Annotated in this window: 40 protein-coding genes, 1 tRNA gene and 2 pseudogenes (2 of these 43 only partly in view); 15 read left to right on the forward strand and 28 right to left on the reverse strand. The window is 37.9% G+C overall.

Annotated elements, in window-relative coordinates; all coding sequences use genetic code 11:
• Together recB and recD are read left to right on the forward strand one after the other, a co-directional pair.
• Positions 1-2,281: the 3' portion of an exodeoxyribonuclease V subunit beta gene (gene recB, locus A8M50_RS04840; RefSeq protein ID WP_005637822.1), read on the forward strand. The gene continues 1,328 nt to the left of window position 1, outside the view; the window shows 2,281 of its 3,609 coding nt (coding positions 1,329-3,609); its start codon lies off the left edge, out of view; the stop codon is at positions 2,279-2,281.
• On the forward strand, positions 2,281-4,203 hold the full coding sequence (recD, locus tag A8M50_RS04845) for an exodeoxyribonuclease V subunit alpha (protein ID WP_005644876.1): 1,923 nt from the start codon (positions 2,281-2,283) through the stop codon (positions 4,201-4,203). The genes recB and recD overlap by 1 nt, the downstream gene beginning before the upstream one ends.
• A gap of 46 nt (positions 4,204-4,249) precedes the next feature.
• Here the strand turns inward: recD and ybaK are convergent, their stop codons facing one another.
• Positions 4,250-4,726, reverse strand: coding sequence for a Cys-tRNA(Pro) deacylase (gene ybaK, locus A8M50_RS04850; RefSeq protein WP_005631703.1), 477 nt, complete (start codon positions 4,724-4,726; stop codon positions 4,250-4,252).
• 58 nt (positions 4,727-4,784) lie between these two features.
• Between ybaK and A8M50_RS04855 the strand changes: the two genes are divergently transcribed.
• The gene (locus A8M50_RS04855) at positions 4,785-5,738 is read left to right on the forward strand and encodes an oxidoreductase (RefSeq protein WP_005644692.1); all 954 of its coding nucleotides are present in this window, start codon (positions 4,785-4,787) and stop codon (positions 5,736-5,738) included.
• Between the two features lie 24 nt (positions 5,739-5,762).
• Positions 5,763-6,119, forward strand: coding sequence for a DsrE/DsrF/TusD sulfur relay family protein (locus A8M50_RS04860; RefSeq protein ID WP_005644825.1), 357 nt, complete (start codon positions 5,763-5,765; stop codon positions 6,117-6,119).
• 50 nt (positions 6,120-6,169) lie between these two features.
• On the opposite strand, the gene trpA is transcribed toward A8M50_RS04860, so the two are convergent.
• From trpA to fnr, 6 genes are all read right to left on the reverse strand, one after another.
• Complete coding sequence (gene trpA / locus A8M50_RS04865) at positions 6,170-6,976, reverse strand: tryptophan synthase subunit alpha (protein ID WP_005644961.1); 807 nt, start codon at positions 6,974-6,976, stop codon at positions 6,170-6,172.
• The gene (trpB, locus tag A8M50_RS04870) at positions 6,976-8,172 is read right to left on the reverse strand and encodes a tryptophan synthase subunit beta (RefSeq protein WP_005645084.1); all 1,197 of its coding nucleotides are present in this window, start codon (positions 8,170-8,172) and stop codon (positions 6,976-6,978) included. Before trpB ends, trpA begins: the two co-directional genes overlap by 1 nt.
• Before the next feature lie 17 nt (positions 8,173-8,189).
• Positions 8,190-8,948 (reverse strand): SDR family oxidoreductase, encoded by a 759-nt coding sequence (locus A8M50_RS04875; RefSeq protein WP_005644655.1) that lies wholly within the window; start codon positions 8,946-8,948, stop codon positions 8,190-8,192.
• 138 nt (positions 8,949-9,086) lie between these two features.
• Complete coding sequence (locus tag A8M50_RS04880) at positions 9,087-9,923, reverse strand: DUF4198 domain-containing protein (protein WP_005644795.1); 837 nt, start codon at positions 9,921-9,923, stop codon at positions 9,087-9,089.
• 197 nt (positions 9,924-10,120) lie between these two features.
• Entirely contained in the window at positions 10,121-11,050 is a 930-nt protein-coding gene (gene uspE, locus A8M50_RS04885) for a universal stress protein UspE (RefSeq protein ID WP_005645061.1), read from the reverse strand.
• Between the two features lie 134 nt (positions 11,051-11,184).
• Complete coding sequence (fnr, locus tag A8M50_RS04890) at positions 11,185-11,958, reverse strand: fumarate/nitrate reduction transcriptional regulator Fnr (protein WP_005644732.1); 774 nt, start codon at positions 11,956-11,958, stop codon at positions 11,185-11,187.
• Positions 11,959-12,242: 284 nt separating this feature from the next.
• Here fnr and A8M50_RS04895 point away from each other — a divergent pair.
• A tRNA-Leu gene (locus A8M50_RS04895) sits at positions 12,243-12,328 on the forward strand.
• 189 nt (positions 12,329-12,517) lie between these two features.
• Here the strand turns inward: A8M50_RS04895 and ftnA (A8M50_RS04900) are convergent.
• The 7 genes from ftnA (A8M50_RS04900) to mukF all read right to left on the reverse strand — a co-directional run bounded on the left by ftnA (A8M50_RS04900) (position 12,518) and on the right by mukF (position 23,453).
• On the reverse strand, positions 12,518-13,015 hold the full coding sequence (ftnA, locus tag A8M50_RS04900) for a non-heme ferritin (RefSeq protein ID WP_005637808.1): 498 nt from the start codon (positions 13,013-13,015) through the stop codon (positions 12,518-12,520).
• 17 nt (positions 13,016-13,032) lie between these two features.
• Positions 13,033-13,518 (reverse strand): non-heme ferritin, encoded by a 486-nt coding sequence (gene ftnA, locus A8M50_RS04905; protein ID WP_005634630.1) that lies wholly within the window; start codon positions 13,516-13,518, stop codon positions 13,033-13,035.
• Positions 13,519-14,214: 696 nt separating this feature from the next.
• Positions 14,215-15,636, reverse strand: a complete 1,422-nt coding sequence (gene sbcB, locus A8M50_RS04910) for an exodeoxyribonuclease I (protein WP_005645075.1) — start codon at positions 15,634-15,636, stop codon at positions 14,215-14,217.
• 12 nt (positions 15,637-15,648) lie between these two features.
• Entirely contained in the window at positions 15,649-16,524 is an 876-nt protein-coding gene (locus tag A8M50_RS04915) for a DMT family transporter (RefSeq protein ID WP_005637806.1), read from the reverse strand.
• A 69-nt stretch (positions 16,525-16,593) separates the two neighbouring features.
• The gene (gene mukB / locus A8M50_RS04920) at positions 16,594-21,126 is read right to left on the reverse strand and encodes a chromosome partition protein MukB (RefSeq protein WP_005637805.1); all 4,533 of its coding nucleotides are present in this window, start codon (positions 21,124-21,126) and stop codon (positions 16,594-16,596) included.
• Complete coding sequence (gene mukE / locus A8M50_RS04925) at positions 21,126-21,860, reverse strand: chromosome partition protein MukE (RefSeq protein ID WP_005637804.1); 735 nt, start codon at positions 21,858-21,860, stop codon at positions 21,126-21,128. Before mukE ends, mukB begins: the two co-directional genes overlap by 1 nt.
• 258 nt (positions 21,861-22,118) lie before the next feature.
• A complete protein-coding gene (gene mukF / locus A8M50_RS04930) occupies positions 22,119-23,453 on the reverse strand; it encodes a chromosome partition protein MukF (protein ID WP_005644951.1) in 1,335 nt (444 codons plus the stop codon).
• Between the two features lie 149 nt (positions 23,454-23,602).
• On the opposite strand from mukF, the gene ttcA reads away from it, so the two are divergent.
• The 6 genes from ttcA (at position 23,603) to A8M50_RS04960 (ending at position 28,118) form a co-directional block, all read left to right on the forward strand.
• A complete protein-coding gene (gene ttcA, locus A8M50_RS04935) occupies positions 23,603-24,544 on the forward strand; it encodes a tRNA 2-thiocytidine(32) synthetase TtcA (RefSeq protein ID WP_005644983.1) in 942 nt (313 codons plus the stop codon).
• A gap of 1 nt (position 24,545) precedes the next feature.
• Positions 24,546-24,875 (forward strand): TusE/DsrC/DsvC family sulfur relay protein, encoded by a 330-nt coding sequence (locus tag A8M50_RS04940; RefSeq protein WP_005644682.1) that lies wholly within the window; start codon positions 24,546-24,548, stop codon positions 24,873-24,875.
• Between the two features lie 144 nt (positions 24,876-25,019).
• A complete protein-coding gene (locus tag A8M50_RS04945; protein WP_032826491.1) occupies positions 25,020-26,006 on the forward strand; it encodes a FecCD family ABC transporter permease in 987 nt (328 codons plus the stop codon).
• A complete protein-coding gene (locus A8M50_RS04950; RefSeq protein WP_005645026.1) occupies positions 26,006-26,794 on the forward strand; it encodes an ABC transporter ATP-binding protein in 789 nt (262 codons plus the stop codon). Before A8M50_RS04945 ends, A8M50_RS04950 begins: the two co-directional genes overlap by 1 nt.
• 10 nt (positions 26,795-26,804) lie before the next feature.
• A complete protein-coding gene (locus tag A8M50_RS04955) occupies positions 26,805-27,830 on the forward strand; it encodes an ABC transporter substrate-binding protein (RefSeq protein ID WP_005644679.1) in 1,026 nt (341 codons plus the stop codon).
• Positions 27,831-27,908: 78 nt separating this feature from the next.
• Positions 27,909-28,118, forward strand: a complete 210-nt coding sequence (locus tag A8M50_RS04960; protein ID WP_005631673.1) for a TOBE domain-containing protein — start codon at positions 27,909-27,911, stop codon at positions 28,116-28,118.
• Positions 28,119-28,296: 178 nt separating this feature from the next.
• On the opposite strand, the gene thrS is transcribed toward A8M50_RS04960, so the two are convergent.
• Positions 28,297-30,228 carry a threonine--tRNA ligase gene (gene thrS, locus A8M50_RS04965; RefSeq protein ID WP_005644716.1) on the reverse strand — a complete coding sequence of 644 codons (1,932 nt, stop codon included), beginning with the start codon at positions 30,226-30,228 and terminating at the stop codon, positions 28,297-28,299.
• A 285-nt stretch (positions 30,229-30,513) separates the two neighbouring features.
• On the opposite strand from thrS, the gene A8M50_RS04970 reads away from it, so the two are divergent.
• On the forward strand, positions 30,514-31,098 hold the full coding sequence (locus A8M50_RS04970; RefSeq protein ID WP_005644848.1) for an FMN-dependent NADH-azoreductase: 585 nt from the start codon (positions 30,514-30,516) through the stop codon (positions 31,096-31,098).
• Positions 31,099-31,173: 75 nt separating this feature from the next.
• Here the strand turns inward: A8M50_RS04970 and topA are convergent, their stop codons facing one another.
• Positions 31,174-33,780: a type I DNA topoisomerase gene (gene topA, locus A8M50_RS04975; protein WP_005644977.1), complete on the reverse strand. Its 2,607-nt coding sequence runs from the start codon at positions 33,778-33,780 to the stop codon at positions 31,174-31,176.
• Positions 33,781-33,875: 95 nt separating this feature from the next.
• Here topA and A8M50_RS04980 point away from each other — a divergent pair, with 95 nt between their 5' ends.
• A complete protein-coding gene (locus A8M50_RS04980; RefSeq protein WP_005645043.1) occupies positions 33,876-34,793 on the forward strand; it encodes a LysR family transcriptional regulator in 918 nt (305 codons plus the stop codon).
• A gap of 60 nt (positions 34,794-34,853) precedes the next feature.
• Here the strand turns inward: A8M50_RS04980 and pntB are convergent, their stop codons facing one another.
• Together pntB and pntA are read right to left on the reverse strand one after the other, a co-directional pair.
• Positions 34,854-36,278 carry a Re/Si-specific NAD(P)(+) transhydrogenase subunit beta gene (gene pntB / locus A8M50_RS04985; protein WP_005644689.1) on the reverse strand — a complete coding sequence of 475 codons (1,425 nt, stop codon included), beginning with the start codon at positions 36,276-36,278 and terminating at the stop codon, positions 34,854-34,856.
• Positions 36,279-36,288: 10 nt separating this feature from the next.
• Positions 36,289-37,827, reverse strand: a complete 1,539-nt coding sequence (gene pntA, locus A8M50_RS04990; protein ID WP_005631652.1) for a Re/Si-specific NAD(P)(+) transhydrogenase subunit alpha — start codon at positions 37,825-37,827, stop codon at positions 36,289-36,291.
• 381 nt (positions 37,828-38,208) lie between these two features.
• Between pntA and purT (A8M50_RS04995) the strand changes: the two are divergent.
• A pseudogene (purT, locus tag A8M50_RS04995) lies at positions 38,209-38,334 on the forward strand (phosphoribosylglycinamide formyltransferase 2); the annotation flags it as partial.
• Positions 38,335-38,734: 400 nt separating this feature from the next.
• On the opposite strand, the gene A8M50_RS05005 reads toward purT (A8M50_RS04995), so the two are convergent.
• From A8M50_RS05005 to A8M50_RS05015, 3 genes are all read right to left on the reverse strand, one after another.
• Complete coding sequence (locus A8M50_RS05005) at positions 38,735-39,091, reverse strand: hypothetical protein (RefSeq protein WP_032826490.1); 357 nt, start codon at positions 39,089-39,091, stop codon at positions 38,735-38,737.
• A gap of 74 nt (positions 39,092-39,165) precedes the next feature.
• A complete protein-coding gene (locus A8M50_RS05010) occupies positions 39,166-39,522 on the reverse strand; it encodes a hypothetical protein (protein WP_075564410.1) in 357 nt (118 codons plus the stop codon).
• A 12-nt stretch (positions 39,523-39,534) separates the two neighbouring features.
• A complete protein-coding gene (locus A8M50_RS05015; protein ID WP_005644260.1) occupies positions 39,535-39,756 on the reverse strand; it encodes a hypothetical protein in 222 nt (73 codons plus the stop codon).
• 141 nt (positions 39,757-39,897) lie between these two features.
• On the opposite strand from A8M50_RS05015, the pseudogene purT (A8M50_RS05020) reads away from it, so the two are divergent.
• Positions 39,898-40,038: pseudogene (gene purT / locus A8M50_RS05020) on the forward strand (phosphoribosylglycinamide formyltransferase 2); the annotation flags it as partial.
• Positions 40,039-40,169: 131 nt separating this feature from the next.
• Here purT (A8M50_RS05020) and A8M50_RS05025 read toward each other — a convergent pair.
• The 7 genes from A8M50_RS05025 to glgX form a co-directional block, all read right to left on the reverse strand.
• Positions 40,170-40,529, reverse strand: a complete 360-nt coding sequence (locus A8M50_RS05025) for a hypothetical protein (RefSeq protein WP_070775825.1) — start codon at positions 40,527-40,529, stop codon at positions 40,170-40,172.
• Position 40,530: 1 nt separating this feature from the next.
• Positions 40,531-48,804, reverse strand: a complete 8,274-nt coding sequence (locus A8M50_RS05030) for a two-partner secretion domain-containing protein (protein WP_005645515.1) — start codon at positions 48,802-48,804, stop codon at positions 40,531-40,533.
• Positions 48,805-48,873: 69 nt separating this feature from the next.
• Complete coding sequence (locus tag A8M50_RS05035; protein ID WP_005645433.1) at positions 48,874-50,649, reverse strand: ShlB/FhaC/HecB family hemolysin secretion/activation protein; 1,776 nt, start codon at positions 50,647-50,649, stop codon at positions 48,874-48,876.
• A 181-nt stretch (positions 50,650-50,830) separates the two neighbouring features.
• Positions 50,831-53,296 carry a glycogen/starch/alpha-glucan phosphorylase gene (locus A8M50_RS05040; protein ID WP_032826526.1) on the reverse strand — a complete coding sequence of 822 codons (2,466 nt, stop codon included), beginning with the start codon at positions 53,294-53,296 and terminating at the stop codon, positions 50,831-50,833.
• A 240-nt stretch (positions 53,297-53,536) separates the two neighbouring features.
• The gene (glgA, locus tag A8M50_RS05045; protein WP_005645404.1) at positions 53,537-54,967 is read right to left on the reverse strand and encodes a glycogen synthase GlgA; all 1,431 of its coding nucleotides are present in this window, start codon (positions 54,965-54,967) and stop codon (positions 53,537-53,539) included.
• Between the two features lie 106 nt (positions 54,968-55,073).
• Positions 55,074-56,375: a glucose-1-phosphate adenylyltransferase gene (gene glgC, locus A8M50_RS05050; protein WP_005645431.1), complete on the reverse strand. Its 1,302-nt coding sequence runs from the start codon at positions 56,373-56,375 to the stop codon at positions 55,074-55,076.
• A gap of 22 nt (positions 56,376-56,397) precedes the next feature.
• On the reverse strand, positions 56,398-57,671 hold the 3' portion of the coding sequence (gene glgX, locus A8M50_RS05055; protein ID WP_005645460.1) for a glycogen debranching protein GlgX. It continues 703 nt past the right edge of the window; the window shows 1,274 of its 1,977 coding nt (coding positions 704-1,977); its start codon lies off the right edge, out of view — the gene reads right to left on this strand; its stop codon occupies positions 56,398-56,400.

The raw sequence follows: 57,671 nt of genomic DNA on the forward strand, positions 1-57,671 counted from the left end.
GGCGATTTATCGTTTCCGTGGCGCAGATATTTTTACTTATCTAAAAGCCTCAGAGGAAGCCCAATCTCGCTTTGAACTCACTAAAAATTATCGTTCAGAGAAGCATTTGGTTGATGGCGTAAATGCTTTATTCGATTTTCCTCAATCGCCATTTATTTATCAAAATATTAAATTTACTGCTGTTGATTCTCGTGATGATCATCTTCGATTTTATTTAAATGGTAAAGTTGAACCAGCTTATCGTTTTTATCTAACTGAAAGTGACAAAGTGAATAAAACTGAAATGGCAAAAATATGTGCTATTTCTATTCAACATTGGCTAAAAAGTGCGGCTGAAAATCAGGCAGTTTTTCAAAATGAAGATACCTGTAAAACATTGCAACCGGCAAATATTGCTGTTCTTGTAAAAAATCGTTACGAAGCTGCTGATGTCATTCAAGAGCTACAAAAACTTGGTATTGCTTCGGTTTATCTTTCAGATCAAAGTAGTGTTTTTGATAGCCATGTAGCGGTGGAGTTACTCAGAATTTTAAAAGCTTGTTTAAATGTTGCTGAGCGTCCAATTTTGAATGCGATTGCGACCGCACTTTTTGGCTTAAATGCAGCGGATATTCATCAAATTCAGCAAAATGAGGCAGACTGGCAACGTTGGGCAGATAGCTTTGCTCAATACCAACAAACTTGGCAACGCCAAGGAATATTGGTCATGCTACACCAAATTTTATTGGAACAAGGCATTTCAGAACGCTTATTAAGCCAAGCAACGGGCGAGCGAGATTTAACTGATTTCCTACATTTAGCAGAAATTTTACAACAAGCTGCCACGCTACACGAAAGTGAAGCGGCATTGCTCAGTTGGTTTGAAAAACAAATTCAAGGTGAAGGTCGTCAAGAGGCTCAAATTCGTTTAGAAAGTGAACGCCAGTTGGTAAAAATCGTGAGTATCCATAAATCCAAAGGCTTAGAATACGATTTAGTTTGGCTACCATTTTTAGCTGTACCAAGCAAAATTCCAACGGCTGGTGACATGAATGTTTATTATTCTAAAGAACGAGATGAAACCGTATGGGATATAGAAAATCGCAATTTGAACGCACTTTATGAAGAAACTTTTGCTGAAGAGTTGCGTTTACTCTATGTGGCTTTAACGCGCGCCAAATATCAAATGGCATTCGCTTTGCCTGCGCAATTTGATAAAAAATGGAATGCCTTACATTATGTACTAAGCCAAGGTGAAATAGGCAAGGAAATAGCGTTATCAGCGCCTAAAGATACCGAAACATTGTTGCAAACCTTTAAAGAAAAAATGCAAGATAATGTGGAAATCTGCACTACGCAAAATCTAGAGACTTTGCCGACCTTATCAATTAATACAAAAAATGATGAGCTTAAAGCCGCAAAATTTACGGGCAATATTGAGCAAGATTGGCGAATAACCAGTTTTACTTCAATTGAACAAGATCATCGCCGACAAAATTATTTCACTGAAAGTGCGGGTAAAAAACACGCTGTTTTTGATGATGCAAAAGATTATGACAGCCAAAATTCGATTGAAATTTCGACCGCACTTTTAAGCGAAAATGAATCAAATATTTTAGATTTGCCACGAGGTAAACAAGTCGGGACTGCATTGCATCGCCATTTTGAAAATTGCTATTTTTCTGACTTGGCAAATACAGAAGAAATTGACAAATTAAGACAATCCTTACAGTTAGATGGAACTTTTACAGGGCCGCTACAAAATTGGCTACAACAGATTTCACATACGCCACTTTCTAATGAAATAGGAATAGCATTAGCTGATTTGGCAAATAAAGATTGCATTAAAGAAATGCCATTTTATCTGGCTATTCGGGAACATTTTGATGTTGAAGCGTTTAATCGCGCGTTGAAAGCCCATCATCATTTGCCAAGCGAGTCACTTCAATTTGAGCAAATTCAAGGCATGGTGAGAGGTTCAATTGACTTAGTTTTCCGCCATAATGGGAAATATTATCTTGTTGATTATAAATCTAATTTCTTAGGTTCAACCCTTACTGATTACAATCAAGAGGCATTGAAAAAAGAAATGTTACACAGTCACTATGATTGGCAATATTTAATTTATACGCTAGCATTACATCGTTATTTACAAAGCGTTGTGCCTCATTACGATTATGCGCGAAATTTCGGCGGGGTATTTTATCTTTTCTTACGTGGAATGAATGGTGAGCCACAATCAGGCGTATTTTATGATCTCCCAAGCGTTGAATTAATCACAGAATTAAATGGGGTGTTTTAATGTTATCCGTATTACAAAAACTTAAAGAGCAGGGCATTCTTTCTCAAGGTGATTATTATTTTGCTAAGTTGATAGCTGATAAACAATGTCATACGGATTATGCAGAACCAGTCAAAAATTTAGCCATATTATTAGCCGCACTTTGTAGTTGGCGTTATACGCAGGGAAATACTTGCAGCCAATTAGATCGCTATTTAGAACATAATTTATTTGGCTTGGCTTATCGTACAACGGAAGAAGATTACTTGGCTGAAATTCGTGAAAAGATAGGTTATTTAGCTGTGGAAGATTGGCAAAATGCGTTGCGCGGGCATATGGCATTTACGCAAGATCCCGTCAGTCAAATTGCACCAATGGCATTTCAATTTGGTGCGTTGTATTTCTATCGCGCTTGGCAAGATGAATACCGTATCGCACAATATATAAAAAACACTTTTAAAAAACACCGCACTTTAGCCTTTTCTTATGATGAAATTCGTCAAAAATTGGATAAATATTTCCCTGAAAAACAGAAAAAAACAGATTGGCAAAAAGTGGCAGTGGCAACAGCGATTAAAAGCCCATTTTCAATTATTACAGGCGGTCCAGGAACAGGAAAAACCACGACAGTTACGCGTTTATTGCTCGTTCTACAAGAATTATTTGATTGTAAATTACATATCAAATTAGTTGCGCCGACTGGCAAAGCCGCCTCTCGTTTGGAAGAGTCGATTAAAAATGCGTTAGGTTTTATGCAAGAAAAAATGAATTTATCCGATTCACTTTTCAATGCGATTCCACAAAAAGCCAGCACTTTGCATAGTTTACTGGGTGTGAATGCCTTTAATGATTATACACGATATAACAGCCATAACCCTTTGCAGCTAGATGTATTAGTTGTTGATGAAACATCAATGATTGATTTGCCGATGATGGCAAAACTTATCAATGCGTTAAAGCCCGAAACTCGATTAATTTTATTAGGCGATCAGGCTCAATTAGCCTCTGTTGAGGCGGGGGCTGTATTGGGGGAATTGGCTCAATTTGTTAATCAACCTTATAGTCATGAACAAGCCTCATATTTGCAAGCGACGACAGGATACAAAGTAAATGGTGCTGATTGTTCAAATCCAATACGTGATTGCTTATGCCATCTAACAGAAAGTCGCCGTTTTGATAAAGATTCAGGTATTGGCAAGTTGGCTGAATTCATTCAAAAAGGCAAAGCGGACGATGGCCTTGAGTTATTTGAACATTATCCGCAAGAATTGCACTTTAATGCCTTAAATAATGGAAGCGATGCGGTCAATCAAGTGGTAAAAAGTGCGGTGGAAAATTACCGCACTTTCTTAAAAATGTTGGACGATTTGCGTAAACAAAAAATTGATCCTAATGCTAAAAATGAACAAGGCATTTCCTATGCCGAGTCTATTCAAGCGCAGTTTAATTCTGTGAGATTTTTAACCGCACTTCGCAATAGCGATTTAGGTGTTGAAAATCTCAATAAAGAAATCGCGTTAGCATTGCGAGAGGAAAAATTGCTTTGGTTCCGTAATGAACAAGATTGGTATATCGGCAAGCCAATTATGATTACTGAAAACGATCATAATGTTCGCCTTTATAACGGTGATATTGGACTGTGCTTGGCAAATGGCAAAGTATGGTTTGGCAATCGAGAAGTGCTGACAAGCCGAATTCCAGCACATGAGCCCGCTTTTATGATGACGATTCATAAATCTCAAGGTTCTGAATTTGAACATACCGTCATGGTGCTTCCTACAGAAGTAAATCCAGTATTGTCGCGAGAATTGGTTTTCACGGGCGTGACTCGTGCGAAAAAAAAACTCACTGTATTTGCCGATGAAAAAATATGGAAAACAGCAATTCGCCAAACAGTGAGACGCCAGAGCGGATTGGGTAAATTATTGGAAGAGTTCAAGTAGTCAAAAAGGCGGAATGAATCCGCCTTTAAATTTATAAATCCATCACTTATTCATCAACAATATCGGTAAATTCTGCGCCTAATACTTTTGCTAAATCTTGTGGCGCAATTTCTACGCTTAGCCCACGTTTTCCGCCTGACACATAAATCGTTTCAAACTCAAGTGCGGTTGAATTTATCACGGTTTTCACGCGTTTCTTTTGACCGAGCGGGCTAATCCCTCCTACAAGATAGCCTGTACTTTTTTGCGCAGCATCTTTATCCGCCATTTCCACTTTTTTTACACCGATAGATTTTGCTGCTTTCTTTAAATTCAGCATATTGGCCGTTGCAAGCACAAAACAAGCGAGTTTTTTCTGATCGCCATTTTCCGCCACAAGTAAGGTTTTAAAAGAGCGGTTAGGATCAATGCCTAATTTTTCGGCCGCCTCATCACCAAAATGTTGATTGTTCGGATCATGATCATAAGTATGCAAGATAAAAGGAATTTTTTGTTTTTTAAGTAAATCAATTGCTGGTGTCATTATTTCGTTCCTGGTTTTGGTGTAAAATAATGCCGATTATTTTACAGCGGAGAGAAAAATGGACGCAACCTTAAATATTGCGATAGCAGCAGAATTTGAATTAAGTGAAAAAATTGTAGAGCGTTTAGAACAAAGTGCGCTTGAAATTAGCAGCATTTCTATTGTTGAAATAACACCTTTTGAAGAAGAACAAAATATTCGTTTTCGCAATAAAGGCGTTGAACAACTTTCGCCAAATGAAGTTGAATGGGCTGATTTTAATTATGTCTTTTTTGCAGGAAAACTTGAGCAAGTTTCCCATATTGCGCAAGCAGCGGAGCAGGGCTGTATTGTCATTGATATGTTAGGTGTTTGTAGTGCGCTTTCAGATGTGCCCGTTGTTGTCCCAACGGTAAATGAATCACAACTATTTGAACTGAGACAACGTAACATTATTAGCTTGCCTGATCCACAAGTAAGCCAACTTGCTTTAACCCTTGCCCCGATTTTACAAGAGACTAATCTCAATCAAGTGCTTGTCACCTCTTTATTGCCGGCTTCTTATACGGATGCAGAAACCGTGACGAAACTTGCGGGACAAACAGCCCGTTTATTAAATGGTATTCCATTGGATGAAGAAGAAACGCGCTTAGCGTTTGATGTTTATCCACATCAAACACCTAGTTTATCTAATCAATTACAACGAATTTTTCCGCAATTAGAGCGTGCCATATTCCATGCAATCCAAGTACCTGTATTTTATGGATTGGCACAAAAAGTTACCGCACTTTCAGACTATGATTTCGACTATCTGCCTCAAAATAGCGAGCTTATCGCTTTAGAAGAAACGCTAATTACACCTGTGCTTAATGGAGAACAAGAAAATGGCGAAGAATCAGTAAAACTTCATTTAAGTCAAATAAGTGCGGTAGAAAATGGCGTAGAATTTTGGTCTGTGGCAGATGAACAACGCTTTAATCTCGCCCTGCTTTCAGTGAAATTGTTGGAAGGAATTTATCAGCAAGGTTATTAATGCCAGAAAATTAAGGAGAATAGCATGCAAAATATTCTATTTATTATCCATTCATCCCCTTATGGTGACGAACATTTTTTTAGTGCATTGCGTTTGGCATTACAGTTGCAAGAGCAGCATAAAAGTGCGGTTAATTTAAAAATATTTTTAATGTCTGATGCGGTAACTGGCGGTTTAGCAAAACAAAATCCAGCAGAAGGGTATCATTTACAACAAATGTTGGAAATTTTAACGGCACAGGGGGCGACAATTAAACTTTGTAAAACCTGTACAAATGCTCGTGGTATCACTGAATTGCCGTTGGCGGAGGGCGTGGAAATCGGCACGTTAGCAGAGCTGGCTGACTGGACAATGGAATCCGATAAAGTATTAAATTTTTAATTTTCTTGATAGATAAAAGAAACCCGCCACAAGTGCGGGTTCTTTTTTGCTTATTTTGTTGCAACTTTCATTGCTTGAACAAATTCAGCTAATTCAGTTAAACATTGCTCGTGATTATCTAAATTTCGCTCAATGATTTTCACCGTTGCAGAACCTGAAATTGCACCCGCAGCGCCCAAAGACAACGCTTCTTTCACTTGCTCTGGTTGAGCAATGCCGAAGCCTTGTAAAATTGGTGGAGCATTGTGGGCTTTAAGTTGTTCTACAAGGGTGTCTAAATTTGCTGCGTGAGCTTGATTTTCAGCACTGGTTACGCCTGCACGTGAAACTAAATAAGTATAGCCCTCGCTATTTTGTGCTACGCCTTGAATAGTTTTCTTATTTGCATTAGGAGGGCAAATAAATACCGGTTGAATACCGTGTTTTTTAGCTGCTTGTACATAATCTTCTTTTGCGAGTAACGGAATATCTGCCACAAGCACAGCATCAACACCAACTTCTGCACAGCGTTGATAAAAAGCATCTAAACCTTTGGCAAAAATTAAATTGGCACAAAGTAATAAGCTAATCGGAATTTCTGGATATTTTGACCGCACTTTTTCTAATAACTTAAAGCTATCTTCAGTACTATGGCCAGCAGTTAAAGCACGATTATTCGCCGCTTGGATTACTGGGCCATCGAGTAGCGGATCGGAAAAAGGAAAACCAAGCTCTAAAGCATCTGCGCCGTTATCCACAAGCGTGCAAATAATCTCAAAAGAGCGGTCAAAAGTAGGGTCACATAAGGTGACGAAAGGAACAAATGCCCCTTCATTTTTTGCTTTAAGCGCAGCAAATTGAGTTTCAAAACGGCTCATTATTTCATTCCTTTTTCTGTCAAAATTTTATCTACGGTGAAAATATCTTTATCGCCACGGCCAGATAGATTCACGACTAAAATTTGTTCTTTGTTAGGTTCTTGATGAATCATTTTTAAGGCTTGAGCAAGGGCGTGTGAGCTTTCTAATGCAGGAATAATGCCTTCATGTTTAGCTAACTCTTGGAAAGCATTTAATGCTTCATCATCGGTAATACTTGGATATTCTGCGCGTCCAATACTTTGTAAATAAGCATGTTGAGGCCCAACAGAAGGGAAGTCTAACCCAGCTGAAACAGAGTAGGATTCCTCGACTTGACCATCTTCAGTTTGCATTAAAGGGGATTTCATCCCGAAATAAATGCCCACTTTTGCATGACCTAATGGTGCGCCATGTTCACCGCTTTCAATGCATTTCCCCGCTGGTTCAACACCAATCAAACGCACATTTGGTTCATCAATAAAATCAGTAAACATGCCAATTGCGTTAGAACCACCGCCAACAGCAGCAATCACAGCATCAGGTAAACGACCTTCTCGTTCGAGAATTTGACGTTTCGTCTCAATCCCAATCATTTTTTGAAATTCTCTCACAATTGTCGGGAAGGGGTGAGGGCCTGCAGCGGTTCCAAGTAAATAATGGGTGGTTTCATAGTTTGCTGACCAGTCACGCATAGCTTCACAACAAGCGTCTTTTAAAGAGCAAGAGCCTTTTTGTACAGGAATCACTTCCGCACCCATTAAACGCATACGAAATACATTCGGCGATTGACGCTCAACATCTTTTGCGCCCATATAAATACGGCATGGCATATCTAACATAGCACAAGCAAGGGCTGTCGCAACACCATGCTGACCCGCACCAGTCTCGGCAATAATACGTGTTTTGCCCATACGTTTAGCTAATAAAATTTGCCCTAATACTTGGTTAGTTTTATGGGCACCACCGTGTAATAAATCTTCACGTTTAAGATAGATTTTTGCTTTAGTACCTTTTGTTAAGTTGCGACAAAGGGTAAGTGCAGTCGGTCTTCCGGCATAATTTTTGAGTAAATCTTGAAATTCACGTTGGAATTCAGGATCGTCTTTCGCTTCGACAAATGCTTTTTCAAGCTGTTTAAGCACTGGAACGAGTATTTCTGGTACATACATACCACCAAACTCGCCAAAATAGGGATTTAAAAGAGTTTCTGACATTGTGTTTCCTTATTATTTTAATTTGAATTTCTTGACACATTCAGTGGTGCAAAAGTTTGTGCTGTTGGCATCACTTCAATGCGATTAATATTAACGTGTTCTGGTTGCTGATTGAGCCATAAAACCATATTCGCAATATCTTGTGGCGTAACGTATCGCACATTTTCATAGAGTTTTTCTGCTCGTGCATCATCACCTTTAAAACGCACATTAGAAAATTCTGTACCGCCACAAAGCCCTGGTTCTACACTGGTAACACGGATATTTTTACCCGCCAAATCTGCACGTAAATTTAAGCTGAACTGTGTCACAAAAGCCTTTGTACCACCATATACGTTACCACCTGGATAAGGATAGGTGCCTGCAATTGAACTTAAATTAATAATATGACCCGTATTTCTTTCTACCATTTGAGGCAAAACGAATCGAGTAATATTCACCAATCCTTTAATATTGGTATCAATCATTTGTTCCCAATCATCAAGATTCGCTTTATCAGCAGATTCTAAGCCAAGAGCCAATCCTGCGTTATTAACGAGTAAATCAATATTTTTCCATTGTGTAGGTAAAGATTTAATTGCTTCTTGAGTTGCTAGTCGATCAGATATATCGAAAGCAAGAGGTAGAAATTTTTCACCCAATTCAGCTTTTAGTGAAGTTAAACGTTCGGTACGACGGCCAGTACCAATTACAAAATATCCAGCTTGAATAAGCGTTCTACAGATTGCAGTACCAAATCCTGCAGTAGCACCAGTAATAAGGGCAATTTTAGACATCATTCTCTCCTTTTCATTTACGATATTTTTATACTACTACACTAGTACAAAAAAATATAGGAGTTTATGAAGAAATTTGAAGAAAAAGAAAGGAGAATAAAGCAAAAAGTGCGGTGAAATTCCACCGCACTTTCAAAATTAATGATGATGGTGTTCTGGTTTTGGCGGGAATTTAGCTAATCCTTTACCAACAGGTAAAATTAATGTGCTATAGCTTGCAGATTGCTGACAAATTTGTTGATCTGCAAATGGTGTTTTGTGAATGACTTTAATTTTCCAAATACCGTCAATTAATGGAATGATATTTACACGCCCTTGACTATCTGTTTTACCTGAAAAACCTTGTGGTTCACGATGGCTTGTGCTTGCCTCAAGATCTTTCACGACAATAGTATCAGCGGTTGCAATTACAGTCTCGCCTGCTAATGGCTGATCTTGGTAGAAAATTTGAACAGGGAACGGTTCGCCTGATTTCACTTTGCTTGGATCACGCAAAGGAACAATTTCAAGTGGTAAACCTACTCTTGTCATTGCCATTTCTGAATTTAATGGTTTTTTACCAACTGTAACAAGACTTTTACCAAACATTTGAGTTTGTTCGCAATAAGTTGGATTTTCTAATCCTTTCAAATTATCCATTTTCCAACCTTCAGCATTTTGTGACCAAAAGGTTGGTTTATAAGTCGCAGTCACCCAATAAGAGCCATCAGACAATGCTTTCTCTGATTGATATTGATAGTTTTCACCTTTTTGAACTAAGGTTTGTTTTTCACCATCTTGACGAATAATTTCCATTGGCTCAAAAATTTTTAAACGTGCTTCAGGAATTTTTTCTATGTAAGGGTAGTCCCCATAAGCTAATTCTGCTTTTAATACAGAACCGGATGCCAATTTTGCAGGCGCTTGAACCCAAACTTCATGAGCTTGCGCTGCACCAGCTAAAACCAATAAACTTGCAATTAATGTTTTTTTCATACCTTTCCTTAATAAAAAATAGAGGTGAGCATTTATAAAATGAACGCGAATATTAAATAAAAATAACTATCATTTAAATGGTGGTTTAGAGAAAATTTCAAATTTGTGATCAAGATCACAAAAAATCTATATAAGGCATATAAAAAATTCCCCAAATACTTAGTACTTAGGGAATGTCTAAATGTAGATAGCTGTTATTAATCGTCTTTTTTAGATGGCTTAATGCCTAATAAATTACAACTTAATTTACTAATCACATGCTCCGCAGTATTTCCCAATAATGCAGCAGACAAACCTGTACGACCAACTGTACCTAAAATTACTAACTCAGCTTCAATTTTTTTTGCGACTTCAGGAATCACTTCTTCTGGAAAACCTTCATGAACATGAGTATGGTCTTCACCAATACCAAATTTTTGACGCAATGCTTTCATATTAATGAGATGTTGGCCACGAATACCGTTTTCATAGCCTGAAGTATTAAATTCTGGTAAATCAATAGCCATATTGATTGGAGCAGAAGGGTAGGCTGCAACTAAGTGAACATTACCACGATTTAAATTTTCAGCGAGTGACATGCCTGTTTCCACTAATTCTTGATTAAATTCATCTTGATAGTCTTGCTCACCAGAAACATTTACTGCCACAAGAATACGGCGTTGATGTTTCCAATCGCCATCGCGAACCATCAAAACAGGAACAGGGCATTTACGAAGAAGCTGCCAATCCACTGGTGTGAAAATAAGTGAGGTAAAACTTTCCTCATCTTTAGTATATTTCACCACAAGATCATAATTGTTGCCTTCGACTTCTTCTTTAATCGCCTCAGCTTCATTACTATTCCAAACAATGTGAGATTGCAATTCAATTTCCGGATCTGCATATTTATCTAAGTAATATTGAACCGCATGGCGATGTTTTTCGATTACTTGTTGATGCATTTCTGAACGTTCTTCAGAAGAAAGTAAAGCCGACATTTCATAAGATAAGTCATATACAGATAAAAGTGCGGTGATTTTTACCTTAGTTTCATTTTTTTGTTCTTTCACCAAACGCACGGCACGCGCAAGAGCATATTGTTTTTCATTTTCAGGATTGAGAACAACCAGGATATTTTTAAATTTCATAACAACCTCCAAAATTCACCATAGAATAAGAAAGAATCTTTTGAATGGCAAGGTTCGATTTTCAAAAAGGTGATCTAGTGCAAAATTTATTTTTAATGAATACAAAAAAAGGCGTGAAATTCACGCCTTAAAAATTATTCAACTAATGTTATTTTGGTTTTATTCGTGCCAGTTAATTCAATTAAAGCATTGAGATCATTAATTGTAATATATTTTCCTTGCACTGTAAGAACGCCTAGTTTTTGAAAGCGTCCCAATAATCGACTGATAGTTTCAACTGTTAAACCTAGATAGTTACCGATATCACCACGCGTCATCGTTAAGCGGAATTCTTTAGCTGAAAAACCACGAGCAGAGTATCGTTTAGAAAGATTATGAATAAAAGCAGCCAAACGCTCTTCTGCATTCATTTTAGAGAGTAACAAAATCATTTCTTGATCACTTTTAATTTCATTACTCATTAAACGCAAAATTTGTTGGCGCAATTTTGGCATTTTACCTGCTAAATCATCCAAAATATCATAAGGAATTTCGCATACCATTGCGGTTTCTAAAGCTTGTGCAAAACTAGGGTGTTGCATTTGAGTAATTGCATCAAAGCCAACTAAATCACCAGGTAAATGGAATGAAGTGATTTGTTCTTCGCCAGATTCGCTAATGGTGTAGCTTTTGATCGTACCAGAGCGAATTGCATAAATTGAATTGAGGGAATCACCTGCTTTAAAAAGAACCTGTGATTTTTGGATAGGTTTCTTTCGTTCGATAATATTATCAAGCTGATCTAATTCATGTTCGTTCAGCGTAAAAGGAATACAAAGTTGACTAATACTGCAATCCTGGCAATGAATAGCACAACCTCCCGATTGAACCCGGCGTCCTGCCTTGGTTTCTGTAACGAAATTTTTCATGTAAGCCTCAAATATTTCGAAAAATTAGTGTAAAATTGATCTAACTCAATAATTATACCACTAAATAGTCATTTTAAGAAGAGTAAAGCATTATGGCAGCAGAAAAATTAACAAAAAAACGGCTGATTCAGATTTTAATCATGTTATGTATTTTAGTTATTGCATTTGTTTGGCGATATTTTTAGAAAACAGAAAATCCTTGCTCATTTTTAAAACAAATGGATTATTTCTAAAAAATTTTACTTGTCACACATTTATATATACGTATAATTCAACACCATTAAGCCTGGGTGGCGAAATTGGTAGACGCAGCGGATTCAAAATCCGCCGTTGAATAAACGTGTCGGTTCGAGTCCGACCCTAGGCACCAACTTAAGTAAAGTCGTAAATCACGAGTGGAATCAATGGTTTATGGCTTTTTTATTTGTGCTTTTTTCGCTAATTTCGTCATTTTCCGCAATAATATTTGCCGTGTCAAATGATTACTTTGACGTAAATTTGACATATAAAAAATAAGCCTAGTGTAATACTAGACTTATAAATACTTTATGCTCTTAGACTAAGCTTCGGTAGCAAGATTCCCTAAATCTTTATCAACTAAGAATAAACCTTTACCATCTTCACCAAGAAGATTCAATTTATCCAAGATACCACTGAATAATTTTTCTTCTTCATGTTGTTCTGCTACATACCATTGTAGGAAATTAAATGCAGAGTAGTCTTTTTCTTCAAAAGTTTTACCGACTAATTCATTGATTTTACTGGTAATCAATTTCTCATGTTCATAAGTAATTTCAATCACTTCTTTTAATGATTTATATTCGTGTGATGGTGCTTCAATTGCAGAAATCAGAGCAACAGAGCCTGTCTCATTTAAATAAGTGAATAATTTACGCATGTGTTGCATTTCTTCAGCTGCGTGAGCTGATAAAAATTTTGCAGCACCTTCAAACCCTTTTTGCTCGCACCAAGCACTCATTTGTAGATATAAATTAGAAGAATAAAATTCCAAGTTCATTTGGTCGTTTAATAGTTTTACTACATTTGCTGATAACATTTTATTTCTCCTATCTATTATAAAGTTGCTAACTCACGATCAATAAAGAACAAGGCTTTACCGTCTTCGCCAACAAGGTTAAATCTATCAATAATGCCACTAAATAATTTTTCTTCTTCGTGCTGTTCTGCTACGTACCATTGTAAGAAGTTAAAAGTAGAGTAGTCTTTATTTTCAAAAGTAACTTCAACTAATTCATTGATTTTGGAAGTTACTAATTTTTCATGTTCTAAAGTTGTTTCAAATACTTCTCTTAATGAAGAATAATCGTGTTTAGGTGCATCGATTTTTCCTAGAAGCGGCATACCGCTAGTTTCACTTACATAATTGAACAATTTTTGCATATGTTCTAATTCTTCATCTGCATGACGAAGTAAAAATGCCGCAGCACCTTCATAGCCGTGAATTGAGCACCACGCACTCATTTGTAAATATACATTAGAAGAGTAGAACTCTAAATTTATTTGGTCATTCAGCTTGTTTGTGATGATTTGATTAAGCATAACTAATTCCTTTCCATTTGATTGATAAAGTGCAATAAAACTTGACTTGCAATTCTCATTTTAAACTCACAAATGAGAATTGCAAGTTTTTTATTAAAATAAAATGCATATAACCAATTAATTTTAAAAAGAAAAATTAAAAACAATTATTCTCATTTGAGTAATCTAGGCGTATAAAATAATTACAATGTCACAATTAAAACTAAAGATGTTAAATCTACTAGCAAATCTTCTATCAATTTATTCAGATTTCACCTAGCGCAATCCAAACCCAAAATTAAATATTATTGCTTTAACTTTTTAATGGAGAAGAAGCAGAGTATCCCTTTTGGATCGCCTCACAAAAAGTTACTTTTGCACCGCATTTATTTAACATAATATACATTATGCGAAATTAGTTATCAGGTTAGCGAAAACTACGGGCTAAATAAATCACATGGTTATACACAAGTCACAAGCACTAGCAAAACAAGACAAAATAAGGCTAGATAACACGTTGTAACGCGTCATTTTATAGAGTTATTGAATGGATGAATTGAAATGTAAAGACAATGTAAAGGTGAAATAAGCTAAAGATGCTTGATTGCGCTACGTAAAATCTGGAGAATTTCTTGGATAATTCTTCCCAGAAAAAACAACAAAAAAAGCACGTTTTTCTAAAAACGTGCTTTTTGACAAAATGTGACAACGTATTGACTAACCTAGTAATTTTATACCGTATTCATATACTTGTTGTAATAAAGATAGTTTTTCAGGATTATCTGAATGTTCCTCTGCTAAACGTTGTAAACTTGATTCAAAATCTACCGAACTTTTTTCAAGTTTATTCTGTCGGTATTTTCGCCATTTAATTTGTTCAGCGCGTGTGAGGGTTTTATAAAAATGACGAGCACGATAATGGAACAATAATTCAGGGATACGTTTATCTTCAAAAGCTAAACCATGTTCAGCTAATTTTTCTGCAGGTAAACTACGTAAAATAGACATATTATTTTTATCAGCATTGCTGAAAAAGCCATTGTATAGCTCAGTTTCCACATTATCATTCGATTCAAATTGACGTTCTTCATTAAAAATATCCGACACTTTTTCACGAATATCAAAAGATGCTCGTAATTTTGCAAGATTATCCAAGCATAATTGTCGATCAATACCCAAGCGATTTGCTGTTTCTGGCAACAAGGTTTTGGCTGGCGCTAAAATAGGACATTTATTGATATGCACAAGCTTTAATGGAACGGATGAAACTCCCCTTTCTTCTAATTCCGATTTTTTGGTATATAAATCTGCTCGTAATTCATCCGCACTTTTGGCTAATAAATTATCAATATCGCCAGTTAAATCACAAACAATGAGTGCATTTTGATTTGTTGGATGCCAAGCTAAAGGTGCAACCCAGGTGCAATTTCCACGATAATTCCCTAACATCCCAGAAACATGCACTAAAGGCGACATTGCGCCTGTATCAACCAATTTTTCGATTTCTTTTTTACCTCGATTTTCAAAGAAATATTGGAATAATTTAGGCTGTTTTTCTTTAATTAATTTCGCCATAGCAATAGTTGCATATACATCCGCCATGGCATCGTGAGCATTTTCATGCTCAATACCATTTGCTTTAGTGAGTTTTTCTAAGCGGAAACTTGGCATTCCATCATCGTCATAAGCCCAATTAATTCCCTCTGGGCGCAAGGCATAACAAGCTCGTACTAAATCTAATAAATCCCAGCGTGAATTGCCGTTTTTCCAGCTGTATTCATAAGGATCAATAAAATTACGATAAAACGTATAACGCGTCATTTCATCATCGTAGCGAATATTGTTATAGCCCATGACACAAGTATTGGGTTGGGAAAACTCTACTAAAATGTTTGCGGCAAATTCAGGCTCAGCAAGCCCTTTTTCATTACATTCTTGTGGTGTAATTCCTGTTACCATTACGGCTTCAGGAGCCGGTAAATAATCATTGGTTTGTTTACAATAAAACATTATTGGTTCACCAATGATATTAAAATCAGCATCTGTACGAATACCCGCAAATTGCGCAGGGCGATCTGTTGCTGGATTTACACCAAAACTTTCATAATCGTAAATAAAAAAGCTGAAATCTTTTGCCATGACTACTCTCTTTTACGCGATAATTTTATCTAAATAATATAGGCAGAAAATAGCTGATAAACTAAAAATAATACCAGTCCAATTTAGCTTACTGATTTTTTCTTTAAAAGCTAATGCGCCAGTTATCGTACCTAAGCAAATCACTCCAATGTTCATTCCCGCAAAAACAAGCGTCGGATTTCCAGAAAAACTTTGATGGGCTTTTATATAGAATAAAATATTAAAGAAATTCAATACACCTAAAACGATGCCACCAATTACACTTGATGATGTCCATTGGACTCTTTTTAAGAATAAATAGATAAACATAACGCAAGCTGCAAGCGAGAAGGAAATAAACAATGTTGCAGGAAATGCACCGCCGCTTTTCGCCACTTGTTTGAATAAAATATCAATGATGCCGTAACCAAACCAGACGCCGATTAATCCTAAAACACCTTTAAAATTGACCGCACTTTGCCCTTGAGTTGGCTTAGTTAATAAACAAAATAAACCGATAAAGGCTAATACAACACCAATGATTTTAGATTGGCTTAGTGTTTCATGAAAAATTAAAAATGCCGATAAAATAGGAAGAAACAACGAAAGACGTTGTGCTGCATCTGAACGTACAATTCCAGCAAACTCTACCGCTTTTGACATAATAATAAACACGCTAGGTAGCAATAAGCCCAGTGCTAAAAAAATGGGTGAATTTTCGCTTTGTACGATGTAATCAGTAAATGCTAAGCCTTTAAAATCAGGTTTGAGTAAGAAATAACTGAAAGTGATGGCCGTGATGTAGTTGAATGCGATAGCTTGTCCAATAATGATATTTTTTTTACGGGCAATTTTCAGTAAAACTGAAACTGCTACGCTGCAAAGAATGGCAAGAATAAGATTGTGCATTTAAATTCCTTATATAATTAAAGTGCGGTCAAAAATCTTAAAATTTTAACCGCACTTCCCTTCTACTTTTTATTCTGTTGTACCGAATCCGCGTAAACCAACAACATGTACATGTTCTTGGTTGCCTGCGATTTTACGTACGAGTTTATAGGTTGTACCTTTTTCCGGGCTAATGTTTTCTGGCGCTGCAATAAGTAACTGCATATCTAAACGTTCGCAAAGTTCGAATAAGGTAGAAATAGATTTACCGTCTAAACGCGCTGCTTCATCTAAGAACAACAAGCGACAAGGCACAATATCTTTACCACGAATTCGACGGCTTTCTTCTTCCCAGCTTTGAACAACCATTAAGAGAATTGACATACCTGTACCGATAGCTTCACCAGTAGAAAGTGCACCACTTTCTGCACGTAACCAACCATCAGCACCACGGAATACTTCCACTTCAAGCTCAAGATAATTACGGTAATCTAACAATTCTTCGCCGATTGTTTGCGCTGTGCGTTGCCCCATATCAATATGTGGATTGATGCGTTGATAGAGCTTCGCCATAGCTTCAGAGAAGGTGATGCGATTATCATTGAATAAATCTTGATATTCATCTTGCTGACCTGAAAGCGCATCCAACAACATGGCATGGGTATCACGAATATTTACTACTAAACGAACAGATTTCACCTGACCAAACGCAATGTTTTGTAAACCTTGATTGAGCATACGAATACGATTTTGTTCACGTTGAATCGTTTTACGCATAATGTTTGCAACACTTTCAGAACTGATAGCCAATTTTTTCTCACGGCCAGTTAATTCTGCCGTTAAACGAGAAAGCTCAATTTCCATTTGTTCAATGGCATCAATTGGATCATCCGTCTTAATGATGTCTTGGCGAATACGTTCACGTAGATGCTGATACACCGCAATAAAGAACCGCACTTTATTTTCAGGTTTTCGACTATCTTCAGACACTCTTAGACTATCACGCAGATATTCATTATCTGCCACTGCTGTACGCAACGCACCTAATGCTTTATCCGACATTGAACGTAACTCATCTGCAGATAAATAAGCGAGCTCTCGGCGATTGAGGCGTTTTTCCATATCAGAGTTGCGGGATAAGCGTAAAACCACACACCAACTCACTTTCGCTGCTACAACTAATTCACGTTGAGTTTTATAATCACGTTCAGTTTTGCGGATAAGACGATTTAAGTTGTCAGCTTCGCTTTCAATTAATGTCAGTTGTTTTTCTACATAAGAACGACGCTGACGGCTCGTTGAAAGTTGTTGATGTAATTCATCACGACGGATACGGGCTCGTTCTTCAGCACCATCATCAGCTCTCACACCAAGATCGCTAATTTCACCAATCAATTCATTTAAGAGCTGATATTTACTATCGTAAGAGCTTTGTAACTGAATCAATACGCGATTATATTCTGCAAATTGGCTTTGTTTTTGGCGAACTTGCTCACGTTGCGTATCTCGCTGAGCCTGCATTTGTTCTAAACGTTGGCGAAGTTTTTCGTTGAGTTCAGAAGTTTCAGCCTGCCCTGCATCTTCATAACCAAAATGCGGTTTACGTTGTACAACATCAGCTAACACAAATACACGTTGTTGAACTTGTTTTTGACGCTCAATCGCTTGAGTTAATTCATTTTTTAAGCCTTCGTAATTTTCTGGATCACTTTGTAAACTATTTGCAATCGGCTCTAATTGTGACAACGTTACGCCATGCTGACGAATAAAATATTCATCTTGCTCTGCAATATCTAATTGCTCACGACATTCTTCAATACGATCAATTAAATCCTCATCGGCCAATACATTGAGTTGTGGAATCAACTTGTTGAGTAATTGCAGTTTTTCTTTTGCATTATCTAATTGAATGCGTAATTGTTGTTCGCCACTATTAAATTGGTTTAATTCACGATCAATTTCATTACGTTCGCGATTAATTTCAGACATTAACTCTTCTGGATTTGGCTGGAACGCAAGCGCCAGATGCAACCCAACAAATTGGCTGAAATGTTCGTGTAAACGTTGGCATTTTTGTACATCAAACGCAATTTGTGCATGTTGTTCTGCCACTTCATCACGTTCAATTTGTAATTCTTCTAAACGTTTTTCACGTGCTGCACGCCCAAATAACGGGATTTCAGGGAATCTTGAATAGCGTAATTCACGATCTGAAACTTGCACTACAACACCTAGCTCAAGTTCTTGTGCGGATAATACGCTGTCGTCAAATGCGGTAGGATCGCCCTCAATTAAATACAAATCGTCTGGGCAATCTTCTAATTGCGCAAGTTGTTCACGCACGGCATTGAGATCACGCACAACAATAGCATGACGCGCAGGCCCATAAAGTGCGGAGAAATAAGGCGCATCTTCAATGGTTACATCATCATAAAGCTCTGAAAGCAGCACCCCACCAAAACGTTCAGCCAGCATATTTAAACGTGGATCTTCTGAACCATCTGGCTGACTTAAACGAGAAATTTGTTCATCTAAATGCAAACGTTTTTGTTCAAGTTGATCACGTTGCATCGTGAGTTCACGTTCTTTCACAAGTTGTGATTGCATAAAATTCATCACATCTTGGCTATGTTCAAACGTCTCGCCACTTTGTTGTTCTAAACGTTCTAATGCAGCTTGAGCTGTCAGCCATGCTGGGGCTTTACGCGTATTTTCATCATAAAGTGCGGTTAAATTTTCACGTTTTTGACGAAGCGCAGAACGATTTTCCACTTGTTCTGAAAGTTCAGCAGAAATATCTTCAATTAACGCTTCTTGCTCTGCGTGATAATCCTCTAATTCTTCTGCCGTTTGTAAACTTAAATTAGCACGTTGATTAAAATCATTAAGTAATTTGACCGCACTTTGTTGTTGTGCATAACGTTGCTCAAGTTCATGTAATTTTGTGCGAAGTTGTGGCGTTTGTTGTGCCTGCAATTTTTGGCTTGGATATTCACGTAATAATTCTTTGGCACTTTCCCAGGCTGCAGAACGAGGCATTTCCCCCGCAATTTTGCATACCAATTGATACGCTTTATCAAACTGAGATTTTGCCGCTTCAGAAATAGACATTTTGTGCTCAAGCTCAAGTACGGTTTCAGTCAAACTTTCTGCATGGGCTTCAAACTCTGCGTGATAATCTTCTACATTTTTAACACTTAAATCTGCTAAACCACATAATGTTTTCGCTTTTTCAAGAGCTAAAATGGCTTGTTGATATTGAAGTGCGCGAGTTTGTTGGGCATCTAATGCTTGTTGATAATCTGCTAATTGGGCTCGTACAGCGTCAATTTCAATTTCAGTTTGCTCAAATTGGGCTTGGCTTTCTTCTAATGCATCATTCGCATCTTCAACCACTATTTTTTGTTCTTCTAAACGCTCGGTGAGTTCTGCAATATCTTCTTGATAACGCGTGATTTTTTCTTGATGACGCAAAGCATTTAATACTAAGTTAAGATGATCAACCGCACTTTGGTGATCAACTTCTAAAGTACGTTCACTTTCTGCTAATTCAGCCGCTTCTCGACTTAAATCAACTAAACGATGTTGAGATAAATTCTGTTCTGCTTTTGCTTTATACCACTCACGACGAGATTCTAATGCAGCCTCAATATTGCCACGGCGTTCATTCGCATTACGCATATAATCCGAAGCAACATAGTTGGTGGTTTCAGTAATTAAATGTTTGAATAAATCGCGATCTGATTGAGTAACTTTAATCGCTTCTAAAGTCATACGGTTCTCACGCAATGCACTTTCCATATCTTGGAAAGCTTTGCGCACACCTAAATTTTCTGGCAATAAATAGTCACGTAAAGAGCGTGTGATTGCGCTGGAAATACCACCGTATAAAGATGCTTCGATAAGTTTATAGAATTTGCTTCGGTCTGATGCTGAACGTAAACGTTTCGGAATAATACCTAAATCAAACATCATGCCGTGATAATCGGTGATGGAATGATATTGTTTAAATTGCGCACCGATATTTTCAATTTTATCTTTGAGTTCGTTTAAATTGAGTACGCGAGCTTGACGTTCGCCCACTGTTTCAGTGAAAAGTGCGGTCGGATTTTGAGATAATTCGACACCTTGAATTGAGAAAGTTTTTAAATCAACCTTTTTATCACGACCCGCAATTTGTTGCAGACGCACACCAACAAGAATACGTTGATGACGAGAATTAATAGTATCTAATACCGCGTAACAAACACCAGGACGCAATTTACCATGTAAACCTTTATCGCGAGAACCGCCTGTGGAGCCAGCCTCAGTAGTATTACGGAAATGTAAAAGGGTTAAATCTGGAATTAATGCTGTCACAAATCCAGCCATTGTGGTTGATTTACCTGCACCATTACCACCAGAAAGCGTGGTAACTAATTCGTCTAAATCGAAAGTACGCGCAAAAAAACCATTCCAGTTAATTAAGGTTAAAGAGCGGAATTTACCACGCTCTACACCATTGTTTGTCGTCATGCTAAAAGGCATAGGTGCGTCAACGATTTCTTCGACGTTTTCATTTTCCATAATGACTTCATCGCTCTCTAATTCGATTTCATTTTCTAATTCAAAAACATCAGACATTATTCTTGTTCTCCGTCAAATTCTTCGTCAATTTCATCCGCACTTTCCGTATCGTTTTCCATTAATTGTGCTTGTTTTTCCAACGCTAAGGATTCTGGTGTTGCCGCTTCCCCATCACGAATGAGTCTAGCTTGAGCCTCTAATGGATCATCACCGCTACGCACTTCCGCACCAAAACGAAATACAGATTCAGAAATCGTAAATTTCCCACTATTTTGTTCGCCAACAGTTTGAATCATACCTAAACGACGTAAACGACCAATTGCAGCTCGCACTTTTTCTGCCAATTTTTGTTTATCCAAATCAGAACCACTTGAACGCTGATTAACTGCTTTTAATAATTTTCCTTCATCGGCAAGATTTAATAATTCATCATACACTTCTTGCGTACTAAAAATGCCCTGTTGAGCTAAACGTTCTGGGCTTAAATAAAGATAACAAAGCACTTTACCAACAAGCATTTCCAACTCAGAAAGCACAGAACGCGCAATTAATGTCGTTGCTTTTGGACGAAGATAGAAAAATCCTTCTGGAGCACGAATTAGTTCCACGTTATAGCGACGATAAAATCCGTCTAATTCATTTTGGAAATCCATTAAAAATGCGTGATTATCTAAGTGCTCCGTGCTGATATGGCGACCTGAGCGCAATAGACTATCTACCGCTGGAAATATTGGATTTGCAATCGCCACAGCGAGTTTTGGGGAAATTACATCTTGAAGGTTGTCTGTCATAGGTTATTTCTCTATTAAAACTTTATTCAGTTACTTTCTTCGTTAATCATTATTGCCAAATCTCCCCTAGCCCCTCTTTGCTAAAGAGGGGGAATTCTTTAACAAATCAATTCTTGCTGATTCCTTCAGCATTTTCTAACACAATGAAATAATCTCAATATCAATTATTTCATTATTATTCCCCTATTTAGCAAAGAGGGATTAGGGAGATCTAACAGAAGTAATTCCGTCGAAATTAGCTTTTAAATTATCTTAAAATCAATACTTATCAATCACATGCGCTTGGACTTCTGCGCCACGTTCATTAATCGCTTGCCAATCTGGATAAATACCCGATAAATCATCATTCGCCATACCAAGGCGCACGGCTTGATCAACAATGATTCGAGCCACATCAAAATGACGAGAAAGTGGGTAATTTTCCAGTTGTTCTTTTAACACTAAACTCAAATCAATCGGACGGTTATTTTCACGATAAGCAATCAGTAAGCCTTGCATATGCTCTACAATTTGATCATGTAAATCAGAAAGGGATTCGTATTGCAATTCTTCTGGCAATTCACCTAAAGCATCATCTTCACGCAACACCATTTCTTCATCACGCAGATCAACTAAACGCTCAGCTTGCGCTGTCCATAAGAACCAAGGATGATCAAAATAGTGATGAATAGAATTACGTAAACGTTGTGAGAACACGCGATTTTTATCCATATCAATGGCAGTACGAATAAATTTATGTACATGGCGGTCATAACCAATCCATAAATCGATTGCTTGTTGTCCCCAACTAATAATTCGGTCAAGTTTAGATTGTAAATCGGTAATTAATTGATCAATAAAATACAAATCATCTCGCCCAATCACACAATCTTGAATACGCAATAATTGCGCTTGAAGTTTATCCCCTGCGGCATTTAGCGTATCTTGCAATTCACGCAAATTCCCAGATGTTTCATCTAATAAACGTTCACAGCTTGAAATTGCCGCTTGCCAATCTTTAGTAAGAAGCTCTGCAATTTCATCTTTAATACTTTGCTGGTTTTCATCCATAATACGTTGTGAAAGATCGATGCTATCAAAAATCTCTGCAACGGAATATTTTAATGGCGCAAATACATTACGACGCCAATAATGTTCACTTTCATTATTCTCCACGCCTTCTTCTGCAGAATCAGAAGCGCGTTGAATTTCATCTGCCACAATGGAAAGTTGCACTGAAAGACGCAATGCGGAAAATTCACGCTGACGAATGTAATAATCAGACACGCCAACACCTAATGGCGTTAAACGATAAATCGCCAAACCTTCAGTAAATTCGCTACTAAAACGATTTAACAAACGTTGTTTCACTAATTCATTAATTGCATTATTCGCTCGTGTTGCAATGGCATCCGTGGACTGCTCAAAAGCATTCATCGTGTGGCGGAAAATATCCACAAGATCGGCTTCTAACATTTCGCCGTCTAAACGTTCGTTGTTATAAATTGCAATCGCTAGCAGGAAAACCAAGCGCTCGGTAGGTAAATTCAAAGAAAACTCGCGATCTTTTGCCCAAGAGACGAGTTCAGGAATAGTTTGGGATGTTTCAATCATTGAATTGCAAAGCGTTAAAATTGAACAAAAAATTGGAAAGATTATACAGGATTTTTTGTGGATCTTAAAAATCTTCTTTTGAATTGACCGCACTTTTCCTATTTTTCACGTATAATGTGCGCCTTTCATGAATAACCAAAGATAACAGAATGAGCAAATTAACCCAGTTAGCCCAACAAGAAAAAAAACAAACCTATAATTTCAATAAATTACAAAAACGTCTTCGCCGTAACGTAGGCAACGCCATTGCAGATTTTGGGATGATCGAAGATGGCGATAAAGTCATGGTGTGTTTATCTGGAGGTAAAGACAGTTATACGCTTCTCGATATTTTGTTGAATTTACAACAAAGTGCACCGATTAAATTTGATATCGTGGCAGTAAACCTCGATCAAAAACAACCAGGGTTCCCAGAGCACGTATTGCCTGAATATTTGGAAAGTATTGGCGTAGATTACAAAATTGTACAAGAAAATACTTACGGAATTGTGAAAGAAAAAATTCCAGAAGGAAAAACAACTTGTTCGCTCTGCTCTCGCCTACGCCGTGGAATTTTATATCGCACCGCCACAGAACTTGGTGCAACCAAAATCGCGTTAGGACATCACCGAGACGATATGTTAGCGACACTATTTTTAAATATGTTTTATGGCGGCAAAATGAAATCGATGCCACCTAAGTTAATTTCTGACGATGGCAAACAAATTGTGATTCGTCCGCTTGCTTACTGCAAAGAAAAAGACATTGAAAAATATGCCATCGCGAAAGAATTTCCTATCATTCCTTGTAACCTATGTGGATCACAACCAAATCTTCAACGCCAAGTAGTAAAAGAAATGCTTAATACTTGGGATCGCCAATATCCAGGACGCTTAGAAACCATGTTCAGCGCAATGCAAAACATTACATTGTCACATATGAGTGATCCGAAATTATTTGATTTCAAAGGCATCAAACATGGGCAACTAATTGATGGCATTGAAGGCGATACCGCATTTGATGAAGAACGAATCACACCAATGCAATTTGAAGATGAAGATCAAACCGATTTTTTAAACAACGAAATGATTAACTTTAAAGAAGTAAATTAATATGTTGAATATCAATGGAATGGAAGTTGAAACTGACAAAGATGGTTATTTGCTTAATAGCCAACAATGGAACGAAGATGTCGCTCGTGCTATTGCGCAGTTAGAAAGTATCGAATTAACTGATGCACATTGGGAAGTGATTTACTTCGTGCGAGACTTCTATCAAGAATATAACACATCCCCGGCCATCCGTATGTTGGTAAAAGCCATGGCCGAAAAGCTTGGCGAAGATAAAGGTAATAGTCGTTATTTGCAGCGGTTATTTCCTGAAGGCCCCGCAAAACAAGCTACAAAATTAGCAGGATTACCGAAACCTGCAAAATGCCTATAAAAGTGCGGTCAATTTTTTTTGAAAGTTTTAAACGCTTAGTCTTTTTAGATTGAGCGTTTTTCTTTTTAAGAAAGAATCTCTAGATCTTAATATATTTTTATATATAATGATTTAACCTAGAAATGACCGTATTTTTCTCAAGGAATGATGAAAAAAAATTTATTAATCCCTTTTCTTTTTTTGCTTCTTATTGGATTGAGTTGGTTTTCTCTTTCGTGGGGGAGATTTTCTATTCCTTTAACGGATGTGTTAGATGTACTTTTCGGTCAAAGTCAAAATGAAATTCAACATAATGTCATTTTCAATTTACGTTTACCACGCATCTTAGCTGCAATTTTAGTTGGTTCAGCCTTATCGGTCGCGGGCACTGTATATCAAGGCATTTTTCGCAATCCCCTTGTTTCACCAGACATTTTAGGCGTATCAAATGGTGCTTGTGTGGGTGCAGCTGTTGCGATTTTGCTTGGTTCAAGCATACTTGGTACTCAAACTTTTGCATTTTTCGGTGGTTTAATTGCCGTATTGCTTACCATGAATCTCCCCCGCTTAATTCAACGAGATTCAACAATAGTCCTCGTGCTTTCAGGCATTATTGTATCGGGTTTTATGATGGCGACATTAGGTTTAATCAAATACCTTGCCGATCCTGAAACTGAACTTGCAGATATTGTATATTGGCAATTAGGTAGTCTCACTAAATCCAGCTACGGCAATCTTCTTTTACTCTCACCAATAATCTTAATTACCACGGGTATATTATTAGCAATGCGTTGGCGTATTAATGTGTTGTCATTAGGCGATCGAGAAGCCAAATTAATTGGCGCAAATATTCGTTTAGAACGCGGCGTAATGGTCTGTTCCGCGACCTTATTGACGGCTTCGGCAGTCTGTCTAAGCGGAACAATAGGTTGGCTAGGTTTAGTGATTCCTCATTTAGCCCGTCTATTTATAGGCGATAATAATGTCAAAAGTTTACCGCTCTCTGCGCTAATTGGTGCAATTTTCTTGCTGCTTGTGGATACATTGGCACGTAATCTTTACATTCAAGAAATTCCGCTCGGTATTATCACTGGTTTTATCGGTGCCCCATTCTTTGCATGGGTATTAATTAAGCAAAAGGTGGTGGACTAATGTTGCAGGTAAAGAATCTTTATTATTGGCACAATGTAGAAAATTCACTGCTAAATGGTGTGGATTTAACACTTAAGCAAGGGGAATTACTCACGATTTTGGGCGCTAATGGCCGTGGAAAATCAACCTTATTGAACTGTTTAGCGGGTTTACTGACACCAAAGAGCGGTCAAATTTTATTACAAAATGAAAATCTAGCGTCTCTTTCATCAAAACAAATCGCACAAAAGATAGCTTATGTCTCACAACAAAGTCCGCAAACTTATCAATATAAAGTTCGAGATTATGTTGTGCTAGGTCGAGCAGCACATTTAGGAATGTTTGATAAACCAAGTAAGAGCGATTTTGAATTGGTCGATCAAGCTTTGAATAAACTGGGAATTCGTCATTTTGCAGAAAAGGTTTATATGCAGATGAGCGGTGGTGAAAAACAGTTAGTCAATCTTGCTCGGATTTTAGTACAACAGCCTCAGCTTATTCTATTTGATGAACCGACTTCAGCCTTAGATTACGGTAACGTATTTAAAACCTTGAGTTTAATAAAAGAGCTTTCTTTGCAAGGTTTTACTATTGTGATGACAACTCACAATCCAGATCATCCTATGTTGTTACATAGCAGTTTACCAAATAGCCGAGTAGCAATTTTAAATGAACATGGCCGATTACAAACAGGTTCCGCCCCTGAAATTATTACTCAAGAAAATTTAACCGCACTTTATCATACGGATCTCCGATTGCTTGAAGTGCCAGAATTACAACGTCAAATTTGTGCAATCACTCATCTATAAGGAGTTAATTATGTTGAAAAACCTTAAAAAAGGCGCAGTTGCCTTAGCTTTTATTTCTTGTTTCAGTTTTTCTGCCCAAGGAAAAATGATTGAAGATGTAAAAGGCAATCAAATTGAAATCCCAAACCATGTAGAACGTATTGCCGATTTATGGCATGCCAACAACCAAATCGTCTTATTACTTGGCGGTGCAGATAAATTAGTGGCAACAACCACTGTTATTCAAAAAAATCCGTGGTTTAGTGAAGTTTATCCAAACATTAAAAAAGTGCCTGCACTCACTAATGGTCAAACTATCCAAATGGAAGAATTACTACAACGTAATCCGCAAGTGACTTTACTTTCCAATGACAACATGTTGACTGAACTAAAACAAGCTGGATTAACTGGGGTGAAAGTGAGCTTCCAAGATTTTGAAGGCTTGAAAAAAACAGTTCGAATCACTGCTGAAGTAATTGGAGATAACGCGCCCAATATAGCCAAGGAATACATCAAAGAGTTAGAAAACAACATTTCATTTGTTGAAACAAGAACAAAATCAATCCAAGAAAAAGACAAACCAACAGTATTGCATATTGCTGATGGAAAAAATTTGCTAAAAATTGACGGCGGAAAATCCATTATTGGTGATTGGATTAATAAAGCTGGGGGTAAAAATGCATTTCCAGAACAAGCAAATCTTGTCGAAATTAGTCAGGAAGAAGTGGTAAAAATTAATCCTGAAGTAATTATTATCGGAGGAACCAATGCACCAGAAGGGGTAGAAAAAATTAAACAAGATCCAAGTTGGCAATCTGTAAGTGCGGTAAAAAATGGCCGTGTTTTTGTTAATCCAACCGGTACTTTCCCTTGGGATCGCTACAGCGCTGAAGAAGCTTTACAAGTTTTATGGGCTGCAAAATTATTCCATCCTGCACAATTTAAAGATGTTGATATGGTATCTAAAGCCAAATCTTTTTATAAAAAGTACTATCACTATGATTTAAGTACAGAAAATGCACAACAAATGCTAAAAGGATTGCCTCCTTTGAAATAATATTAAGTTTTTCTTGCATTTTCTGTAAGAATGGATAAAATGCACGCTCTTTTAAACCCTAACTAACAAGGAAATGTTATGAAAATTAGTGCTAGAAACCAATTAAAAGGTAAAGTTGTTTCAATCGAAAACGGTTCAGTAAATGCAATCGTTCACATCGATATCGGTGGCGGTAACGTGCTTTCTTCTACTGTATCTTTAGCAGCAGTTAAAGAATTAAACTTAGAAGTTGGTAAAGAAGCATACGCAATCATCAAAGCAACTTCTGTAATGGTTGGTGTGGAATAATTTCTTCCATAAAACAGAACTAAATATAACCGCACTTTAAAAGTGCGGTTTTTTTATGCCTTATTTTTCCAATCAACACATTTTGAGATAAAAAAATAACGGCAATCGCTTAAACGATCACCGTTAAATTGAACTCACTGTTTAAACAGTAAATTATATTAGTTATTTTCGAAAAGTATTACTCTTCATTCAATAACTTTAATTCACGATTTCTTACTTGATTTTTCAAGATTTCCGCAAATTCTTCCACAGTAAATGTGCCTAAATCAGCGCCTTTACGGGTACGTACTGCCACTTTGCCTTCTGCGATTTCTTTATCACCGCAAACAAGCATATAAGGCACACGGCGTAAAGTATGTTCACGAATTTTGAAACCCACTTTTTCGTTACGTAAATCAGTTTTCACGCGTAAACCTACATCAGAAAGCTGTTTCGCAACTTTTTGTACGTAGTCGGCTTGGCTATCGGTGATATTCATTACAACCGCTTGGGTTGGTGCTAACCATGCAGGGAAGAAACCTGCATATTCTTCAGTAATGATACCAATGAAACGCTCAATAGAACCTAAAATCGCACGGTGAATCATGACAGGGGTTTTACGGCTATTGTCTTCTGCTACATAAGTTGCATCTAAACGACCTGGTAATGCAAAGTCTAATTGCACGGTACCACATTGCCATTCACGGCCAATGCTATCACGTAATGCAAATTCAATTTTAGGACCATAGAATGCGCCTTCACCTTCTTGAATTTCATATTCTAAGCCGTTATGCGCCAATGCTGCTGCAAGACCTGCTTCCGCACGATCCCACATTTCATCTGAACCGATACGATTTTCAGGGCGAGTAGAAAGTTTTACTGCGATATTAGTGAAACCAAAGGTGCTATAAATATCGTACACCATTTTGATACAGCTAGTTACTTCACTCTCAATTTGATCTTCAGTACAGAAAATATGCGCATCATCTTGAGTAAAGCCACGTACACGCATTAAACCGTGTAAAGAACCTGATGGCTCATTACGATGGCAAGAACCAAATTCCGCCATACGGATTGGTAAATCACGGTAAGATTTTAAACCTTGATTAAAAATTTGAACGTGTCCCGGACAGTTCATCGGTTTAATTGCATATTCACGATTTTCAGATTGAGTTGTGAACATTAAATCTGCGTAATTTTGCCAGTGACCTGTTTTTTCCCACAATACGCGATCCATCATAAAAGGACCTTTCACTTCTTGGTAATCGTATTGTTTTAATTTAGTACGCACAAAAGTTTCAAGTTCACGGAAAATTGTCCAGCCATCATTGTGCCAGAACACCATACCCGGCGCTTCTTCTTGCATATGATATAAATCTAATGCTTTACCAATTTTACGGTGGTCACGTTTTGCCGCTTCTTCTAAGCGCGTTAAGTATTCAGCAAGTTGTTTTTTATCCGCCCAAGCCGTACCATAGATACGTTGTAACATTTTGTTTTTGCTGTCACCACGCCAGTACGCACCAGCGACTTTTTGTAATTTGAAATGTTGACAGAAACGCATATTTGGCACGTGTGGGCCACGGCACATATCAATATATTCTAAATGATGATATAACGCAGGTGTTGCAGTACGTTCAATGTTTTCATCTAAAATTGCCATTTTGTATGGCTCGCCGCGTTTTTCAAAGGTATCACGCGCTTCTTGCCAAGTAACACGTTTTTTCACGACGTCATAATTGGTTTTTGCCAATTCCAACATACGTTTTTCGATTGCATCTAAATCTTCTTGCGTTAAAGAGCGGTCTAAATCAATGTCATAGTAGAAACCGTTTTCAATAGTTGGACCGATTGCCATTTTTACATCTGGGAATAATTGTTTAATGGCATGACCAAACAAGTGTGCACATGAGTGGCGAATAATTTCTAAACCATCTTCATCTTTAGCAGTAATGATTTCAAGTGTTGCATCTTGGTCGATAACATCGCATGCATCACGACGCTCACCATTTACACGGCCCGCGATAGTGGCTTTAGCAAGACCCGCACCAATATCTTGTGCGACTTCAAGAACAGAAACAGGATGATCGAATTGACGTTGGGAACCGTCAGGTAAAGTAATAATTGGCATTGTTTTTTCCTTATACAGTGGTCACCCATACGAAAGGTGACGTGTTCGTTTAAAATTCTATAAAAAATTAACCGCACTTTTGCCCTACTTGGCTTCATTCCTACCATTGAACGAGCGAAATTAGGCAAAAAATGCGTGGCGAATTCTATCACTTTCTTAAGGTATTGTTAAATAAATGCACATATTTTACAGAAAGGAAATAATGTTTTTCTGGCTAGGGGCTTTATATCCTAAAAATAAAGGCTAGAATAACCGCACTTTTAAATACCCAGTTAAGGAATAAAAATGAGCAACGTATTAGTATTAAAATCTAGCATTTCAGGAAATAACGCACAGACCAATCAATTAGCTGATTATGTTATCGAAAAATTACAAGGTAATAACATTGTCGTACGCGATCTAGCCCAACAACCGCTTCCATATTTTGATGCCACAGCAGCAACAGCTGTACGTGGTGAACCTAAAAATGATGAAGAAAAACAACTTCTTGCACTTTCCGATGAATTAGTCTCCGAATTAAAAAATGCAGAGACTCTGGTTATTGGTGCACCAATGTATAATCTTGGCATCCCAACACAATTAAAAACTTATTTTGATTTTATCGCTCGCCCACGTGTCACGTTCCAATATACGGCAAATGGACCGGAAGGATTATTAAAAGGTAAAAAAGCGATTGTGTTATGTGCATTTGGTGGGTTGTATGATGAAGAAAATCTAGTGACACAGTATATGAAGTCAATTTTAGGTTTTATCGGTATCACAGATGTGCAATTTGTTTATGCGCAAGGCATTGGATTCGGACCAGAGGCGATTGAAAAAGCCCAAGCGTCCGCAAAAAATAAAATTAATGAAATTTTGGCAGCCCTTTAATCCTCAGATAACATACAAAAAAACATAAGAAGATTTATTACAAAAAAAGTGCGGTGATTTACCGCACTTTTCTTCTTATTTCTTTCGTTCAACCCATTTTCCATTGGTGAAATCAACAATCCATTTCGTCGCTTTTCCATCTTTTTCAGAAGTCACATATTGTTTTTTCTCTTTACGACTAAAACGAACAATCGCTTCATTCCCTTCTGGGTCTTTTTGTGGTGCATCCGCTAAATAAGCTAATTTTTCAGGCAAACGCTCGCGATATTGCACAAGTTCAGCGATTTTAACTGGGCGTGTTTCGCGGGATTTCGGGAAATTATGTGCTGACATAAATACACCACTCGCACCGTCACGCAATACAAAATATGCATCAGATTTTTCGCATTTTAGCTCTGGGAAATGTACAGGCTCTTCTTTTGGTGGGGCGACTTCGCCATTTTTCAAAATTTTGCGCGTGTTATCACAATTTGTACATCCCATATACTTGCCAAAACGGCCAAGTTTTAAATGCATATCCGCACCGCATTTATCACACTCAACAACAGGGCCATCATAACCTTTAATTTTGAATGAGCCTTCTTCAATCAAATATCCATCACAATTTGGATTATTACCACAAATATGGATTTTACGATGGGCATCGATTACATAGCTGTCCATTGCCGTTCCACATTTTGTACAACGTTTACGATCCATTAATGCTTTGGTTTCTGAAGATTCATCTAAAACATTCAATAATTCCGCTTCAGGAATTAAATTAATCGTCGTTTTACACCGCTCTTTTGGCGGCAATGCATAACCTGTACATCCTAAAAATACCCCCGTACTTGCCGTACGAATTGCCATATTTCTGCCACAGGTTGGGCATTTAATATCGGTTTCCACAAGGCTATTTGGGCGCATACCGCCTTCAAGCTCATCCAATTCAGCTTTAGAAAGCTGGCTAGAAAAATCCTTGAAGAATTGATTCAATTCAGTTTTCCAATTCACTGAACCAGAGGCAATTTTATCTAAAGTATCTTCCATATTCGCGGTGAAATCGTAATTCATTAATTCACCAAAAGACTCATTGAGGCGATCAGTCACAATTTCGCCCATCTTTTCTGCATAGAAACGACGATTTTCAGTACGAACATAACCACGTTCTTGAATGGTAGAAATAATTGCCGCGTAAGTAGAAGGACGGCCAATACCACGTTTTTCCAATTCTTTTACTAAAGCCGCTTCAGTAAAACGAGCAGGTGGTTTAGTAAAGTGTTGGGTTGGTTGCACTTCTTTTAAAACAAGTTTTTCTGAAACAGCAACTGAAGGCAATTCTTGATCTTCAGGATTTTTGCCTATTTGTGGCAATACTTTTGTCCAACCATCAAAACGTAAAATTCTGCCTTTTGCTTTCAAGCTATAATCGCCAGCTGACACAGTCAATGTACTGCTATCATATTGTGCAGGCGGCATTTGACATGCTAAGAATTGACGCCAAATTAAATCATAAAGGCGTACCGCATCTTTTTCCATGCCCTCTAAGGATTCAGGCAATGCTCGAATGTCAGATGGACGAATAGCCTCATGCGCCTCTTGCGCATTTTCTTTACTAGAATAAAAATTTGGTTTTTCTGGTAAATATTGTGCACCAAAATGATTTTCAATATAGCTACGTGCCATATTCAGCGCATCTTGACTCAAATTGGTTGAATCCGTACGCATATAAGTAATGTAACCCGCTTCATATAAACGTTGGGCTAGCATCATTGTTTTTTTAACGCCAAATCCCAAGCGAGTACTTGCAGTTTGTTGAAGCGTTGATGTAATAAATGGTGCACGAGGGCGAGAACTTGTTGGCTTAGTTTCTAAATCTGTGACAACGTAATCGGAAACATTAAGAAAATCTACCGCACTTTGTGCTTCTTTTTGATTTTTTGGATCAAATTTCTTGCCTTTATAATCCGTGACATCCAAGCGTATAGCTTGTTTATTTTGATTATTCGTAAGTACCGCAACTTCCCAATATTCTTCAGGCTGGAAGGCTTTAATTTCACGCTCGCGTTCTACTAATAATTTAACCGCAACCGATTGAACTCGACCCGCAGAAAGCCCACGCGCGACTTTTTTCCAAAGTAACGGAGATACCATAAAGCCCACTACTCTATCTAAAAAGCGGCGAGTTTGTTGGGCATTAACACGATCCATATTTAATTGTTCAGGCTTTTCAAAAGCCTGCTTAATGGCATTTTTAGTGATTTCGTTAAACACTACACGGCTAAAGCGCTCATCATCGCCACCAATCACCTCGCGTAAATGCCATGCGATCGCTTCCCCTTCTCTATCCAAGTCGGTTGCGAGATAAATGTGATCCGCTTTTTTAGCAAGCGATTTTAATTCGGAAACCACTTTTTCTTTACCAGGCAAAATTTGATAATTTGCTTTCCAATCGTGATAAGGATCAATCCCCATACGTTTAACTAAGGCGTTACGTTCCTTCTCAGCATTAATTTTTGCTTTTTCTTCGGCATCCATACCTTTGGTTGAAATTGGTTTAGCTTTTTCACCTGTACTAGAACCAATCGTCGGCAAATCACGAATATGTCCAACACTAGATTTCACCACATATTGGCTACCTAAATATTTATTGATGGTCTTTGCTTTTGCCGGCGACTCCACAATCACCAAGGATTTACTCATTTGATTACCTAATATCACTAGAATTTTGTAAAATTGGGGGTATAGTGCAAAGTTATGTAGGCAAAATCAAGCATTTTTTCAAAAAAGGTCTATAAATGGATAAACTCAACGCGATTTCTATTTTCTGCAAAGTCATTGAAACCCAAAGTTTTACATTGGCTGCAAAGCAACAAAATATTTCTGTGGCAATGGCAAGCAAATTAGTTTCACAGTTAGAAGAACATTTAAAAACACGATTGTTACAACGTACCACCAGAAAAATTATGCCTACTGAGGCGGGGATGATGTATTACCAACGCTGCCAAGGAATTTTGCTTGATTTAGATGAAGCTGATTCTAGCATCACCCACCTTACCAGCTCATTACAAGGAAATTTACTTATTTCTGTTCCTCGTGATTTCGGTTTGCTGTTCATTGTACCGAATTTACCGCTATTTATTGCCGCGCATCCCAATCTACATGTTGAAATTGAGTTTAATGATAAAAAAATTGACCTTGTGGCAGAAGGCTATGATCTTGCATTACGTATCGGCCATATGGCGGACAGTTCTCTTGTATCACGCAAAATCAGCACAAATACGCTACACTTTGTGGCATCACCAAGCTATCTTGAAGCGAATGGTATTCCACAAACGCCTGATGATTTAGAACAGCACAATGGCTTACTTTATAAAAATGTAATGAATCAAGTGAATTGGGTTGGCTCACGCATAAATCAAACACAACGTTTCAAAATCCAATCCAAAGTGGTAAGCAATAGCGGTTTAGCCTTATTAGAAATGGCAAAAGCAGGGCTAGGAATTGTGAATTTACCTAGATTTATTGTTGGTGAATCTCTCGAAAAAGGGGAACTCATCGAAGTGTTGCCAGAATATAAACAACAAAAATTAGAAATTCATGTGGTATATCCGAACAGAAGACATTTACCAATAAAAGTGCGGGCATTTATTGAATTTTTATCTGGCTTAGGCTTGTGTTCAGAAATTTTGGAAAATCCTGAAGATAGTCACTAAACACTATAAAAAAATACCGCACTTAGGCAACCCCAAGTGCGGTTATTTTTATGCGTGTTTTTATAATGCTTTTAAGATATCTTCAACACGATCTTTTGCATCACCAAAGAGCATTTGCGTATTCTCTTTGAAGAATAATGGGTTTTGTACGCCAGCGTAACCCACTGCCATTGAACGTTTGAACACAATCACATTTTGTGCTTTCCATACTTCCAACACAGGCATTCCCGCGATTGGACTATTTGGATCTTCCATCGCAGCTGGGTTTACCGTATCGTTCGCACCGATAACCAATACCACATCGGTATCAGCGAAATCGTCGTTGATTTCATCCATTTCAAGTACGACATCGTAAGGCACTTTTGCTTCAGCTAAAAGCACGTTCATGTGGCCAGGTAAACGTCCTGCAACAGGGTGAATACCAAAACGAACGTTAACACCACGTTCACGCAATTTTGCTGTAATATCAGCGACTGGATATTGTGCTTGTGCAACAGCCATACCATATCCCGGCGTGATAATTACAGAACTTGCATTTTTCAACAATTCAGCCACTTCTTCCGCTGTAGTTTCACGGTGTTCGCCTTGTTCTTCGCTTGAAGAAACTTGAACATCGTTACCAAAGCCACCCGCAATTACACTCACAAATGAACGGTTCATTGCTTTACACATAATGTAAGAAAGGATTGCACCAGAAGAACCAACAAGCGCACCTGTTACGATGAGCAAGTCATTATTCAACATAAAACCCGCTGCCGCCGCTGCCCAACCAGAATATGAGTTAAGCATTGATACCACAACTGGCATATCTGCTCCACCGATTGATGCCACTAAGTGCCATCCAAATGCAAGAGCAATCGCTGTCATTAATAACACAGGGAAAATGCTTTCTGGATTATTTAAGAATGCAACCATCAATAATGCAGATACCACAAGTGCGGCTAAATTTAATTTATGGCGATGCGGTAACATTAATGCTTTTGAATTAATTTTTCCGCTTAATTTACCAAATGCAACAACCGAACCAGTAAAAGTTACGGCACCGATAAAGATACCTAAAAATACTTCGACGTTATGAATATTTGTTAATACTGTTTGCTCTGCTGCAAATGCGGCTTGTGCTGCTGCATCTAATCCTTCTGGCATTAACGCCTCATGGTGTAAACCATAGCTATTAAAGCCTACGAGTACAGCCGCTAAACCGACGAAACTGTGAAGAATCGCCACAAGTTCTGGCATTTCAGTCATTTCTACTTTTAATGCACGTTGAACACCGATTGCACCACCGATGATCATTGCAATAATGATCCAAAATGTTCCTTCAGAATGAGGTCCAAAAATGGTTGCGATAAGGGCAATAGTCATACCAACAATACCGAACCAACAACCCGCTTTAGCAGTTTCATGTTTAGAAAGTCCTGCCAAGCTCATAATGAAAAGTAATGCTGCTAAAATATACGCAGCCTGTACTAAACCTTCAGACATTGTGCGCTCCTTAACCTTTTCTAAACATTGCTAACATACGTTGTGTGACACGGAAACCACCAAAAATATTGATGCTTGCCACCAAAATCGCCACAAAAGCTAAGGCATCGATAAATAGATTGCCTGTTGGCTGACGAATTTGTAATAACGCACCTACAATAATAATGCCTGAAATTGCATTTGTTACTGCCATTAATGGTGTGTGAAGTGCATGGCTAACATTCCAAACCACGTAATAACCCACCACACAAGCTAAAACAAATACAGTGAAATGTGATAAAAATGCAGCTGGCGCTACAGAAGCTAACCAAAGGAATAACACACCTACACCTGCCATCACACCGTATTTCACACGAGGATCTGTTGGTTTAGATTCTTTTTTCTCTGCCACTGGTGCAGCTTTGGTTTCTTGTTTTGGTTGTGCAGACACTTGAATTTGTGCTGGTGGAATTTCTTCCCCATCACGAACAACGGTTACACCACGAAGAACCACATCTTCAAAATCAATATTGATATTGCCATCTTTCTCTTTGCACAAAAGTTTTAATAAATTGACTAAGTTTGTGCCGTAAAGTTGGGAAGATTGCGTTGGTAAGCGGCTTGGGAAATCCGTATAACCAATCACTTTCACTTGGTTTTCAGTTGTAACAACTTTCCCTGCTTGCGTATATTCACAGTTACCGCCAGTTGCAGCCGCTAAATCCACAATCACCGAACCAGGTTTCATTGAATCCACCATTTCTTTGGTGATTAAACGAGGCGCTGGTTTACCCGGAATGGCTGCCGTAGTAATAATAATATCGACTTCTTTAGCTTGTTCTGCGTAAAGCTCCATCGCACGACGGTTAAATTCTTCCGACATCACTTTCGCATAACCATCACCACTGCCACCTTCTTCTTTAAAATCAATTTCTAAGAAGCTTGCCCCCATACTTTGAACTTGCTCTTTCACTTCAGGACGAGAGTCAAAAGCACGAACAATCGCCCCAAGGCTATTTGCCGCACCAATTGCTGCTAAACCAGCCACACCAGCACCAATCACCAACACTTTTGCTGGTGGAACTTTACCTGCAGCAGTAATTTGCCCGGTAAAGAAGCTTCCGAATTCATGCGCAGCTTCAATGACAGCACGATAACCAGAAATATTCGCCATAGAAGAAAGTGCATCCAATGCTTGCGCACGAGAAATACGAGGCACCGCATCCATTGCTAACACATTAATTTTCTTCGCGGTGAGTTTTTTCATTAACTCAGGATTTTGCATACGCCAAATAAAGCTCACAAGCGTTGCCCCTTCCTTCATTTGAGCAATTTCTTCATCTGTCGGTGCATTTACTTTGAAGATAATATCCGATTGCCAAATTTCAGCCGACGTACCGATCTTCGCGCCCGCCTCTAAAAATGCTTGATCTTCAAAACTAGCTTTAAAACCTGCATCGTGTTCCACGATCACGTCAAAGCCCAATTTCAATATTTGCTGAACCGTTTTCGGCGTTGCCGCCACACGGCTCTCATTCTCAAGCAGCTCTCTAGGTACACCAATTAACATACTGTTTCCCTCTGATTGATGATTGGGTTGATGAGATTAATGAACAAACCTTCGCCTATTCATCGTTAAAATGACAAAAAGTCAAACGGATACAACTGTATCATTGATCGAATGAAAATAGGTAACGTTTTTAAGTGGTTTTACAAGATATTGTGATAGGGATCACGAAAAATCTCACATAAAAAACACCTAAAAAATTTAACCGCACTCCAGCGGAATAGTTACCCAACACTTCTTCATTAAAACGACTCTAATTTAACACTTTGACTTAGTACAAGCTATGTTGTGATATCTGTTTTCATCGCAGCAATCTCTATTCTTGTACCGTTTTGCCTGTACGTTTTAATTTCTCCGCGTCATCTTTAATTATGATATTTTGTTGTGTACGGCAAAGGCGAAGTCAATGGCCATCGCCGTTTAGGTGTGTTACTCACTCGTGATATTTCCGTAGAAAAAGCATTAAAAAAAGTAGAACGAGCTTACGTGAAGTTGGATGTAAAATTATAAGATTTACTTAACATAAGTATCATTAAAAATACAAAAAGTGCGGTCAGTTTTTGAGAGGTTTTAAAACTCTTTGAAAGTTGACCGTACTTTACACCTAGATACTTTAAATTTTCTTAATCAAAAATTAAAAATATAGCTAATTATTAAACAATTAAGATCGTAAAGTTTAATTGTTTTAAACAACATAATTTTATAAAGTAAACTTATAAAGAATAATCATTATTTATTTTTCATATTTTTACTCAAGTAAAAACAGAATAGAAGCAAAACTAATATTAATGGAAACCATTTTAATGTCACTAATAAACTAACCTTACTAAAATCAAACTTAAACTTGTATAAAGCTAATGCATACATAAATAAAATTGATATCAATGACATTTTCAAAACAAGAAAAAAATCATTTCTCATGTTTATTTGCCTCCTTCAATTGTTCATAATATTTTTCAAAAGAATTTGTCATTGCCTCTTTTATAAGAGGAAAGCCCGTATAATGTCCAAATTTATTTTCAAGCCCTGAGCTTAGGATATTGCTTCCTGTTGTTTTAACAATATCATAGTTCCCACTATCTTTAGCCCAATCAACAGTCGCTCCGATCCCAATAACAGGAAGTATTGGCATACCTGTAGTTGCTCCAGCTGAAAAGAATGAATATCCAACCTCTTTAGTAGATTTCAATAAGTTATCTCTTGTTAACGACTTCCCATTAGCATAATCATTTGCCTCGAAACCTGCTTTAATACCTCCAGCTACCACGGCATTAGATAAAGCTACTTCGAGAGGTTTTAAAACTCTTTGAATATTGACCGCCTTTTAAGCACCTTTGTTAATTACTGCCAAGGCTTAGCATCAGGTTTGCTATGTTTTTTTCGCCATTGGATACATATTGGACTATCCCACATTAGCCTTTCTTCACAAACTGGACCACCTTCAAGATACCAACCTTTTTTCTCTAAGCAAAGATTCACTTCTGGATTAATACTTTCTCCTGTTACATAATCCATACCGCAATTCTTCATATCTTTTTCTTTTCTATCAACATATTTAGTTAAAACATTAGGATCTGATTCAGGGAATAATGCATCCGCATTATGCAAACGCCAATGATAATGTTGTGGTGCCGGCTTAAATCCTCCAAAAGAACAGCTAAATAATGTTAGCGAAAATAGTATTAATAAAAATCTCATTTTTTCTCCTCCTTAATTCATGTTATTTAACTCAAAAATAGTCGTTTCATTACCCATTTTAAGATCTGTTTTTTTTCTATATCCATCATCCACACATTGTGGCTGTCCTAATCCATGACAATTATGAACGGAAGAGACCTCATTACGAAACATATCCACTTTAAGTTTAAGCCAGCTATTATTATTGTTATTTTCTGTCGTGGTTGCAGGGTTGCCTCCCAATAAAATCGGCATACTACCTACTGGGTCACTAGCATGATTCTCAATCCGAATTGAACCATCTGAAGTCGTTCTTTCTTTACCTGTTTCCCATTCTTTAGTGTGCTAGATTGGCTATCGGAATCTTTACTATACACCAACGCTGGCTTTAGGTTTAATAGTAATATCCGCATTTTCGGCAAAGGCGAAGTCAATGGTCATCGCCGTTTAAGTGTATTACTTGCCCGTGATATTTCCGTAGAAAAAGCATTGGAAAAAGTAGAACGAGCTTACGCGAAGTTGGATGTGAAATTATAAGGTTTGCTTACCATAAGTATCGTTGAAAATACAAAGTGCGGTCAGTTTTTGAGAGATTTTAAAACTCTTTAAAATTGACTGCACTTTGTATCGAGTTAAATTGTACTCTGCTTAAAATACTTCTGCATTATTTATCCCCAAGGCTTAGCATCAGGTTTGCTATGTTTTTTTCGCCATTGGATACATATTGGACTATCCCACATTAGCCTTTCTTCACAAACTGGACCACCTTCAAGATACCAACCTTTTTTCTCTAAACAAAGATTCTCTTCTGGATTAACACTTTCACCTGTCACAAAATCCATACCACAATCCGACATGTCTTTTTTTCTTCTTTCAAGAAAATTAATACGTCCTTGAGGATCTGAGTTAGGAAATAAAGCCCTAGAATTATGCAAACGCCAATGATCATGTGGTGGTGGTGGTTGAAATCCTCCAAAAGAACAAGCATTGATTGTTAGCAAACCAAATATAAAAAATAGAATCTTCATATCATTCTCCTTTTGATTTATTTAAATTAAAAATGGTTTGCTCATTTCCCATTTTTAGATCTACCTTCGTTCGATATCCATCAGTAACGCATTGTTTTTGCCCTAGTCCATAGCAATTATGTACTGATGAATTGTCACCAAATATATCACTAATACGTTCAACCCAACCTTTATTGAGATTATTTTCAGATGTTGTTGCAGAATTTCCTCCCAATAAAATCGGCATACTACCTACTGGGTCACTAGCATGATTCTCAATCCGAATTGAACCATCAGAAGTTGTTCTTTCTTTACCCGTTTGCAATTGACTTAAATAACCATCCGCTCTTGTTACATCTGCTGCAGGACCAACCATTTTAATTGTAGTACCTGAAAGTAGCTTTTTAGCTCGGTTATCTTCTGTATTTAGCGCTTTTAATGCATTACTTAATGTTAATGTGCCACGACTATGGGAACCTAGGTATAAATCATCTTTACCATACTGCTTCATGATATTCATCGCTTGTAAACTTGAATTATCCATACCTAATAGATTTCCAAAAGAAGTTTCAAACATTTTCTCATAACCTGCCACTAAGAGCTCTGACAAACCATTCTTCGCTTTAGGATGGTGAACAAAATAAACATCTTTATATATTCTTTTATTAATATCACCTGTTTTTTCATTACTGCCCGCAATATAGTTTTGTACCGCAAATTTTGCTGCTGCATTATGATCATTAAAGATGCCATTAAATGCAACGACATATTTACTCTCTGTTTTCCCGGTTTTTGGATCAGTATAAGTAACTTTTTGTAATTGATTACGCTCTTGATCTGATAATTCATGCAATACATAAATATTACGCCCTTTTTCTATCTGATTTTGTAAATATACATCTCTACTGATACCTTGAGCATCAGCTTCTTCATCTATTTTCTTCAGAATTTCTAGATCCTCTATAGGTTTTCCTTTTTCATCCACTTTATGGGTAAACATCCGATGCTCTGCGATAAACATTGTTCGATAAGCTTCATCCGTAGCACCACCAACATTCTTCGTAAAACTCTGAATTGTTGCAACATCCTGTTCAACTTCTTTTTGCATTTTCGCATGATCTGCTTTTTCAAGTTTATTTGCGTCTTGCTCTGTTGATTTCTTGATAGTCTCAATATTCTGTTTGCCCTGTATACTCGCAATATTAAAGTTACCATCACTAATCACAGCATTAGTTATACTCTGATTATTTTCACTTTGACTGCTATTGCTCGCTAAATTAGCTAGACCAATTTTTGCTGCAGCGTATAAATCTGTACTATGAACATCATTTGTGCCTAAACCAAATTTTACTGGCAATTGATTTGCTTTATTTGGATTCGCCTGTTCAAAGGTTTCGCCCTTTCTATCCTCACCACGATAAGTTTTATTTAAAGCTTTATCCTCATCAGAAGTTTGATCACGATCTACAGAGAAACCTCCCATCAATCCCATCGCAGATGATTTCGCATTAGAATAATTTTGAATATTCGAATATTCGAAATCTTGTGCTGTCATTTGATTTTTCTCTTTTGGTGCACTTGAAATGATAGCGCCACCAATAGAAGAAACTTTATTTTTTACATTGATATCATAGCCATCATTACCTGCAAAAATTCCTGCCTGTTCATTTACACTCGCATAGTCTGTATTAACTTTCGACTTATTGAAACTACCACCCGCAGCAAAACCGTAGCCTACTGTCACACTAGCACTTGCATTCATTTGCTTACCGCGATAGCTAGATTTATCTTGCAAGCTTTCAATTTTCAGATTTTCTGCATCTAATTCGACACCTTTACCTTTAACTTGACTGCCCGCAAGGGTTACATCTCCGCCTGCTTTAACCACAGTTTTACTTTGGCTATCACCTACATGGCTAGCAACATAAGTAGTTTCATCACCATTGCCGTAGCCTTTCCCGTAATTACCCCCTACAGTAACCCCGGCAGCCTCACCATTACTCACTTTAATGGCTACCCCTGCATTAAAACCACTTGATTTATTGGTACTACGTTCTTGGTGGTTTTGTTCTGTGGCTTTGATATTGACTTGGTTATCTGCAATCAATGTTGTGCCTTGTTTGCCTGAGATATCTGAGCCTTCAATATTAATATTGGAATCCTTTCCTGCACCTGTCGCCATAATATTTACTTTGCCGCCAGCATTAACTTGGGATTTATAGGCTGTTTTTCCTTCAGTATGAGAGTGAGATTCGCTCTTCTGTTGACCATAAGTGATTTGTACACCGATCAAGGAGTCGACATCCCCTTCACCATTCATAAAATCTTTGACATCGGTTACAGCTTTTTTTCCAGATTGGTAGGCACGATAAGCCTCAAAGCCAGCATTAGCTGCCGACATAGTATTCACTCGGTCATGTTTACTATCGCCAACTTGTTTAGTGGATTCGATAGCCCCTTGTACTGCTTGAATAGCAGAAATAACAGGAGAGCTAATAGCAATAGTTAAACCTTTTTGCTCAAATTTTTGTTTGGTATTGGTTTCATATTTGTCATCTGCAGCTTTAATATCGACTTTTTTCGCCAGAATATTCACATCGCCGTCTTTGATTGCACTCACCTTACTCGCAGTTTGAGTATAAGTGTTTTCCGCAATCATCGTAGTATTACCGTTCAAGCTACCTACTTGGCTACCTTTCGCATAAAGCTTAGTCTGATCACTTTCTGTGGTTTGTTTTTGAGAACCAAAGGTTACTCCAATACCACCTCCCAATATGCCTGATTTTTTCTTGCTGTAATAATCATCAGAGTAGACTCGGTTCTCAGCTTCGCGAATATCAATGTTTTTAGCCTTCACCGTCAAACCATTACCAGCTGCTACATTTGAGCCCTGAATAGTGACATTACCTTTGCTTGAATGAAGATAAATCTTATCTGCATCTAAATTTGAGGCTTCCGCAACGTCATAATCGTGTTTATGTCGATAAACTTCTGTCGTTGAGCTTGTTAAACCTCTAGATTTACTTTTTGAACCACTAGAAAGCTGCTCTTTATAACGGGCTTCTTGGATATTAATATTCCCCTCAGACATCACATTCATAGTGCCATTACTGGTTACAGAAACGCCTCGCATTTCAACCGCACTTTTACCCACAGCATCAAGATTTCCAGTGACATTTAACTGACTGCCAACTTCTTGTTTTTGATCAAGCTTGTAATAATTATCAGCGTTAGAGACATAATGTTCTTTGTTTTGGGTTTCAATCGTGTCAAGATTTAATTTATCACCCGCTTGCAATGCCGCATCACCTTTAATATTAAAGTTAGCGCCTTTTACTGTGATATTTTCCGTTGCCATTAAAAGAGCAGTGCCTTTTTGCCCCTTATCAGCTGCATCTTTTCTACCCACATTAATTGAGGCTTGCTGAACAAGGGATTTGCGGTAAAAATTGCCAGTATCCTCGGTTTCACTCGTGCGGCTTTCTATATTAATGTTTTTAGCTTGAGCCACTAAACGCTCTTCTGCATTGAGTTCTCCACCGAGATTATTAAGAGTTTCTTTCGCTTTTAAGTAAAGCTCACGCCCTTGCAATTTTCCGCCTAGGTTTTCTATATTATTTGCCGCCAAATGGGTCAAATTACGCCCCGAAATAACTCCACTGTTTTGAATGTCGCCTTGAATATTGACAATTACATCGTTGGCTGAAATCACTGCGCCTCGACTATCAATATCTGCATTACGGCTCACTACATAAACCTGTGGTGCAAGTACTTCTTTTTTCGAACCATCTTTTAACGTTACTTCACGTTTTACCATCCATACCATATCTGAGGTGAGTTGTTTCATCTGCTCAGCCGTTAATGCCACGCCAGGGATCAAATTAAGTTTCTTCGCATATTGCGCACCATTATCCATCAAGGCTTTATACTGTTCATAATCAGATAAGTAACCTTGAAGGAAACGTCTGCCCGTGAGTTGATTGATTTGCTCATTTACTAAACGCTGTTCATAAAAACCGTCACCCAAACGCTTCAGAATATTTTTCGGATCGCTATGAATCTGTTTAAACATATAATCAGAACTTAGCCATTTAGATTTCTGAATAAAACGTGGATCAGTTTCCACTAGGTATTGACTAGATAGCACTGGGTTAATTTTGTAAAGGCTTGCCTGTGGCAATGAAATATCTGGTAAATGCGTTTTGATATCAAGGTTATCTTTATTTTTCATCACTCCAGACGTGATTGCTTCCAGGTTAACGCGGTGAACATTTAAATCTGTATTTAAAGGTGTTTTCTCCGCTAATGAAATGCCTTGGAAATCTGATTTATCCCCAACAGTTGTGCCAGTAGACTCCACCGGCTCACCTATTTTTAAAAGTTCCAGCCCAAATTTAAACGGTTCGACAGGTAATAGGCGGTCGATTTTTTGTTTATTTCGTCCATACACAGCCCAAACTTTTTTACCTCTCACACCATGATAACGATGTTCTTTTTTAATATCTGTTTTCAAACCGATATCTCGACGATGAATTTCACCATCAACATCAATATTATCAAGTTTTAGTGATCCTTGGCTTACTGTACTGACGGATTCCTTAATCGCTTTATCCGCTAAATATAAGGTGTCACCAATCACAATTCGGGAGTGTTTATTCGTATACTCCCCCCCTTCCAAATGTAAAGACTGCCCAATAAGCAATTTACCTGGATCTTGGTGTTCAATGGTATTTGTATCTGTGGTTCGAATGTAATCTTGTTTCAGCCAATTTTGAGCTGCCACAGCTTTACGTCCATCATTGAAACGAAAATATTGATTGCTATTATGACGACTATTATTAACATGATCTAAATAGCCCTCACCTTTTTCTCCTTCATTACTATAATAAGTCGCACTGCTATCAAACGGGGAATACGTAACAAAATGATTTTTAGTATATTTATGTCCTAACCTTAAATGTAAATCGTGGTTTAGCAGACGATGGGTTTTAATCCAACCACTTCCTAAAGCTTCAATGGTTGCACTACCGTTATCAATACTATTTGCGTAACCAGTTGCTTGATTATTTTCATTTAACTGTCCACCAATATAGATATTACCTAAACTCATAATAAGTGAATGGTTACGGTTTACTAAATTACCGACACCTAAATCAAGTCTCTCACGAGCAGCAATTGTCGCCGCTGTTCCGTCAGCATTCTCAAGGTTATTTAAATTGTTTGCTTGAATTGCAAGGTGTCCTCCATAAATACGTGCCGTACCAATGTTATTTACATCATTGGCTTTAATCACTGTGGTATCGCCATCAATTAAGCCAAAGTTATTTAGCTTATTAGTTTGAATACGTGTATTTATTGAAGAAATTTCTGCATTAGCACTATTTTGAATAGTAGATCCTTCAACTGATGCTGAATTACCTACCACAAGGTTGGAGTTATTAACAAAATCACCTTTTGTTTTAAAAGTAAGATTATTACCTACACCAAAGGCTTTATTTAGGGTAAAGCTATCATTTAACTCAATACCCAAATCTCCTTTTGTACTAATTGACCCCTCATCAACTAATGTTTTAGCTTGCAATGTCGTTCCAATCACTGATTCAATTGTCCCTAGTGCATTATTTACAACTAAGGTCAAATCTGGATTTACAATATCAACTCGACCAGTTGATAAAATCTCACCTTTTTGATTATCAAGAGATTGATTAACTGTAATATTTGCTGATTTTCCTGCATAAATACCACCAGATTGGTTTTCAATATGCTCTGCATCCATTACTAAATTAGCTGTTTGAATACCTTGAGTAGGAGTATCTTGCTTAGCTTTTGTATTTTTATTATTTACATTTGTAACATTTAACACTAAACGATTTGTTGCACTAACCAAAGAGCCTTTATCACCTTCAGCTTGGTTATCAAGTGCGGTCAAATTTAATGTTGAATTCACACTTTGAACAATGCCACCTTTGTTATTTAAATTTGTACCAGATAATGTTAAATCCTGAGATGAAATGACACCTTGTGCATTATTTATTGCAGCTGAAGAAATCGCTGCTGTTTTCGCTGAAATATCACCTTGTGTATTATTTAAATTTTGGGTTTGAATCGTTAAATCAGACTCTCCCTGAATCACTCCTTTAAGGTTATTTAAATCATTTGCAAGCAATATCGCACGAGAAACCGATGAAATAATGCCATCTTGGTTGTGTAAATTTTCTGTTTTTAATGATAGTTCACCTTGGCTATAAACAATACCATGTTGATTATTAAATTGATTAACTGATAAATCTGCGCGATTTCCGGCAATCAGTTTTCCATCTTCATTATTAACTTGCTGCGCAGTCAATAAAACTTGACCACCTAACATTTCACCTTTCTGGTTATTTAATGTTGAGGTACTAATATCAAGACTATTTTTTCCAAATAAATAACCAGATTGAGACTCTATATGTCCTGCATTTGTGTTAAGTTTCACACCTTGATTTGACCAAATCACACCTTGATTATTTTGGATTAACGGACTTTGAATAGAGATCAAACCTTCAGCAGCAATCTTCCCTTCAGTATTATCTAACCCTTTTTTCAAATTCAATGAAAAGGCCTCTTTACCACGCTGAACCCAGCTACTCTTCTTATTATTAAGTTGTGCGGTATCTATCGAAAAATGCCCTGCATTTAGGTTAGTATTCTCCGCTAGAATAGCGTCTGGACTGATTAATGTGGTATTCTCCTCACTGTATAATGTTGCTTGCTTCAAATTTAAAGGTGAGTAAGTAGATTGGAAAGCAATACTATCAGCTGTTGATTGACTTTCAGATAAATCAAGGGTACCTGCTTTAGCATTAATTTGACCACTCGCTAGATGCTGAGCTTTAGATGAAACAAAATTTTCAGCTGAGAGTGTAATACTAGCACCTTGGGCACTTTGACTATCTAATGAACGAGTCTCACCTTGTGTAGTTTCTTGAGCAGTTACACCTGCGGCAATTAATGCACCTTTACTAGCCTCAATATTCTTCGCTTGGTAAGCAACATTACCCTTCACTACAGTTTCACCTGTTTGAGTGAGATTATCCTTAGCTTGAACTGAGATCCCACCCTGACGCGAAACAATCGAACCATGTTGTGCCACATTAGCTTGAGAGCGTAATGAAACATTACCTTGCTTAGTTTCAATTTTACCTGTATTTTCAATGGATTTTTTGGCGTTAATATCGGCTTGTTGCGTTGAGCTGATAGTGCCAGTATTGATAACTTTTCCTTGGCTATCAATCTTCACATCACCTGCAGCAGCACCAATATGCCCCGCATTACGTACACCGAGACCTTGACCGTTATCCACTAAATGGATTTTCTCAGCATACATCCCACCCAATTGGCTCACATCCACACTGTAGCTTTGGTTTTCACTTTGCGTATTAGGAGTGCGGTCAGTGTTGTCGGTGTTTTTATCACCTATGTACACAACCGAATCATTAGTGTGATCAACGTTGTTTTTACCTGTGGTAACTTTAATGCCTTTCTTCGACCAAACCCCACCTTTGATTTCCGCTTTCTCAGCGATAATATCGGTGTAATCAGATTGGCTGTTATCCATCCCTTTTTGGCCAACAGTCACCTTACCGCCTTTTACGCGATAGCCTTTTAACTCACTATTTTCTACTTCTGCTTTACCTGTTGTCAGGGTTGTTCTCCCCGCATTAATCACACCACAGCCATCACACTGAATACCACTTGGGTTGGCAATCACCACATCCGCTTTTTTACCCGCCACTTCTACATAACCTTTTAAACGGCTTGGATTAGCGGAATTTACTTCGTTAAGAATAACTTTTGCTTCACCGCGAGCAAGATTCGGGTTACCTTGCACCCAGCCCGCCATTTGCGTTTGGGTCGCTTTACGGGCATTGTTTAGCACAGCGCCTTTTTCTGCCACATCAAATTGTGAATACTGGTTACGTGATACCCCACCTGCACTTGGTGTTTGAATATTCACTTGCGGTAAACCATTCGCTGTTTGAAGCACCGTGGGTTGTTGATTACCTGGTGCAGATTTATCTGCACGAATGGCCATATCTTCTGCATGAACAGAAGGCAAAAAGACAAAGCCTAATGCTAACATTAAGCTAAAATGGATTGGATTAAGGGAAAGTGCGGTTGAAAATAATCCTGTTTTTTCTTGTTCTGAGCTCACATTTTCACTTTGCGCTTTACCTTGAGATTTTGCCAGCTCAGAGACCACCACAAGCTGATTTAATACACGGCTAAAAATCACTTTATAATGACGTTTATTCATTTTTTAATTTCCTTTAAATTTTAAATTCTGTTTGGTTTTAATCAATTTATTCATCTAAAAGCGTGAGCATTAAAAACGGTAGCTCACATTAAATCCGGTTGTCACATGACTGGTTCTAAATCCTTCCGGTTTTTTAATTGGAACACCTACGAAATAATCATAGTTAATGCCCCATAGTTTGCCTCGAAGTCCAATTGCGCCACCCATTAAGCTATTACCAATTTGAAACTCTTCTTGGCTAGAGTGCACTTTACCTCGGTCAATCCCTAAATAAAGCTCATGTCCCTTATTCGCAATATTCCAAGCTAATTCATTTCGCCACAACCAACCTTTTTCACCGGAAAGTGATAGCTCGCCATCAAATCCGCGCACGGTATAACGACCACCAATACTAAATTTATCTTGTTGTGTTAAAGGTGTGCCATTCCATTGTCCATTCCAGCTGGTATTAAAGCGGAAAGGTTGATTGCCGATAGTGAAAGGATAGGTAAAATCAAGGCCTGCAGTAAAAATCTGCATGCGGGAAGTGCCTTCACCAAACTCTTCTTCCGGAGCAGGTAAGGATTTATTCCCACCCGTACCACGTTTATAGTTCGCAAACAGTTGTAATACGGTTTCACCAATGTATTGGGTGTGATTTAAGCCTACTTCCCAACCTGCTGTTCGACGACGTTGCACTTCAATTTCGGTGTCGTTGATGTAGTTATGGGATTTTTTCGTCCATAACGCGGCATTAACATAGGTTTTGTGAAGACTTCCACGAGACAATAAGCGACTTAAATTCGCTTTCATTTGTTTGCTTTCACCCGAATAGGTATAAGACTCAAAGGCGCCCGCTACCGTTTGGTGATAAGAATATTTTGAACCGGAAAGGGTTAAGAGGTAGTTCTTCCAAGGAATAGAATAATAGAGACTGAGGTTTTTACTGCCATAATCGCCTTCCGCATCATCGCTATCACGTTTAAAGCTGCGAGTACCGTTGATATAGAACATATCATTAAGTGTTAGCACGTTATCCCAAGAAAACGTGGCTGAACCTTGTAAACGACCTGTGGACTTACTGCCTGAATCATCTAACCCCAAAGTCAAATGAAAAGGTAAGCTTTGCTTATAAGCAATCACCACATCGGTTTCACCTACTGCATCCGTTGGTACTAGCTCCATATTCGCATCAGAACTCGGTACACGTTTTAAGTTTTCTAAACCTTGTTCAATATTACGAATATTTAATATATCCCCCTGCGCCATTGGCATGGCAAACCATAAGGTACCACGAGTAGCAAATGGAATTGCACTTTGGTCTTGTAATTGAATACGGCCTACTTTACCTGGAATCACGGTGAGTACAAGCATGCCTGAACTTAAATCCTGCGGCTCTACCACCACGCGGGTAGTGACATAACCCAAATCAATTAAACGATTTTGAATACGGCGAAGTAATAAGTTAATACCCTCAGAGCTAATACAAGCAGGTAGCGCAAAATCACGCTCAGCATAAGCAGACTTTAATGCCCAAGAAAATTGGCTTGGTTGGATTAATTTAAGGGAAGAGGCTGATGGATTTTCTTCTTCAACTTGATAATCGGTCAGCACCAATTGATTGATAGGAAAACATTGTGCTTCATTCTGCGGAAAGCTGCGAGAGGCTTCTTTTTCCCCCTCTAAACGCACATTTGCGGATTGTGTTTGCTGGGCTAAAATAGCCGCATCCTGTTCCGCTTGTTGCCTCTGTTGTTTAGCATCGATTTGTTTTTCTACATTTGCATTTGGTGAGCTTGGCGCTGAAAAACCAAAAGGTGAAATAAATAATAAACTAGAAAGAAAAAAGTGTGAGGATTTTTTCATTGTTACCCTAAAGATAAAGTTATTAATAAATTATGGTTGATAAGATATCAAAATCTATTTAAAAAGACCATAAAGTTTACATCGGTAATTTCTGTTATTTTTCATTAGTTTAAATATAAAAAAATCTGCATCAAACTCGTGCTTGATGCAGATAATTTATTTATTGGCTATGAATAGAAAATTAATCACTTAATTGAACAGGCTCAACTTTCCAAATTCTCTCTGCATACTCTTTAATAGTGCGGTCAGATGAGAAGAAGCCCATATTCACGATATTTTGAATGGTGCTTTCAATCCATTTGTCGCGTTGTTTGTATTTTTCATCTACGGCTTTTTGCGTTTCTACATAACTACGGAAATCAGCGAAAGCTTGATAATAATCGTGGTATTGCAAGCCTTGTAATAATTGATGATAACGTTGAGGATCTTCTGGTGAGAATTTACCCTCAATAATTTGATCCACGACTGTGCGTAATTGAGCATCGTTTTGATAGTATTCAAATGATCGATACCCTTCTCGACGAAGTTGCTCAACTTGTTCCACCGTGTTGCCGAAAATAAAGATGTTATCTTCACCCACGTTTTCCAAAATCTCTACGTTCGCACCGTCAAGTGTACCGAGTGTCAATGCGCCATTTAAGGCAAACTTCATATTACTGGTGCCAGAAGCCTCTGTGCCTGCAAGTGAAATTTGCTCTGAAATATCCGCTGCTGGGATGATAAGCTGTGCAAGGCTCACACTGTAATTTGGAATAAACACTACTTTCAAGCGACCTTTCAAACGTTCATCGTTGTTGATTACATTCGCCACATCATTGATTAAGTGAATGGTTTGTTTCGCCGCATAATAAGCTGAAGCCGCTTTACCCGCTAAAATAAATACGCGCGGTTGCCAATCTTGTTCAGGATGAGCAAGCATTTCATTGTAGCGATCAATAATATGCAATACGTTCAACATTTGACGTTTATATTCGTGAATACGTTTTACTTGAACATCAAATAACGCATGTGGATCAAGTTCAACACCTAATTCAGATTTCACGTATTCCGCCAATTTCACTTTGTTCGCAAATTTAATATCCGCAATCGCTTCTTTAAATGCTTTTTCTTGCGTAAATGGTTTAAGTTTTTCGATTTGACTTAAATCACAACGCCATTCTGAACCAATGTATTTATCGAATAAGTCTGCCAATTGTGGATTCGCAACGGCTAACCAACGACGAGGGGTAATACCGTTTGTCACATTGGTAAAGCGTTCTGGGAAAATACGAGCAAAGTCTGCAAAGGTTGAAGTCACCATTAAATCAGAATGGATTTCAGCAACCCCGTTAATTTTGTGTGAACCCACAACAGATAGCCATCCCATACGCACTTTACGTTGATAACCTTCTTCAATCAATGAAACTCGACGAATAAAATCGTTATCCGTGGTGACGTAAGAACGAACATACTCTAAGAAATGATCATTGATTTCAAAAATCATCTGCAAATGACGTGGCAAGATTTTTGCCATCATTTCTACTGGCCAAGTTTCTAATGCTTCTGACATTAAAGTATGGCAGGTGTAAGAGAAAATGTTACGCGTCATCTCCCAAGCTTTTTTCCATTCAAAACCTTCATCATCCACTAAAATACGCATTAACTCAGGAATGGCTAAAGCTGGGTGTGTGTCATTTAAATGAATTGCCACCTTATCCGCCAAGTTTTCAAGGCTATCGTGGGTGCGTTTGTGACGGCGTAAAATATCTTGAAGTGATGCAGATACTAAGAAATACTCTTGACGTAAACGCAATTCACGGCCATTCCAAGTAGAATCATCAGGATAAAGTACGCGTGATAAGTTTTTATTTGCAGAGTGTTCTTCTAATGCGGCTAGGTGTTCACCGCGGTTAAAATCTGCAAGATTAAATACTTCACCTGCATGAGCAGACCATAAACGTAATGTCGCAGCAGAATTATTTTGATAACCTGGAATCATTTGGTCGTAAGCAAGTGCGGTTACTTTTTCGGTATCTTGCCAAATACATTTTTTGCCTTCGAAATGAATGTTTCCACCAAATTCTACGGTAAAGCGTTTAGATGGACGAATGAACTCCCAAGGTGCACCTTTTTCAAGCCATGCATCTGGGCACTCAACTTGCTGACCATTTTCGATTTTTTGGCGGAACATACCATATTCATAACGAATACCGTAGCCCATACCAGGTAAACCAAGGGTCGCAATAGAATCCATAAAACAAGCGGCTAAACGACCTAAACCACCATTACCCAAGCCAGGATCAACTTCTTTTTCTAAAACTTCTTCTAAATCCACATTTAATTCAGATAAGGCTTCTTGTGCTAATCCATAAATACCTTCTGCGATCATGGCATTAGAAAGAGTACGTCCAATTAAGAACTCCATTGAAAGGTAGTAAACACGGCGAGCATCTTCTGCTCGAGTTTGGCGAGCTGTGGTAATCCACCCTTCTGTTACTAAGTCACGCACAGCGTGGAGCGTTGCGTTAAGCCAATCGCGTTGGCTCGCTTCACGCGGAGAGCGACCAATTAAAAAAATAAGCTTATAAACAATTGATTTTTTGATTGCCTCAACAGTCATTTGTGGGCGATTGTATAGGAATGGAGAATCAAAATTATCCATTATCATAAGTAAAACCTCGGTTTGAATGTTAAAAAATTATCTATAATAAAAGAGATGTTGATTTAAAAATTCACGCACATTTCAAAAAATCAATCGAAATAGACCGCTCTTTGTATCCGAGAACCTTTATACCTCTAATAAATTCGTTCGAATTTTATGCTTATTTTGTCGAAAAACAAGCATAATCACAGAGCTTGCAACAATAATCTACAAACAGACTGTTGCCCTTAACGTTTATAAATAAAACTACAAACGTTCATAAAGCGCACGATATTGTTCTGCTGCTTTACGCCAGCTGAAATCTTGTGCCATCGCATTCGCTCGCAATGCTGACCAGACTCTCGGTTTTTGCCAAATATCAAACGCTTGTTGGATACTTCTGCGTAAATCTTCAGCGGTAGCTTGCTCAAACACAAAACCAGTTGCCGTGCGATCTTTAATATTTTCAGGAGTGCTATCCACCACCGTATCGGCTAAACCACCCGTTTTACGAACAAGAGGAAGTGTGCCATATTGCAAACCATAAAGTTGTGTTAAGCCACAAGGCTCAAAACGACTTGGCACTAAAATCACATCACCACCTGCCACTAATAAATGTGACAGTGTTTCATCGTAACCAATTTTGACTGCAACATTTTGTGGATAACGTTCAGCAAGCTCACGAATACCTTGTTCAAAGTGCGGTGCGCCAGAACCTAAAATCATCAACTGACCGCCTTGTTTTACAATTTCATCCGCACTTTCAATCAATAAATCCACGCCTTTTTGCTCGGTTAAGCGGGTTACCATCACAAATGCCAATGCATTTTCATCTTGCGGTAAATTAAAATAAGCCTGCAGTTCAGCTTTATTCTGTTTTTTACCTGCCATATGTTTCAATTTGTAACGATGCTGAATATATTGATCGGCATTTGGATGCCAAATATTTTCATCAACACCATTAAGAATCCCCACTAAACGCCCTTGAGATTTTAAACCAGAAAGTAAGCCTTCTAAGCCATAGGCAAATTCAGGTGTTGTAATCTCTTTGGCATATGTTGGGCTTACTGCTGTGCTCGCATCGGAGTAAAATAAGCCAGCTTTTAAATAGGAAATCTGTCCAAATAACTCTAAACCATCAACATTAAACATGCCTGCTGGCAATCCAATTTCAAATAAATGCTGATAATGGAATTGTCCTTGATACGCTAAATTATGGATTGTAAATACGGATTTTGCTGGGCGGCCTTTATTAAATAAGTAAGCGGCACATAAACCTGCATGCCAATCATGAGCGTGAACCACATCCGCACGCCACCAGCTATCTAAACCAGTAGATAATTCAGCACCAACCCAACCAAGTAAGGCAAAGCGTTTATAGTTATCACCATAATCATTATAGTAACAATCGTGATATGGATTCCCCTCACGCGCATATAAATGTGGCGCATCGATTAAATAAACGCCTACGCCATTATATTCGCTGTAGCGCAACACCACATGTCCCGCAAAATTATCAAATTCAGCCACAACTTGTGTATTAGAAATACCTGCAGAAATAGCTGGATAAGCAGGTAATAAAATACGTGCATCAAGCCCTATTTGATTTTGGGCTTGCGGTAAAGCCCCTAAAACATCGGCTAAACCGCCTGTTTTGAGGAGCGGATAAAATTCTGAGCAAACGTGTAAAACTTTCATTTAATTTTTATTTTCCCTATAAAACATAAATAACGCTCGATCAACTCCCTTCTTTAGAAAAGAGGGGGGTATAAAGTGCGGTCAAAATTTACCGCACTTTTCATCATTAATCTAAATGCTCTTCAGAGACGACTTCTTCCCCTTCTAATTTTTTCAGCATTTTCGGGGTAACTAGAATAACTTTACCAGTTGAACTGATACGGAATCGTTTTTTATCTTCTTCTATATTCACACCAATTTCCATGCCATCCGGAATAATACATTCACGGTCGAGAATACAGTTTTTCAATATACAATTCTTACCGATTTTAACTTGTGGCAATACCACGCAATGATCCACTTTTGAGAAAGCATCAATTTTAACGCGATCGAATAGCACAGAATTACTGATAGACGCATCAGTAATGACACAACCGCCGCCAATTAAAGAATTATCGACTGGATGAACATTTGAATTTTTGTAGAAGAATTTTGACGGATAAGCTTGAATTGGATTACCGCGAATTGGCCAACTTTGATCATAAATATCAAGCTGTGGATTTTCAGATACTAAATCAATATTAGATTGCCAAAAGCTATCTAATGTACCCACATCACGCCAATAAATTTCACCTTCAGTATTACGTCCCATGCAAGAACGGCTGAAAGGATGCGCATAAAGGGTTTCTTCCGCTAAACATTTTGGTAATACATCTTTACCGAAATCGTGGCTAGTTTGTGGTGTATTGACCTCTCTCTCCAACATTTTGTAAAGATAATCTGCATCAAACACATAAATCCCCATTGATGCGAGTGAAACATCAGGTTTACCTACCATTGCTGGCGGATCTTTTGGTTTTTCAACAAAGGCTTTGACTTTTAAATTTTCGTTTACCGCCATGACACCAAATTCATGTGCTTCAGAGCGTGGTACTTCAATACAACCCACCGTACATTTTGCACCGCTGTTCACATGGTCCATCAACATGACGCTATAGTCTTGTTTGTAAATATGGTCACCCGCCAAGATCAAAACATATTTAGGGCGATAGTGATCACGAATAATCGCCATATTTTGATAAACCGCATCCGCCGTACCACGATACCAAGTTGAATCATCAATTTGTTGACGAGCAGGAAGCATATCAACAAACTCCCCTTTTTCTTGTGGTAAGAAAGACCAACCAGTTTGCAAATGACGAAGTAAAGAGTGAGCTGCATATTGAGTCACTACCCCAATTCGGTTTAAACCAGAGTTAATACAGTTAGAAAGTGCAAAGTCAATAATACGGCGATTACCACCAAAATAAAGGGCGGGTTTTGCACGTTTATCCGTAAGTTCATGCAAGCGTGAACCACGTCCACCCGCAAGAATAAGCACCAAAGTATTTTTAACTAAATCATATTTGTTAAGGTCGCCAGCTTTCATAAGGATCTCCATAGTCTTATAGTTATTCGTCACTCAGCATACAAAAGCCCATTGAGCTAAGCTCTGCTTGTTGTGCATCGAGGGTTAAATTATGTGTGCCGATTTGAGGTGTCCATTTTCCATCAGGTAAGCGAAACACCTGCCATTCGGCTTTGGCATTAATCAATAAAAGACAATGCTTATCTAAAACTACTTGTAATGCTTTGGTTTGTTGATTTTGCCAATCGTCAACTGTCATCTGGTTACCGTGAATGTTAAGCCATTGCACATTGTCACCTGACCACCATTGATTCCGATTTAAACTACCAATTTGCTTACGCGCCGCAATCGTTTGCTTGGTAAGTTCAAATAATTCCTTGTTAAAATTTACCCATTTCAACCAAGTAATCTCGTTATCTTGGCAATAGGCATTATTGTTACCATATTGAGTGTTGCCGAACTCATCGCCTGCCAAAAGCATAGGCGTGCCATTCGCAAGCAATAAACTCATTAATAATCCACTTTGTGCAAAAGTGCGGTTATTTTCCACCGCACTTTTTTGCGGTTCAGAAAGGGATTCAGTAGAACCTTCTACCCCATGGTTATAACTGTAATTTTCATTGCGACCATCACGATTTTCTTCGCCATTCGCTTCGTTATGTTTTTCGTTATAACTCACTAAATCTTGCATGACGAAACCATCATGGGCGGTAATAAAATTAAGCGTTGTGTGTGGCAAGCGATCATTTTTCTTAAATAAATCGCTAGAACCTGCAAAGCGTTCAGCAAATGCACCGATTTCGCCACTTTTCCATAACCAAAAACGGCAAAGATCATCACGAAAACGATCATTCCATTCCGCAAAGTAATTTGGGAAATTTCCGACTTGATAGCCGTAATGTCCTATATCCCAAGGCTCTGCAATCAATTTAATATTTTGTAAACTTGGCTTATTTTTTATGTCAGTAAAAAGCTGAGCCTGTGCATTAAAATCTGGTGTATCACGCCCGAGCACGGAGGCTAAATCAAATCGAAAACCATCAACATGACACTGTTCAGCCCAATAACGTAAACAATCTACAACCCATTTTCTCCCAATATCAGAGGATAAATTGAGCATATTGCCGCAGCCTGTCCAATTGATATAACGCCCTTGATCGTTGCGCCAATAGTAAGTTTGATCATCAATACCACGCTGGCAGAATGTTGGGTAAGTTTGCTCTGATTCTGCTGAATGGTTAAACACCACATCTAAAATAACTTCAATACCCGCATTGTGAAATGACTTCACCATCGCTTTAAATTCAGCTAATGGAT

The sequence above is a fragment of the Haemophilus haemolyticus genome, assembly GCF_001679045.1.
In the GTDB taxonomy this organism is placed as follows: domain Bacteria; phylum Pseudomonadota; class Gammaproteobacteria; order Enterobacterales; family Pasteurellaceae; genus Haemophilus; species Haemophilus haemolyticus.

Bases quoted from the DNA above. Each gene is read 5' to 3' on its own strand.
- A8M50_RS04880 (WP_005644795.1), bottom strand. From the start codon at position 9,923: ATGAAAAAAACATTAATTGCAAGTTTATTGGTTTTAGCTGGTGCAGCG.
- mukE (WP_005637804.1), bottom strand. From the start codon at position 21,860: ATGACAGACAACCTTCAAGATGTAATTTCCCCAAAACTCGCTGTGGCG.
- A8M50_RS04915 (WP_005637806.1), bottom strand. From the start codon at position 16,524: ATGCACAATCTTATTCTTGCCATTCTTTGCAGCGTAGCAGTTTCAGTT.
- ttcA (WP_005644983.1), top strand. From the start codon at position 23,603: ATGAGCAAATTAACCCAGTTAGCCCAACAAGAAAAAAAACAAACCTAT.
- A8M50_RS04980 (WP_005645043.1), top strand. From the start codon at position 33,876: ATGGATAAACTCAACGCGATTTCTATTTTCTGCAAAGTCATTGAAACC.
- ftnA (WP_005637808.1), bottom strand. From the start codon at position 13,015: ATGTTATCAGCAAATGTAGTAAAACTATTAAACGACCAAATGAACTTG.
- A8M50_RS04855 (WP_005644692.1), top strand. From the start codon at position 4,785: ATGGACGCAACCTTAAATATTGCGATAGCAGCAGAATTTGAATTAAGT.
- ybaK (WP_005631703.1), bottom strand. From the start codon at position 4,726: ATGACACCAGCAATTGATTTACTTAAAAAACAAAAAATTCCTTTTATC.
- A8M50_RS04860 (WP_005644825.1), top strand. From the start codon at position 5,763: ATGCAAAATATTCTATTTATTATCCATTCATCCCCTTATGGTGACGAA.
- glgC (WP_005645431.1), bottom strand. From the start codon at position 56,375: ATGAAAGCTGGCGACCTTAACAAATATGATTTAGTTAAAAATACTTTG.
- A8M50_RS05015 (WP_005644260.1), bottom strand. From the start codon at position 39,756: ATGCCGATTTTATTGGGAGGCAACCCTGCAACCACGACAGAAAATAAC.
- A8M50_RS04960 (WP_005631673.1), top strand. From the start codon at position 27,909: ATGAAAATTAGTGCTAGAAACCAATTAAAAGGTAAAGTTGTTTCAATC.
- ftnA (WP_005634630.1), bottom strand. From the start codon at position 13,518: ATGCTTAATCAAATCATCACAAACAAGCTGAATGACCAAATAAATTTA.
- mukF (WP_005644951.1), bottom strand. From the start codon at position 23,453: ATGATTGAAACATCCCAAACTATTCCTGAACTCGTCTCTTGGGCAAAA.
- A8M50_RS05035 (WP_005645433.1), bottom strand. From the start codon at position 50,649: ATGAAAAAATCCTCACACTTTTTTCTTTCTAGTTTATTATTTATTTCA.
- A8M50_RS05040 (WP_032826526.1), bottom strand. From the start codon at position 53,296: ATGATAATGGATAATTTTGATTCTCCATTCCTATACAATCGCCCACAA.
- thrS (WP_005644716.1), bottom strand. From the start codon at position 30,228: ATGCCAATTATTACTTTACCTGACGGTTCCCAACGTCAATTCGATCAT.
- A8M50_RS04955 (WP_005644679.1), top strand. From the start codon at position 26,805: ATGTTGAAAAACCTTAAAAAAGGCGCAGTTGCCTTAGCTTTTATTTCT.
- topA (WP_005644977.1), bottom strand. From the start codon at position 33,780: ATGAGTAAATCCTTGGTGATTGTGGAGTCGCCGGCAAAAGCAAAGACC.
- pntA (WP_005631652.1), bottom strand. From the start codon at position 37,827: ATGTTAATTGGTGTACCTAGAGAGCTGCTTGAGAATGAGAGCCGTGTG.
- A8M50_RS04875 (WP_005644655.1), bottom strand. From the start codon at position 8,948: ATGTCTAAAATTGCCCTTATTACTGGTGCTACTGCAGGATTTGGTACT.
- A8M50_RS05010 (WP_075564410.1), bottom strand. From the start codon at position 39,522: ATGAGATTTTTATTAATACTATTTTCGCTAACATTATTTAGCTGTTCT.
- pntB (WP_005644689.1), bottom strand. From the start codon at position 36,278: ATGTCTGAAGGTTTAGTACAGGCTGCGTATATTTTAGCAGCATTACTT.
- trpB (WP_005645084.1), bottom strand. From the start codon at position 8,172: ATGTCAGAAACTCTTTTAAATCCCTATTTTGGCGAGTTTGGTGGTATG.
- fnr (WP_005644732.1), bottom strand. From the start codon at position 11,958: ATGAAAAATTTCGTTACAGAAACCAAGGCAGGACGCCGGGTTCAATCG.
- recD (WP_005644876.1), top strand. From the start codon at position 2,281: ATGTTATCCGTATTACAAAAACTTAAAGAGCAGGGCATTCTTTCTCAA.
- A8M50_RS05025 (WP_070775825.1), bottom strand. From the start codon at position 40,529: ATGAAGATTCTATTTTTTATATTTGGTTTGCTAACAATCAATGCTTGT.
- A8M50_RS04970 (WP_005644848.1), top strand. From the start codon at position 30,514: ATGAGCAACGTATTAGTATTAAAATCTAGCATTTCAGGAAATAACGCA.
- trpA (WP_005644961.1), bottom strand. From the start codon at position 6,976: ATGAGCCGTTTTGAAACTCAATTTGCTGCGCTTAAAGCAAAAAATGAA.
- A8M50_RS05030 (WP_005645515.1), bottom strand. From the start codon at position 48,804: ATGAATAAACGTCATTATAAAGTGATTTTTAGCCGTGTATTAAATCAG.
- A8M50_RS04940 (WP_005644682.1), top strand. From the start codon at position 24,546: ATGTTGAATATCAATGGAATGGAAGTTGAAACTGACAAAGATGGTTAT.
- mukB (WP_005637805.1), bottom strand. From the start codon at position 21,126: ATGTCTGATGTTTTTGAATTAGAAAATGAAATCGAATTAGAGAGCGAT.
- glgA (WP_005645404.1), bottom strand. From the start codon at position 54,967: ATGAAAGTTTTACACGTTTGCTCAGAATTTTATCCGCTCCTCAAAACA.
- uspE (WP_005645061.1), bottom strand. From the start codon at position 11,050: ATGAAATTTAAAAATATCCTGGTTGTTCTCAATCCTGAAAATGAAAAA.
- sbcB (WP_005645075.1), bottom strand. From the start codon at position 15,636: ATGGCAAAAGATTTCAGCTTTTTTATTTACGATTATGAAAGTTTTGGT.
- A8M50_RS04950 (WP_005645026.1), top strand. From the start codon at position 26,006: ATGTTGCAGGTAAAGAATCTTTATTATTGGCACAATGTAGAAAATTCA.
- A8M50_RS04945 (WP_032826491.1), top strand. From the start codon at position 25,020: ATGATGAAAAAAAATTTATTAATCCCTTTTCTTTTTTTGCTTCTTATT.